At 73.7% G+C, this 46247-nt stretch carries 41 protein-coding genes, 1 rRNA gene and 1 pseudogene; 33 read left to right on the top strand and 10 right to left on the bottom strand.

All coding sequences use genetic code 11. The features are described from left to right. The 3 genes and pseudogenes from rrf to ACZ51S_RS31975 all read left to right on the top strand — a co-directional run. Nucleotides 1-91 (top strand): 5S ribosomal RNA (rrf, locus tag ACZ51S_RS31985); the annotation flags it as partial. 105 nt (nucleotides 92-196) lie between these two features. Further along, a pseudogene (locus ACZ51S_RS31980) lies at nucleotides 197-1411 on the top strand (hypothetical protein); the annotation flags it as partial. 105 nt (nucleotides 1412-1516) lie between these two features. Beyond that, nucleotides 1517-2374, top strand: a complete 858-nt coding sequence (locus tag ACZ51S_RS31975; RefSeq protein ID WP_468480129.1) for a tetratricopeptide repeat protein — start codon at nucleotides 1517-1519, stop codon at nucleotides 2372-2374. Between the two features lie 75 nt (nucleotides 2375-2449). On the opposite strand, the gene ACZ51S_RS31970 is transcribed toward ACZ51S_RS31975, so the two are convergent. Further along, nucleotides 2450-3721, bottom strand: coding sequence for a DUF1015 domain-containing protein (locus ACZ51S_RS31970; RefSeq protein WP_468962763.1), 1272 nt, complete (start codon nucleotides 3719-3721; stop codon nucleotides 2450-2452). 134 nt (nucleotides 3722-3855) lie between these two features. Between ACZ51S_RS31970 and ACZ51S_RS31965 the strand changes: the two genes are divergently transcribed. The 4 genes from ACZ51S_RS31965 to ACZ51S_RS31950 are packed head-to-tail and all read left to right on the top strand — an operon-like array spanning nucleotide 3856 to nucleotide 7908. After that, complete coding sequence (locus ACZ51S_RS31965; protein WP_468962761.1) at nucleotides 3856-4908, top strand: HAD hydrolase-like protein; 1053 nt, start codon at nucleotides 3856-3858, stop codon at nucleotides 4906-4908. Between the two features lie 59 nt (nucleotides 4909-4967). After that, nucleotides 4968-6017, top strand: coding sequence for a FecCD family ABC transporter permease (locus tag ACZ51S_RS31960; protein ID WP_468480126.1), 1050 nt, complete (start codon nucleotides 4968-4970; stop codon nucleotides 6015-6017). Beyond that, on the top strand, nucleotides 6014-7075 hold the full coding sequence (locus ACZ51S_RS31955; protein ID WP_468480125.1) for a FecCD family ABC transporter permease: 1062 nt from the start codon (nucleotides 6014-6016) through the stop codon (nucleotides 7073-7075). The genes ACZ51S_RS31960 and ACZ51S_RS31955 overlap by 4 nt, the downstream gene beginning before the upstream one ends. Beyond that, the gene (locus ACZ51S_RS31950) at nucleotides 7072-7908 is read left to right on the top strand and encodes an ABC transporter ATP-binding protein (RefSeq protein WP_388946122.1); all 837 of its coding nucleotides are present in this window, start codon (nucleotides 7072-7074) and stop codon (nucleotides 7906-7908) included. Before ACZ51S_RS31955 ends, ACZ51S_RS31950 begins: the two co-directional genes overlap by 4 nt. 51 nt (nucleotides 7909-7959) lie before the next feature. On the opposite strand, the gene ACZ51S_RS31945 is transcribed toward ACZ51S_RS31950, so the two are convergent. Further along, entirely contained in the window at nucleotides 7960-8307 is a 348-nt protein-coding gene (locus ACZ51S_RS31945; RefSeq protein WP_468962759.1) for an alkyl sulfatase C-terminal domain-containing protein, read from the bottom strand. A 66-nt stretch (nucleotides 8308-8373) separates the two neighbouring features. Between ACZ51S_RS31945 and ACZ51S_RS31940 the strand changes: the two genes are divergently transcribed. From ACZ51S_RS31940 to ACZ51S_RS31920, 5 genes are all read left to right on the top strand, one after another. Next, nucleotides 8374-8658 carry a hypothetical protein gene (locus tag ACZ51S_RS31940; RefSeq protein WP_468480123.1) on the top strand — a complete coding sequence of 95 codons (285 nt, stop codon included), beginning with the start codon at nucleotides 8374-8376 and terminating at the stop codon, nucleotides 8656-8658. 7 nt (nucleotides 8659-8665) lie between these two features. Beyond that, nucleotides 8666-9481: a TlyA family RNA methyltransferase gene (locus ACZ51S_RS31935; protein WP_388946131.1), complete on the top strand. Its 816-nt coding sequence runs from the start codon at nucleotides 8666-8668 to the stop codon at nucleotides 9479-9481. Between the two features lie 38 nt (nucleotides 9482-9519). After that, complete coding sequence (locus ACZ51S_RS31930) at nucleotides 9520-10458, top strand: NAD kinase (protein ID WP_468476511.1); 939 nt, start codon at nucleotides 9520-9522, stop codon at nucleotides 10456-10458. Between the two features lie 94 nt (nucleotides 10459-10552). Continuing rightward, nucleotides 10553-12271, top strand: coding sequence for a DNA repair protein RecN (gene recN, locus ACZ51S_RS31925; RefSeq protein WP_388946166.1), 1719 nt, complete (start codon nucleotides 10553-10555; stop codon nucleotides 12269-12271). A 145-nt stretch (nucleotides 12272-12416) separates the two neighbouring features. Beyond that, nucleotides 12417-13532, top strand: a complete 1116-nt coding sequence (locus ACZ51S_RS31920; protein ID WP_468804157.1) for a glycosyltransferase family 4 protein — start codon at nucleotides 12417-12419, stop codon at nucleotides 13530-13532. A 116-nt stretch (nucleotides 13533-13648) separates the two neighbouring features. Here ACZ51S_RS31920 and ACZ51S_RS31915 read toward each other — a convergent pair whose 3' ends face one another. Further along, nucleotides 13649-15268, bottom strand: a complete 1620-nt coding sequence (locus ACZ51S_RS31915; protein ID WP_468476509.1) for a PucR family transcriptional regulator — start codon at nucleotides 15266-15268, stop codon at nucleotides 13649-13651. Nucleotides 15269-15461: 193 nt separating this feature from the next. On the opposite strand from ACZ51S_RS31915, the gene ACZ51S_RS31910 reads away from it, so the two are divergent. Both ACZ51S_RS31910 and ACZ51S_RS31905 read left to right on the top strand, forming a co-directional pair. Further along, a complete protein-coding gene (locus tag ACZ51S_RS31910) occupies nucleotides 15462-17018 on the top strand; it encodes an APC family permease (protein ID WP_468962757.1) in 1557 nt (518 codons plus the stop codon). Between the two features lie 11 nt (nucleotides 17019-17029). Then, nucleotides 17030-18664 carry a flavin monoamine oxidase family protein gene (locus ACZ51S_RS31905; RefSeq protein WP_468476507.1) on the top strand — a complete coding sequence of 545 codons (1635 nt, stop codon included), beginning with the start codon at nucleotides 17030-17032 and terminating at the stop codon, nucleotides 18662-18664. A gap of 20 nt (nucleotides 18665-18684) precedes the next feature. Here ACZ51S_RS31905 and ACZ51S_RS31900 read toward each other — a convergent pair whose 3' ends face one another. Next, entirely contained in the window at nucleotides 18685-20067 is a 1383-nt protein-coding gene (locus ACZ51S_RS31900; protein ID WP_468476506.1) for an FAD-binding oxidoreductase, read from the bottom strand. A gap of 69 nt (nucleotides 20068-20136) precedes the next feature. Beyond that, nucleotides 20137-21942: a glycoside hydrolase family 15 protein gene (locus ACZ51S_RS31895; RefSeq protein WP_388946151.1), complete on the bottom strand. Its 1806-nt coding sequence runs from the start codon at nucleotides 21940-21942 to the stop codon at nucleotides 20137-20139. A gap of 447 nt (nucleotides 21943-22389) precedes the next feature. Here ACZ51S_RS31895 and ACZ51S_RS31890 point away from each other — a divergent pair, with 447 nt between their 5' ends. The 13 genes from ACZ51S_RS31890 to ACZ51S_RS31830 all read left to right on the top strand — a co-directional run bounded on the left by ACZ51S_RS31890 (nucleotide 22390) and on the right by ACZ51S_RS31830 (nucleotide 37248). Then, nucleotides 22390-24057, top strand: a complete 1668-nt coding sequence (locus tag ACZ51S_RS31890; RefSeq protein ID WP_468476518.1) for a CTP synthase — start codon at nucleotides 22390-22392, stop codon at nucleotides 24055-24057. 79 nt (nucleotides 24058-24136) lie between these two features. Then, nucleotides 24137-24802 carry an NUDIX domain-containing protein gene (locus tag ACZ51S_RS31885; protein WP_468476505.1) on the top strand — a complete coding sequence of 222 codons (666 nt, stop codon included), beginning with the start codon at nucleotides 24137-24139 and terminating at the stop codon, nucleotides 24800-24802. Between the two features lie 200 nt (nucleotides 24803-25002). Continuing rightward, on the top strand, nucleotides 25003-27018 hold the full coding sequence (locus ACZ51S_RS31880) for a tetratricopeptide repeat protein (RefSeq protein WP_468476504.1): 2016 nt from the start codon (nucleotides 25003-25005) through the stop codon (nucleotides 27016-27018). A 151-nt stretch (nucleotides 27019-27169) separates the two neighbouring features. Further along, nucleotides 27170-28285 (top strand): alanine dehydrogenase, encoded by a 1116-nt coding sequence (gene ald, locus ACZ51S_RS31875; RefSeq protein WP_388946159.1) that lies wholly within the window; start codon nucleotides 27170-27172, stop codon nucleotides 28283-28285. 326 nt (nucleotides 28286-28611) lie between these two features. Next, nucleotides 28612-29772 (top strand): ParA family protein, encoded by a 1161-nt coding sequence (locus tag ACZ51S_RS31870; RefSeq protein WP_125604141.1) that lies wholly within the window; start codon nucleotides 28612-28614, stop codon nucleotides 29770-29772. Continuing rightward, nucleotides 29757-30269: a hypothetical protein gene (locus ACZ51S_RS31865; RefSeq protein WP_468476503.1), complete on the top strand. Its 513-nt coding sequence runs from the start codon at nucleotides 29757-29759 to the stop codon at nucleotides 30267-30269. Before ACZ51S_RS31870 ends, ACZ51S_RS31865 begins: the two co-directional genes overlap by 16 nt. A 376-nt stretch (nucleotides 30270-30645) precedes the next feature. Beyond that, nucleotides 30646-31674, top strand: a complete 1029-nt coding sequence (locus ACZ51S_RS31860) for a segregation and condensation protein A (RefSeq protein ID WP_468476502.1) — start codon at nucleotides 30646-30648, stop codon at nucleotides 31672-31674. Continuing rightward, nucleotides 31671-32297 (top strand): SMC-Scp complex subunit ScpB, encoded by a 627-nt coding sequence (gene scpB / locus ACZ51S_RS31855; RefSeq protein WP_468804154.1) that lies wholly within the window; start codon nucleotides 31671-31673, stop codon nucleotides 32295-32297. Before ACZ51S_RS31860 ends, scpB begins: the two co-directional genes overlap by 4 nt. After that, entirely contained in the window at nucleotides 32297-33601 is a 1305-nt protein-coding gene (locus ACZ51S_RS31850) for a pseudouridine synthase (RefSeq protein WP_468962753.1), read from the top strand. Before scpB ends, ACZ51S_RS31850 begins: the two co-directional genes overlap by 1 nt. Nucleotides 33602-33741: 140 nt before the next feature. After that, complete coding sequence (pnuC, locus tag ACZ51S_RS31845; protein ID WP_468476499.1) at nucleotides 33742-34377, top strand: nicotinamide riboside transporter PnuC; 636 nt, start codon at nucleotides 33742-33744, stop codon at nucleotides 34375-34377. After that, nucleotides 34374-35459, top strand: a complete 1086-nt coding sequence (locus tag ACZ51S_RS31840) for an AAA family ATPase (RefSeq protein ID WP_468476498.1) — start codon at nucleotides 34374-34376, stop codon at nucleotides 35457-35459. Before pnuC ends, ACZ51S_RS31840 begins: the two co-directional genes overlap by 4 nt. Then, a complete protein-coding gene (locus ACZ51S_RS31835; RefSeq protein ID WP_468476497.1) occupies nucleotides 35456-36235 on the top strand; it encodes an NUDIX hydrolase in 780 nt (259 codons plus the stop codon). Before ACZ51S_RS31840 ends, ACZ51S_RS31835 begins: the two co-directional genes overlap by 4 nt. Further along, nucleotides 36232-37248 carry an ADP-ribosylglycohydrolase family protein gene (locus ACZ51S_RS31830; RefSeq protein ID WP_468804152.1) on the top strand — a complete coding sequence of 339 codons (1017 nt, stop codon included), beginning with the start codon at nucleotides 36232-36234 and terminating at the stop codon, nucleotides 37246-37248. Before ACZ51S_RS31835 ends, ACZ51S_RS31830 begins: the two co-directional genes overlap by 4 nt. Nucleotides 37249-37272: 24 nt before the next feature. On the opposite strand, the gene ACZ51S_RS31825 is transcribed toward ACZ51S_RS31830, so the two are convergent. The 3 genes from ACZ51S_RS31825 to ACZ51S_RS31815 all read right to left on the bottom strand — a co-directional run bounded on the left by ACZ51S_RS31825 (nucleotide 37273) and on the right by ACZ51S_RS31815 (nucleotide 38826). Next, the gene (locus ACZ51S_RS31825; protein WP_468476495.1) at nucleotides 37273-37953 is read right to left on the bottom strand and encodes a nucleotidyltransferase domain-containing protein; all 681 of its coding nucleotides are present in this window, start codon (nucleotides 37951-37953) and stop codon (nucleotides 37273-37275) included. Between the two features lie 28 nt (nucleotides 37954-37981). Then, the gene (locus ACZ51S_RS31820) at nucleotides 37982-38404 is read right to left on the bottom strand and encodes a Rieske (2Fe-2S) protein (RefSeq protein ID WP_468476494.1); all 423 of its coding nucleotides are present in this window, start codon (nucleotides 38402-38404) and stop codon (nucleotides 37982-37984) included. A gap of 86 nt (nucleotides 38405-38490) precedes the next feature. Beyond that, a complete protein-coding gene (locus tag ACZ51S_RS31815) occupies nucleotides 38491-38826 on the bottom strand; it encodes a DUF952 domain-containing protein (protein WP_468476493.1) in 336 nt (111 codons plus the stop codon). A gap of 140 nt (nucleotides 38827-38966) precedes the next feature. On the opposite strand from ACZ51S_RS31815, the gene ACZ51S_RS31810 reads away from it, so the two are divergent. The 5 genes from ACZ51S_RS31810 to der all read left to right on the top strand — a co-directional run bounded on the left by ACZ51S_RS31810 (nucleotide 38967) and on the right by der (nucleotide 43659). Then, nucleotides 38967-39437 carry a YidB family protein gene (locus tag ACZ51S_RS31810; protein WP_468962751.1) on the top strand — a complete coding sequence of 157 codons (471 nt, stop codon included), beginning with the start codon at nucleotides 38967-38969 and terminating at the stop codon, nucleotides 39435-39437. Nucleotides 39438-39561: 124 nt separating this feature from the next. Further along, nucleotides 39562-40650, top strand: a complete 1089-nt coding sequence (locus ACZ51S_RS31805; protein ID WP_468476491.1) for a prephenate dehydrogenase — start codon at nucleotides 39562-39564, stop codon at nucleotides 40648-40650. A 124-nt stretch (nucleotides 40651-40774) separates the two neighbouring features. Further along, nucleotides 40775-41476, top strand: a complete 702-nt coding sequence (gene cmk, locus ACZ51S_RS31800; protein ID WP_388943352.1) for a (d)CMP kinase — start codon at nucleotides 40775-40777, stop codon at nucleotides 41474-41476. Beyond that, a complete protein-coding gene (locus tag ACZ51S_RS31795; RefSeq protein WP_468476489.1) occupies nucleotides 41437-42120 on the top strand; it encodes a lysophospholipid acyltransferase family protein in 684 nt (227 codons plus the stop codon). The genes cmk and ACZ51S_RS31795 overlap by 40 nt, the downstream gene beginning before the upstream one ends. Before the next feature lie 75 nt (nucleotides 42121-42195). Then, nucleotides 42196-43659: a ribosome biogenesis GTPase Der gene (gene der, locus ACZ51S_RS31790; RefSeq protein ID WP_467893416.1), complete on the top strand. Its 1464-nt coding sequence runs from the start codon at nucleotides 42196-42198 to the stop codon at nucleotides 43657-43659. Nucleotides 43660-43675: 16 nt separating this feature from the next. Here the strand turns inward: der and ACZ51S_RS31785 are convergent, their stop codons facing one another. Then, entirely contained in the window at nucleotides 43676-44071 is a 396-nt protein-coding gene (locus tag ACZ51S_RS31785) for a hypothetical protein (protein ID WP_468476488.1), read from the bottom strand. Nucleotides 44072-44232: 161 nt separating this feature from the next. Next, on the bottom strand, nucleotides 44233-45048 hold the full coding sequence (locus ACZ51S_RS31780) for a hypothetical protein (protein ID WP_388943363.1): 816 nt from the start codon (nucleotides 45046-45048) through the stop codon (nucleotides 44233-44235). A gap of 293 nt (nucleotides 45049-45341) precedes the next feature. On the opposite strand from ACZ51S_RS31780, the gene ACZ51S_RS31775 reads away from it, so the two are divergent. Continuing rightward, nucleotides 45342-46247 (top strand): LysM peptidoglycan-binding domain-containing protein (locus tag ACZ51S_RS31775; protein ID WP_468962749.1); only part of this gene is annotated, 906 nt, incomplete at its 3' end.

Raw genomic sequence — 46247 nt, 5'->3', positions numbered from 1 at the left:
GCCCGGTTACATTCCGAACCCGGAAGCTAAGCCTTTCAGCGCCGATGGTACTGCAGGGGGGACCCTGTGGGAGAGTAGGACGCCGCCGAACAATCTTTCAAAGGACCCTTGGTCCAGCGTTCAACGCTGGACCAAGGGTCCTTTTTGTTTTTCACATCCTTACGCCGAAGCGCGGCCATGGGCTGGCTGCGCGAGAATGACTAGCGGTACCCCGAAGACAGGAGTCACACCCATGTCCAACTACTCCGACGATCGTCCGGAGCGCGAGCCTCGGCGCAACGACGGCGGTGACAGGGGCGGCTACCGCGGCGGTCGTGACGACCGTGGCGGCGACCGCGGTGGCTTCCGTCGCGACGACCGCGGCGGCCGGCCCGCTGCCGGTGGCGGCTTCCGCCGTGACGACCGTGGCGGCCGTCCCGCCGGCGGCGGTTTCCGTCGCGATGACCGCGGTGGCGACCGCCCGGCCTCCCCGCGCCGTGACGACGACCGTGGCGGGCGTCCCGCCGGCGGTGGCTTCCGCGGCGGTCGTGATGACCGTGGCGGCGACCGTCCCTCCTTCCCGCGTCGTGATGACCGTGGCGGCGACCGTCCCTCCTTCCCGCGTCGTGATGACCGTGGTGGCGACCGTCCGTCGTTCCGTCGTGACGACCGGGGTGAGCGTCCCAGCTACCCGCGCCGTGACGACGACCGTGGTGGGCGTCCCTCCTACCCGCGCCGTGACGACGACCGTGGTGGTTTCCGCGGCGGCCGTGACGACCGTGGCGGCGACCGCCCCTCGTACCCGCGTCGCGATGACCGTGGCGGGGACCGTCCGTCGTACCCGCGTCGTGACGACCGGGGCGACCGTCCGAGCTACCCGCGCCGCGACGATGACCGTGGTGGTTTCCGCGGCGGCCGTGACGACCGTGGCGGCGACCGCCCCTCCTTCCCGCGTCGCGATGACCGTGGTGGCGACCGTCCGTCGTTCCGTCGTGACGACCGGGGTGAGCGTCCCAGCTACCCGCGCCGTGACGACGACCGTGGTGGGCGTCCCTCCTACCCGCGCCGTGACGACGACCGTGGTGGTTTCCGCGGCGGCCGTGACGACCGTGGCGGCGACCGCCCCTCGTACCCGCGTCGCGATGACCGTGGCGGGGACCGTCCGTCGTTCCGTCGTGACGACCGGGGTGAGCGTCCCAGCTACCCGCGCCGTGACGACGACCGTGGTGGGCGTCCCTCCTACCCCCGCCGTGACGACGACCGTGGTGGTTTCCGTGGCGGCCGTGACGACCGTGGCGGCGACCGCCCCTCGTACCCGCGCCGTGACGACCGTGGTGGCGACCGTCCGTCGTACCCCCGTCGCGACGACCGTGGGGGCGACCGCGGTGGGTACCGTGGCGGCCGCGATGACCGTGGCGGCGACCGCGGTGGGTTCCGCCGTGACGACCGTGGCGACCGCGAGTTCCGTGCCGACCGTGACCCGGTCAAGCGGCTTCCGATCGACGACGACGTCACCGGTCACGAGATCGACGCCGATGTGCGCCAGGAGCTCCTGAGCCTGCCCAAGGGTCTGGCCGAGGAGGTCTCGCGCAACCTCGTCATGGTGGCCCGGCTGATCGACGAGGACCCCGAGCAGGCGTACGCGTACTCCCGCATCGCCCTGCGTCTGGCCTCCCGTGTCGCCGCCGTGCGCGAGGCCGCCGGCTTCGCCGCGTACGCGACGCAGAAGTACAGCGAGGCGCTCGCGGAGTTCCGTGCCGCCAAGCGGATGACCGGTTCCGTCGAGCTGTGGCCCGTGATGGCCGACTGCGAGCGCGGCCTCGGCCGTCCGGAGCGGGCGCTGGCCATGGCCGGTGAGCCCGAGGTGCAGAAGCTGGACAAGGCCGGCCAGGTCGAGATGCGTCTGGTCGCGGCCGGTGCCCGGCGGGACATGGGCGAGCTCGACGCCGCCATCGTGACCCTGCAGAGCCCCGAGCTGGCCTCCAGCTCCGTCCAGCCGTGGACCGCGCGCCTGCGCTACGCCTACGCCGACGCGCTGCTGGCGGCCGGCCGTGAGGACGAGGCCCGCGAGTGGTTCGCGAAGACCCTCGAGGCCGACAAGGACGGCGCGACCAACGCCTCCGACCGGCTCGCCGAGATCGACGGCGTGGAGTTCGTGGACGCCGGTGCGGTCGACGCGGACCTCGAGGACCTCGACGACGTCGACATCGACGCCGACGAGGAGGACGAGGACCAGGACGAGGACCCGGCCGAGGTGGCCGCCGCTGAGCGCGCCTCCGACCAGGCCGAGTACTACGACGAGGACGACGAGGAGTACGAGCCCGTCGACGACGCCGAGGTCGACGTGACCGACGAGATCGTGGTCATGGAGGACGACGAGCGCGGCAAGGCGTAACCGCCGGCTCGTCGGAGGACGACGGAAGGGCGGCACCCCCTCGGGGGTGCCGCCCTTCCGTGTGTCCGGGGCCGCTCAGTCCAGGCTGCGGAGCACCAGGCCGGTGGCCGGCTTCGGTCCGAACGAGGTGGATTTGCGGGGCATGGTGACGCCCTGGCGGGCCAGGTCGCGGACGACCTCCTCGCGCACGGGGTGCAGCAGGACCGCCGTGCCGCCGTGCCGTTCGGCCATGGCGACGGTAGCGGCGGCGTCGTGGATGTACGTGATGTGGTCCGGCGCGTCCGGGATCTGCCACAGGGCGTCGAGCAGGGAGGCGTGCAGCACGGTCGCGTCCAGCCGGCGCCACGCCTCGGGGCGGTCGCGCCGCACGGTGCGCTCGATGAGGGACGGGTCCGGGTCGGTGACCAGGTGGAAGCTGCCGTCGCCGCCGAGGAGGAAGGCGTTGCCGCGCTCCGAGGCGTCGGCGAGTGCCTCCAGGGCCAGGGACAGCGGCCCCTGGACGGGGCGCACCCGGAAGGAGCCCTCGACCTTGGCCAGCGCCTCGCTCAGCGGGAGGCGGCGCAGCATCCGGTGGATGGCCCGGACCTGGAGCGGGTAGCGGGCGGTGTCGACGAGGAGGACCAGGCCGAAGTCCCAGGGGGTGGCGGGGCCGTGCTCCTCCTGGAGGCGCAGGTAGGTGGCCCAGCGGTGGTGGCCGTCGGCGATGAGGGCCTGGCGGTGGGCCAGGTCGGCGGTGATGACGGACACTTCGGCGGGGTCCGTGACGGCCCAGAGGCTGTGGCGGAAGCCGTCCTCGGTGACCGTGGTCAGCAGGGGTTCGCGGGTGGCGGTGTCCTCGACGACGGCGGCCGCTCCGGTGCCCGGGCCGTCGCCCCGGTAGGTGAGGAGGAGCGGTTCCAGGTTGGCGGAGGTGGCGCGCATCAGGCCCGCCCGGTCGGTGACCACGTCCGGCATGACGTCCTCGTGGGGGAGGACCACGCCCGCCTCGGCGGGGGAGAGGGCGAGGGCGCCGATGATGCCGCGCTGGAGGAGGCCCGGCCTGCGCTGCTCGTAGACGTACAGCGCGGGCTGCGGGTCGCCGCTGAGGACGCCCTCGGCGAGCCAGTCGCGCAGGGTGCGGGCGGCCTGCTCGTTGCGCGCGGCCGGGGTCTCGGCCTGGGGGAGGATCAGCCGGACGATGTTGTGCGGATCCGCGGATTCGAGGTAGTCGACTCCGTCGGGGCGTACGACCACGTCGTACGGCGGAGAGGTCACTGCCGCCAGGCTGCCGACGCGCTCCGGGACGTAGCGCAGTCCGTGGAAGGGGATCAGGCGCAGGCCGTGCTCCGCGTTGCCAGGTGTGGTCATTGGTGCATGGTAAGACCCGTCTCGGGATGCGGGATGATCGGGGGAGTTACGGGTTAGCGCAAACTCGGACAAGATCGATCGTAAGAATCCCGATGTCTTGAGCGTTGTTGGAACGGTTCAGAAGGAGTGGCCAGATGACCCGGCAGAGCAGGACCGGCCCCGCGGGCAGTGAGCGGAGTCTGCACCAGGCGTACGACACGGCGCTGCTCGATCTGGACGGGGTGGTGTACGCGGGCGGGCACGCGATCGTGTACGCGGTGGAGTCCCTGGCCGCGGCCCGGGAGGGCGGGATGCACCTGGCGTACGTCACGAACAACGCGCTGCGGACCCCGGACGCCGTCGCGCAGCACCTGAGCGAGCTGGGCATCCCCACGGAGGCGGGAGAGGTGATCACCTCCGCGCAGGCGGTGGCCCGGCTGATCGCGGAGCAGGTGGAGCCGGGTTCGAAGGTGCTGGTGATCGGCGGCGAGGGGCTGCGGGTCGCGCTGCGCGAACGCGGGCTGGTGCCGGTGGAGTCCGCGGAGGAGGAGGGGCTCGCGGCGGTCGTGCAGGGCTACGGCGGGCCGGACCTGGCGTGGGGGAGGTTCGCGGAGGCCTCGTACGCGATCAACCGCGGGGTGCCGTGGTTCGCGTCGAACACCGACCTGACGATTCCGGGGGCGCGCGGGATCGCGCCGGGCAACGGGGCGGCCGTGCAGGTCGTACGGATCGCCACGGGCGCGGAGCCGCAGGTGGCGGGGAAGCCGCTGCCGCCGATGCACCGGGAGACGGTGCTGCGGACCGGGGCGCGGCGGCCGCTGGTGGTGGGCGACCGGCTGGACACCGACATCGAGGGCGCGTTCAACGGTGACGTGGACTCGCTGCTGGTGCTGACCGGGGTGACGGACGCGGCGCAGCTGCTGCGGGCCGAGCCGAGGCACCGGCCGACGTATGTGGACCGGGATCTGCGGGGGCTGCTGACGGGGCAGCCGGAGGTGGTGGAGCACGCGGGCGGCCGGCGGTGCGGAGGCTGGACCGCGGTGCACGTGGACGGCCGTCTGGACGTGGAGCCGGCGGGGTCCGCGGACGGGCAGGCGGGCGATCCGGTCGACGGGCTGCGGGCGCTGTGCGCGGTGGCCTGGTCGCGGGCCGGGGACGGGGTGTACACGGGTGAGGTGGAGAAGGCGCTGGCGCGGCTGGGGTTCTGAGCACGCTGTCTCGGCCACCCGGGTGATCAGCAGAGGCAGGGTAGGCTAACCTAACCATCGTGTTGGTCGAGAGTCCCCCCGAATCCGAGCGGAGCGCGCCGTCGCCCGTGGCCCGTCCACGGCACGCGGTGCGCGTCGCCGGCCTGCTGATCGCCCTCGCCGTGCTGGCCCTGGTCGCGGTGGCGAGCATCGCCGTGGGCGCCAAGCCCATGTCGCTGGACCAGGTCTGGCACGGCCTGTTCCACTACTCCGGCACCACCAACGACGTGGTCGTACGGGACCTGCGGGTCCCGCGCACCGTCCTCGGGGTGATGGTCGGGCTCGGACTCGGCCTGTCCGGCGCGGTGATGCAGGCGCTGACCCGCAACCCGCTGGCCGAGCCCGGCATCCTCGGAGTCAACGCGGGCGCCGCGGCCGCCGTCGTCTCGGCGATCAGCTTCTTCGGGGCCGCCACGCTGAGCGAGTTCGTCTGGTGGGCCTTCCTCGGCGCCGCCGTGGTCTCCGTCGCCGTCTACGTACTCGGCGGCAGCCGCAGCGCGACGCCGGTGCGCCTCGCGCTCGCCGGTACGGCGGCCAGCGCGGCGCTCGTCGGCTACATCAACGCCGTGCAGCTGATGGACACCAAGGCGCTGGACAAGCTGCGCTTCTGGACGGTGGGCTCGCTGGCTTCGGCCACCATGGACACCGTCCGGCAGGTGGCACCCTTCCTGCTCGTCGGCGCGGTGCTCGCCCTGCTGCTGGGCCGTCCGCTCAACGCGATGGCGATGGGCGACGACACCGCGCGGGCGCTCGGCGCGCACCTGACGCGGACCCGGATCCTCGCGATGGCCGCCATCACCCTGCTGTGCGGGGCGGCGACGGCCGCCTGCGGGCCGATCGTCTTCATCGGGCTGATGATCCCGCACCTGGCCCGTCTGGTGACCGGCCCCGACATGCGCTGGGTGCTCGCCTACTCGGCGGTCCTGTCGCCCGTGCTGCTGCTGGGCGCCGACGTGGTGGGACGGGTCGTCACCCGGCCCTCCGAGCTCCAGGTCGGCATCGTCACCGCCCTCGTCGGCGGCCCCGTCTTCATCTACCTGGTTCGGCGCAAGAGGATGGCCCAGCTGTGACCGCGACCCCCGCCGCCCCGACCTCCCGGCTCCGGGCCCTGCGCGGACCCGGCCGGATCTCGCTGCGCGTCGAGCCGCGCGCGCTGGTGACCGGGCTGGTCCTGGCCGTGGCGACGCTGCTGCTGGCCGTCGTGCTCATCGGCACCGGCGACTTCGAGATCGCGCCCTGGGACGTCGTACAGACCCTGCTGGGCAACGGAGCCCCGGCCGACGACTTCATCGTCAACGACCTCCGGCTGCCGCGGGTCCTGGTCGCCGTGCTCGTCGGCGCGGCCCTCGGGATGGCCGGGGCGGTCTTCCAGTCCGTCTCGCGCAATCCGCTCGGCTCCCCGGACCTGCTCGGCTTCGGGTACGGCTCGGCGGTCGGCGCGCTCGTCGTCATCGTCCTCTTCAAGGGCGGAGCCACCGAGGTCGCGCTCGGCGCGATCGTCGGCGGCCTGCTGGCGGGAGCCGCCGTCTACCTCCTCGCCTACAAGCAGGGGATCCAGGGGTACCGGCTGGTGCTCGTGGGCATCGGGGCCTCGGCCGTCCTCGTGGCGCTCATCCAGTACCTGATCGGCAAGGCGCAGATCGCCGAGGCCACCCGGGCGATGGTGTGGCTGACCGGTTCGCTGGCCGGACGGGACTGGGCACAGGTGTGGCCGCTGCTGGCGACCTGCGCGGTGCTGTTCCCGCTGGTCCTCGGGCAGAGCCGGGCCCTGCGGACGATGGAGATGGGCGACGACGCCGCGTACGCGCTGGGCGTGCCGGTGGAGCGGACCCGGATGCTGCTGATGCTGGCGGCGGTCCTGCTCACCACCGCCGCCGCGGCCGCGGCCGGACCGATCAGCTTCGTCGCGCTGGCCGCGCCGCAGCTGGCCCGGCGGCTGTCGAGGTCGCCCGGGTCGAACCCGCTGACCGGCGCGCTGATGGGCGCCGTCCTGCTGCTGGCCTCGGACCTGGCCTCGCAGCGGGCCTTCGGCGCGGACCAGCTGCCGGTCGGCGTGGTCACGGGGCTGGTCGGCGGCGTCTACCTGCTCTGGCTGCTCGTCACGGAGCGCAAGGCGGGACGTATATGAACAAGCAGGCCGAAACGAGGAGTGGGCAAGTGCAGAGGCTGAGCGCGGAGGACGTCACCCTCGGCTACGACCAGCGGGTCATCGCGGAGAACCTGTCGGTGGAGATCCCCGACAACTCCTTCACCGTGATCGTGGGCCCCAACGCCTGCGGCAAGTCGACGCTCCTGCGGGCCCTGTCGCGGATGCTGAAGCCGGCCGCCGGACGGGTGCTGCTCGACGGGCAGGCGATCTCCTCGCTGCCCGCGAAGAAGGTGGCGAGGACGCTGGGCCTGCTCCCGCAGTCCTCGATCGCGCCGGACGGCATCACGGTCGCCGACCTGGTCTCGCGCGGCCGCTACCCGCACCAGGGGCTGCTGCGCCAGTGGTCGGCGGAGGACGAGCGGATCGTCGTCGAGTCGATGGCCTCCACCGGGGTGGCCGAGCTCGCCGACCGGGCGGTGGACGAGCTGTCGGGCGGCCAGCGCCAGCGGGTGTGGATCGCGATGGCCCTGGCCCAGCAGACCCCGCTGCTGCTGCTGGACGAGCCGACGACCTACCTGGACATCCAGCACCAGCTCGACGTGCTCGACCTGTGCGCGGAGCTCCACGAGACGCAGGGCCGGACCCTGGTGGCGGTGCTGCACGACCTCAACCACGCGGCCCGCTACGCCACCCACCTGATCGCCCTGCGCGGCGGCGTGGTCGTCGCCGAGGGCCCGCCGGCCGAGGTGGTCACCGCCGAGCTGGTGGAGGAGGTGTTCGGGGTGCGCTGCCAGATCATCGACGACCCGGAGACCGGTACGCCGCTGGTGGTCCCGGCGGCCCGCAAGGCCCGCGCGAAGGCCGCCGTCTGAGCGGGGCCCCCGGCGGCGAAGGGGCCGCGGCGCGTGCGTCGGTGAAGACGGCTAGAGCATGCTCTTGAGGCGCAGCAGGTCGCGGAACCCGGCCTCCAGCCGGACCCGGCCCGAGGCCCAGGCCTTGGCGAACCCCAGCTCCCCGGCGAGCAGCCCGAGGAGGTCGTCGCCGGTCATCGCCAGCCGGATCTCCGCCTTGGCGCGGGGCGCGCCGGGCGCGATCCCGTCCACCCGGATCCGGCCGCCCTCGAGGCGGCCGGTGAAGGTCTCGTCGAGGTCGGTGATGTGGCAGCTCAGGGAGCGGTCGAGGGCCGCGGCGCCGCGTACGTCGCCGTCGGCGGCCGCCAGATTGTCGGAGAGTCGGTCGAGTGCCGCGCGGCACTCCTGGATCGTAGCCATGGTGATCACGACCGTACCGCAGAGCCGCGGGTGGTGAGCGCCGTGCTTCGGGGTAGCGTCGGGGGCATGACCGACGCACAGTCCGGGAGCGCTCCGGACGTCCCCCGCGAGCCCGGGGCCCCCGCCGCCGGGGCCGCCGTCGAGCCCGCCGGGCCCGCGCCGCTCGGCCTCGTACGGACCCCCACCGGCCACGCCGGGGTGGACGCGCACCTGGAGCGGCTGGCGGACGCGGACCACCTGGCGGCGGACCGGCACGCCGAGGTGTACGAGGATGTGCACAGGGGACTGCGCGACGCGCTGGACGCGCTGGACGCACCGCCCGTCCCCGGACCTTACGAAAACAGGAGCTGAACCGAACGTGGCAGGAGTGGCACGCCGCCGCCTGGACGCCGAACTGGTACGCCGCAGCATGGCCCGCTCGCGCGAGCACGCGGCCCAGCTGATCGCCGCGGGCCGGGTGACCGTGGGCGGTACCACCGCCACCAAGCCGGCCACCCAGGTCGAGACCAGCGCGGCCCTCGTCGTCCTCAAGGACGACAGCGACCCCGACTACGTCTCCCGGGGCGGCCACAAGCTGGCCGGCGCGCTCGCGGCCTTCCGGCCGCGGGGGCTCGCCGTCGAGGGCCGCCGGGCGCTGGACGCGGGGGCCTCCACGGGCGGCTTCACCGATGTGCTGCTGCGCGCGGGCGTGGCCCACGTCGTCGCCGTCGACGTCGGCTACGGACAGCTCGCCTGGTCGCTGCAGAGCGACGAACGGGTCACCGTCAAGGACCGTACGAACGTCCGCGAGCTGACCCTGGACCTGATCGACGGCGTCCCCGTGGACCTGGTCGTCGGAGACCTGTCCTTCATCTCCATCGGGCTGGTGCTGCCGGCGCTGGTGCGGTGCACGGCGCCGGACGCCGACCTGGTGCTGATGGTGAAGCCGCAGTTCGAGGTGGGCAAGGACCGCCTGGGCAGCGGCGGTGTGGTGCGAAGCCCCGAGCTGCGGGCCGAGGCGGTGCGGGAGGTCGCGGCGCAGGCCTGGAAGCTGGGGCTGGGCGTTCTCGGGGTGACGGCCAGCCCGCTGCCGGGGCCGTCGGGCAACGTCGAGTACTTTCTGTGGCTTCGGGCGGGGGCACCGGCACTCGACCCGGGGGATGTCGACCGTGCAGTGGCGGAGGGGCCGCAGTGACAGGTGTGTCAGCAGGTTCAGCAGGTTCAGCACGTCGGGTGGAATCGGAGGGCCCGGGGCCGGAGGAGGCCGCGGAGCCGACGGGGCCGCGGACCGTCTTCCTGGTCGCGCACACGGGCCGGCCCGCCGCGATCCGCAGCGCGGAGCTGGTGGTGCAGGGGCTGCTGAAGTCGGGGATCGGGGTGCGGGTCCTGGAGTACGAGGCGCGGGACCTGCCGCTGCCGTCCGAGGTGCAGCTCGTCTCCGAGTGCACGCCCGTGGCGCTGGAGGGGTGCGAGCTGCTGATCGTGCTGGGCGGGGACGGGACCCTGCTGCGCGGGGCGGAGTTCGCCCGCGGCTCGGGGGTGCCGATGCTGGGCGTCAACCTGGGCCGGGTGGGGTTCCTCGCCGAGGCCGAGCGCGACGACCTGGACAAGGTCGTGGACCGGGTGGTGAGCCGGTCCTACGAGGTCGAGGAGCGGATGACCCTCGACGTCCTCGTCCGGACCAACGGGGACGTGGTGCACCGGGACTGGGCGCTGAACGAGGCCGCCGTCCAGAAGGTGTCCGCCGAGCGGATGCTGGAGGTGGTCCTGGAGATCGACGGGCGCCCGGTGACCGGCTTCGGCTGTGACGGCATCGTCTGCGCGACGCCGACGGGCTCCACGGCGTACGCCTTCTCCGCGGGCGGACCGGTGGTCTGGCCGGAGGTGGAGGCGCTGCTGATGGTGCCGATCAGCGCGCACGCGCTGTTCGCGAAGCCGCTGGTGACCTCGCCCACCTCGGTGCTGGCCGTGGAGGTGCAGAACGGCACCCCGCACGGTGCCCTGTGGTGCGACGGGCGCAGGACGTTCGAGCTGCCCGCGGGGGCCCGGGTGGAGGTCCGCCGGGGGACGGTGCCGGTGCGGCTCGCCCGGCTGCACCACGCGTCCTTCACGGACCGGCTGGTGGCGAAGTTCGCCCTGCCGGTCTCGGGATGGCGCGGAGCACCGCACTAGCCCCTCCAATAGCACATCCGTTCGAGGAACTTCGGGCGGGTGAGGTCACATGGCACCGGTGAAACCTCGGTATCGTCGTCCCGTGCTTGAGGAGATGCGGATACGGTCGCTCGGGGTCATCGACGACGCGGTGGTCGAGCTGTCGCCCGGTTTCACCGCGGTGACCGGCGAGACCGGTGCGGGCAAGACGATGGTCGTCACCAGCCTCGGGCTGCTGCTCGGCGGCCGCGCCGACCCGGCCCTGGTGCGGATCGGGGCCAAGGCGGCGGTGGTCGAGGGCCGCGTTGTCATGAGCCCCGACGCGCCCGCCGCCGTGCGGGCCGAGGAGGCCGGGGCCGAGCTCGACGACGGCGCCCTGCTGATCAGCCGGACCGTGTCCGCCGAGGGCCGCTCGCGCGCCCACGTCGGCGGCCGCTCCGTGCCCGTCGGCCTGCTCGCCGAACTCGCCGACGACCTCGTCGCCGTCCACGGCCAGACCGACCAGCAGGGCCTGCTGCGCCCGGCCCGCCAGCGCCGGGCCCTCGACCGGTACGCCGGCGACGCCGTCGCCGTCCCCCTGGAGAAGTACGCCGGCGCCTACCGGCGGCTGCGCGCCGCCACCGCCGAACTGGACACCATCACCACCCGCGCCCGCGAGCGGGCGCAGGAGGCGGACCTGCTGCGGTTCGGGCTGGACGAGATCGCCGCCGTGGAACCGCTGCCCGGCGAGGACGCCGAGCTCGCGGCCGAGGCCGAACGGCTGGGGCACGCCGAGTCCCTGGCCTCCGCCGCCCAGGCCGCGCACGCGGCGCTGGCCGGTGACGTCGAGGACCCCGAGGGCGTCGACGCCAACACCCTCGTCGCCGGCGCGCACCGCGCACTGGAATCCGTACGCTCCCACGACCCGGCACTCGGCGCGCTCGCCGACCGGATCGGGGAGCTGGGCATCCTGCTCTCCGACGTCGCCGGGGAACTCGCCGGGTACGCCGACGACCTGGACGCCGATCCGCTGCGGCTGGCCGCGGTGGAGGAGCGGCGGGCCGCGCTGACCCAGCTGACCCGCAAGTACGGGGACTCCGTCGACGCGGTGCTGGACTGGGCGCAGAAGGGCTCGGCGCGGCTGCTGGAACTCGACGGCGACGACGAGCGGATCGCCGAACTGACCGCCGAGCGGGACGCCCTGCGGGAGGAGCTGTCCGTGCTCGCGCAGGCGCTGACGGACGCGCGGACCGAGGCCGCCGAGCGGTTCGCCGCCGCCGTCACCGCCGAACTGGCCTCCCTCGCCATGCCGCACGCGCGGGTGACCATCGAGATCCGGCAGACGGAGGACCCCGAGGGCGTCGAGGTCGGCGGGCGCCCGGTCGCGTACGGGCCCACGGGCGCGGACGAGGTCGAGCTGCTGCTGGCCCCGCACCCCGGCGCGCAGCCGCGGCCGATCGCCAAGGGCGCCTCGGGCGGTGAGCTGTCGCGGGTCATGCTGGCCGTCGAGGTCGTCTTCGCCGGGTCCGCCCCGGTGCCCACCTACCTCTTCGACGAGGTGGACGCGGGGGTCGGGGGCAAGGCGGCCGTCGAGATCGGGCGGCGGCTCGCGAAGCTGGCGAAGACCGCGCAGGTCGTCGTCGTCACGCACCTGCCGCAGGTGGCCGCCTTCGCGGACCGGCAGCTGCTGGTGGAGAAGACCGTCGACGGATCGGTGACCCGGTCCGGGGTGACCGTGCTGGAGGGCGAGGACCGCATCCGCGAGCTGTCGCGGATGCTGGCCGGCCAGGAGGACTCCCAGACGGCGCGGGCCCATGCGGAGGAGCTGCTGGAGGCGGCGCGGGCGGACGCGTGACGAGCGGGTATTAGCCCGTGTGGGTGAGGCTGGGGGGCGCACTGCGGTATCCCGCACGGCATCCGCACCCGTATGGTCCCGGAACGCGCGTGCGGACTGGCATCCTGGGCGACGTCTCTGCCCCCTCACCCTGGAGCTACCGCCCGTGAGCAGCTCCCCGGCCTCCCTCCCGGCCCCCGCACAGCCGTACGGCCGGCCCCCGCTGCGCACCGTCCAGGTCCTCGGCGGTGCGGGCGCGGGCAGCAGTGCGCACGTGCGGTCCCTGGCGACGGGACTGGCGGCGCGCGGCGTACGGGTGACCGTGTGCGCCCCCGCCGCGGCCGAAGGGGAGTACGACTTCACCGGCGCCGGGGCGGAGTTCACCCCCGACGCGGCGAACGCCCTGCGGGCCGCCTGCGCCGGGGCCGACGTGGTGCACGCCCACGGGATCCGGGCCGGGGTGCGCGCCGCGATGGCGCTGCGCGGCGGCGGGCGCCGGCCGCCGCTGGTGGTGACCTGGCACGGCAGCGCGCCGGAGCCGGCGGGCCCGCTCGGGCCGCTGAGCCGCCTCCTGGAACGGCACGTGGCCCGGTCGGCGGCCGTGGTCCTGGGGTCCTCCTCCGACCAGGTCGACCTGGCCCGGCGGCGCGGGGCGCGGGACGCACGGCTGGCGGCGGTGGCCGTACCCGCCGCGGCGGCGCCGCCCGACGCGGGCAAGACCCGGGCGGAACTGGGCGCGGTGGATCGTCCCCTGGTCATGGCGGTCGGCAGCCTGGTGGCCGGGCGCGGCTACTCCGTCCTGCTGGACGCGGCGCGGGCGTGGCGGGTACTGGAGCCGCTGCCGCTGCTGGTGATTGCGGGGGAGGGGCCGCTGCGGCCCGAACTGACCCGGCGCATCGAGGAGGAGGGGCTTCCGGTGCGGCTGCTGGGGCGCCGCCAGGACGCCGACCGGCTGCTGGCGGCGGCGGACGTGGCGGTGCTGCCGAGCCGCTGGGAGGGCCGGTCCCTGCTGGCGCAGGAGGCCCTGCGGGCGGGGGTGGCGCTGGTGGCCACCGAGGTCGGGGCGGTCCCGGAACTGGTCGGCGAGGCGGCGGTCCTGGTCCCGTACGGGGACTCGGCCGCGCTGGCGAGGGCGGTGGCGGCGCTCCTGGACGACCCGGAACGCCGGGCGGCCCTCGCGGTGGCGGGCCGCGCCCAGGCGGCGACGTGGCCGTCGGAGGACGAAACGGTGGCGCAGGTCCTCGCGGTGTACGACGAACTGATGGACCGGCCCCTGTCCTGACGCGGCGGGGCCGGCGCCCGGGTCCGGGGCGTCCGTGGCGGGCGGGGGCGTCCGTGGCCTGGAGGTGCCGTCGCGCCCCGCCCCGCGGCCGACCGCCGGAGGCCGCCGGCGGTGCGTCAGGAGGACGTGTGGCGGCGGGCGCGGAGGGCCAGGCTCAGGGAGAGGACCGTTTCGGGGTCGTCGAGGTCCGTGCCCAGGAGCTCCGAGATGCGGGCCAGCCGGTTGTACAGGGTCTGGCGGTTCAGGTGCAGCTCCCGCGCGGTCTCCGCCTTGCGGCCCGCATGCGCCAGGTACGTCTCCAGGGTGGGCAGGAGCGGCGGGCGGGACGTCGCGTCGTGGACGCGGAGCGCGCCGATCGCGCGGTCCACGAACGCCGCCAGGTCCGGGTGCTCGCGCAGGCGCCACAGCAGCAGGTCGATGTCCAGGCGGCGGGCGTCGTACCAGGGCCGGGCCGGCAGGCCGTGGGCCGCCGTGGCCGTCTCGGCGGCGTGCCGCAGACCGGAGGAGGCGGCCGCCCAGCCGCCCGCGACGCCCACGACCACGGCGGGCGGGGCGGCGGCCCGGTCGAGGCCGGCCCGTTCGACGCCCGCCCGCAGCGCGGCGGCGACCCGGTCGGCGACCGGCGTGCGCTCCGACTCGGTGCGCAGCGAGACCAGCAGCGGCACCCGCCCCTCCACGGGGCGGACGCCCAGCAGTACCGGCACTCCGACCGACGACAGCTCCTCCAGTACCGCCCGGGCCAGCACCGCCCAGTTCCCCGAGGCCCCCAGGTCCGTGGACAGCCGCATCACGATCGGCAGCAGCGGCCCCGTGCCCGGCCGGAAGCCCAGGACCCGGGCCTGCGCCGGGGCGTCCTCGGCCGAGATCCGGCCCTCCGCCAGGTCCGTCAGGAAGTCCCCCCGGCCGCGCGCGGCCAGCTCCTCCTCCTGCCGGGCCTGCATCAGGACCACCGCCAGGACCCCCGCCGTGCGCTCCGCAGCCATCCGGTGCACCGGGAGCAGCGGCGCCGAGACCCCCACCAGGACGACCCTGGCCCGGACCGAGCCGGTGCCGTGGCCGCCGCCCGGTACGTCGACCACCACGGCGTTCGCCGGGGGCTCGGCCGCGCGCTGGCCGCGCAGCCCCTCCCACACCTGGAGCGGGTCCGCCGCACCCGCCCCGGCCACCGGCCCGGCGGCGTAGAGCAGTTGGCCGTCCGGGGTCTCCAGGAAGACCGGGTTGCCCGTGAAGTCCGACAGGATGCGCAGCACCTGCGGGATCCCGCCGCCGCCCAACAGGGCCTCGGTGCAGCGCCGGTGCACCTCCTCGGCCCGCTGGAGCAGGGCGTAGTGGCCGTTGACGATCTCGGTGTGGACCTCCTCGGTCACCGCCACGAAGGGCACTTCGCGGTGGAGCTGGACCAGCGGCAGCCCGGCCGCCTTCGCCGTCTCGACGAGCGTGGCGGGCAGGCGGGTGAAGCGCGGGCCCAGCTCCACGACGAGCGCGGCGATGCCCCGGTCCGCGAGGCGGCGTACGAAGGCGCGCTGCTCGGCGGGGCGCGTGCCCAGACCCAGGCCGGTGGTCAGCAGCAGCTCGCCGCCCTTGAGCAGCGAGGCGATGTTCGGGACCTCGCCCGCGTGCACCCAGCGGACGGTCCGTCCCAGCCGGTCGGCACAGGCGACCACCTCCGGAAGTCCGCTGCGCAGTCCCGGCAGCTCCAGTGCCCGCTGAACCGTGATTCCGCCCTGGTCGTCCATATCGCGGACGCTACCGGCCGCTCTGTTGCCCGCACATCACCGGGCGGTCACGGAGTCCGATATGCCCCCGTCCGGGCCGACAACTCGTCGCCCCGGCAAGGCGATTATCGGACCGCGTGCCGATTGTGGCGTGCGTCACCCGGGTGGAGAGTGTCGGCCCTCGGACAGATCAGGAAGCAGGAACGAGGACTCCATGAGCAGAGCCAGCGCCACGCCTCCGCCCACCACCGGGGCCACACCCCCGGTCCAGCGCCTCAAGGCCAACTCCGTCGGCCTCGTCGGCGTCGTCTTCATGGCGGTCGCCACCGCCGCGCCGATCACCGCGATGACCGGCAACCTCCCCATCGCGGTCGGCTTCGGCAACGGCACCGGCGCCCCGGCGGGGTACCTCTTCGCGACGGTCGTCCTCACGGTCTTCGCGGTCGGCTACGTGGCCATGGCCAAGCGGATCACCGCCGCCGGCGCCTTCTACGGGTACATCTCGCACGGCCTCGGCCGGATCGCCGGCATGGCCTCCGGGATGCTCGCCGTCCTCGCGTACATCGTCTTCGAGGCCTCGATCGTCGGCGTCTTCTCCTACTTCGCGAAGACCACCGTCCACGACCAGCTCGGCGTGGACCTGCCCTGGGTCCTCTACGCGGCCGCCATGCTCGCCGTCACCGCCGTCCTCGCGCACTTCGACATCAACCTCACCGCCAAGGCCCTCGGCGTGATGCTCGTCGCCGAGATCGCCGTCCTCTTCGCCGTCGCCACCGCCGTGCTCCTCGCGGGCGGCGGCCCCGACGGGATCCCGCTGGAGCCCGTCAACCCGAAGAACGCCTTCACCGGCACCTCCGCCGGCCTCGGCCTCTTCTTCGCCTTCTGGTCCTGGGTCGGCTTCGAGTCCACCGCGATGTACGGCGAGGAGTCCCGCGACCCCAAGCGGGTCATCCCCAAGGCCACCCTCATCTCCGTCGTCGGAGTGGGCCTCTTCTACATCTACGTCTCCTGGATGACCATCGCCGGCAACGGCCTGGCCGACTCCGTCACCCTCTCCGCCTCCGCCAGCCCCCTGGATCTGTTCTTCGCCCCGACCAAGGCCTTCATCGGCGCCTGGGCCGTCGACGCCTTCCAGTGGCTGCTGCTCACCGGCTCCTTCGCCTGCGGGATGGCCTTCCACCAGTGCGCCGCCCGCTACCTGTACGCCATCGGCCGCGAGGGCTTCCTGCACCCCGGCCTCGGCCGCACCCACCACCGCCACGGCTCCCCGCACGTCGCCTCCGTGGCGCAGACCGCCATCGCCGCCGGCCTTGTCGCCGGCTTCTGGCTCACCGGCCAGGACCCGTACCTGCACCTGTACACGCTGCTCGCGATCCTCGGCACCATGGCGATCCTGATCGTGCAGACCCTGTGCTCCTTCGCCGTCATCGGCTACTTCCGCGCCAACCACCCCGAGGACCGGCACTGGTTCAGGACCTTCACCGCCCCGCTCCTCGGCGGGATCGGGATGACCGCCGTGGTGGTGCTGCTGGTGCTCAACATGGAGACCGCAGCGGGCGCCGCCGCCGGATCGCTGTTCTTCAAGCTCATCCCCTGGATCGTCGGCACGGTCTTCCTCGGCGGCCTGGCCCTCGGCCTCTGGCTGAAGGTCAAGGCCCCCGAGCGCTACGAGGTCATCGGCCGGATCGTCCTGGAGGACGCCGCCGAACGCGCCGACGACCCCGAGGACCCCGCCGCCACCGCCTCCGGCCCGACCGCCGCCACCGTCTGAGGAGCCCCGCCATGGCCCGTACCCCCCTGATGCGTTCCCTGCGGCAGCTCGCCGCCGAACACGCCGCCGCCCGCCGGCTGCGGATGCCCGTCGCCGAGGTGCGCGGCTCCACCCGCCGCGAACTCCTCGGCCGGGCCGCCGCCCTCGGCCTGGGCACCGCCCTCGCCTCCTCCGCGACGGCCGCCGCCGCGCCCGCAGTGGAGGGCGCCCCCGCCCAGAAGCCCGCCTCCTCCGCCCGCGTCGCCGTCGTCGGCGCCGGGATCTCCGGCCTCACCGCCGCCCTCACCCTCCAGGACGCGGGCATCCCCTGCACCCTCTACGAGGCCAACCCCGCCCGCGTCGGCGGCCGCATGTGGACCCAGCGCGGCCACTGGGCGTACGGCCAGACCTCCGAGATCGGCGGCGAGCTGATCGACACCAGCCACAAGAAGATCCTCGAACTGTGCCGCCGCTTCGGCCTGCCCACGGAGGACTTCCTCGGCGGCGGACCCAACGGCGCGGAGGAAGTGCTCTGGTTCAACGGCGCGTACTACTCCCGCACCCAGGCCGACGAGGACTTCAAGCCCGTCTACCAGGCGCTGCACCGCGACCTCCAGGAAGCCGGCGAGGTCAGCTGGAACAGCACCACCCCCGCGGGCACCGCCCTCGACAACATGACCCTGTACGAGTGGATCGAGACCCGGATCCCCGGCGGCCACGGCTCTCGGCTCGGCCGGTTCATCGACGTCGCCTACACCGTCGAGTACGGCGCCGAGACCACCGCCCAGTCCGCCCTGGCGCTCGTCCTGCTGATGGGCTACCAGCCCAACCCGGGCAACTTCAACGTCTGGGGCCTGTCCAACGAGCGCTACCACATCACCGGCGGCAACGACCGGCTCCCGAACGCCATCGCCGCCGCCCTGAACCCCGGCACGCTCGTCATGGGCCGCCGGCTGCTCGCCGTACGGGCCAACGCCGACGGCACCCAGACCCTCACCTTCGACGACTCCGGCGCCACCCGCACCGCCGTCGCCGACCACACCGTCCTGTGCCTGCCGCTGCCGGTCCTCCAGAACCTCGACACCTCGCGGGCCGGGTTCGACCCGCGGATGCGCGACCTGCTGCGCGACGCGCGCATGGGCCACTGCACCAAGCTCAACATGCAGTTCACCGCACGTCCCTGGCGCGGCACCGGCCCCTGGCCCGGCGTCTCCGCCGGCGACTGCTTCACCGACTCCGACGTCCAGCAGACCTGGGACACCACCAAGGTCCAGCCCGGCAACGGCGGCATCCTCCTCCAGTACGCCGGCGGCCGCCTCGCCGGGTCCCTCACCCCCGCGAGCCCCTTCGCCACCGAGACCGACCCCTACGTACGCGCCCTCGCGGACCGCATGCTCACCGGCATCGACGCCTTCTACCCGGGCACCAAGGCCGTCTGGACCGGCCGCGCCCAGCTCTCCGCCTGGCACCGCAACCCCTACGCGCTGGGCGCCTACTCGTACTGGCCCACCGGCTACCTCCACCGGTACGCCAAGTACGAGGGCACCGCGCAGGGCAACGTCCACATCGGCGGCGAGCACTGCAGCTACGACTTCCAGGGCTTCATGGAAGGCGGAGCCACCGAGGGCGAACGGGCCGCCCGCGAGGTGATCGCCGCCCTCACCTGAGCCCCCCGGCGGGGCGCCCGCTACAGCGGCTTGACGTTGTGGTTGGAGCGGAACACGTTGTCCGGGTCGTAACGCCGCTTCAACTCGCCCAGGCGCCGCATGTTCCCGGCGCCCAGGCCGGCCACGACCCGGTCCGCGCCCTCGTCCCCGGTGAAGTTGAGGTACACCGCGCCGGTGCTCCACGGCCGGACGTCGGCGCGGACGTCCCTGACCCACTGCCGGACCCGGTCGTCGTCGGCCGGGTCCTCCCACATCCCGAAGGGGTGCACCGCCCAGGGGGCGTCGCGGTAGGGCACCGGGTAGCCGGCCGGGCCGGAGGCGACGGCCCCGCCCTGCGGCCACACCACGTGCTGCGTGCCCGTCGGCACGGGCATCGAGGCGGCGCGGGCGCAGAACACCTCCACGAACGCGTCGGGCACCCCGGTCAGGTACTCCGCCGACCAGTGGTTCCGCAGCCCCGGGGGGTCGTCGATCATGCACTGGAGGTCGGCGTACGGGATGGCCGTGACCATCTCCGCCTCGTGCGGGACCGCCAGCAGCGGTTCCGCGAGCCTTCGCATCTCGTCCTCGGGACCCGCGTACGTCAGCAGCACGCCCGCCAGCAGCAGCCCCACCAGGTGCGGCGGGACGAACTCGTCGGGCGGCCCCGTCAGGTAGAGGGCGCCGCCGCCGGCCTCGGGCGGCCCCGACTCGATGACGTCCCGGAAGGTGCGCACCACCTCCGGACCGCGCTCGGGCAGGTACAGCAGGAACGCGACCGACATGTGGGGAAGTTCGTGCAGCCGCAGGGTCAGGGAGGTGGCGATCCCGAAGTTCCCGCCGCCGCCGTGCAGCCCCCAGAACAGGTCCGGGTGCTCCTCCGCCGTGACGTGCAGCAGCTCGCCGTCGGCGGTGACCAGCTCCACGCCCAGCAGGTTGTCCACCGCCAGGCCGAACTTCCGGTCCAGCCAGCCCGTCCCCCCGCCCAGCACGAAACCGCCCACGCCGGTGGTGGAGGCCCGGCCGCCGGTGGTCGCCAGCGCGTACGGCTCGCAGGCCCGGTCCAGGTGGCTCATCGTGGCCCCGCCGCCGACGTACGCGGCCCGCGCCGCCGGACGGACGGTCACCCCGTGCATCCGGCGCAGGTCCACGACCAGCCCCCCGTCGTTCAGGGACATCCCCGCGACGCTGTGGCCGCCGCCGCGCACCGCGACCGGCAGGTCCAGCTCCCGGGCGAAGCGCACGGCCGTGACCACGTCCGACGCGCCCTCGCACCGGGCGATCACCGCCGGCCGGCGGTCGATCATGGCGTTGAACACGGTCCGGGCCTCGTCGTACCCCGGATCGTCCGGGGCGAAGACGTCGCCGGCCAGATCCTCGCGGAGCGCGGCGAGCGCCGCGCCCGCCTTGGAGAGGGGCGCCATGGCCACCCTCCCTTCCCGGAAGGGGCGTAGGACCCCTACAGCCTAGGCGGGCCCCACGGGGCCCGCCCGTCAGCCGCCGTAGGCCCCGCTCGCCGTCAGCCGCAGCGCCGTGTCGATCAGCGGAACGTGGCTGAAGGCCTGCGGGAAGTTCCCCACCTGCCGCTGGAGCTTGGGGTCCCACTCCTCCGCCAGCAGGCCGAGGTCGTTGCGGAGCGCCAGCAGCTTCTCGAAGAGCCGGCGCGCCTCGTCGACGCGGCCGATCATCGCGAGGTCGTCGGCCATCCAGAACGAGCACGCGAGGAAGGCGCCCTCGTCACCCTCCAGCCCGTCCACCCCGGCCTCCTCGCCGGCCGTCGGGTAGCGCAGGATGAAGCCGTCCGGGGTCGACAGCTCGCGCTGGATCGCCTCGATGGTGCCGATGACCCGCTTGTCGTCCGGCGGCAGGAAGCCCATCTGCGGGATCAGCAGCAGCGAGGCGTCCAGCTCGCGGGAGCCGTAGGACTGGGTGAAGGTGTTGCGCTCCGGGTCGTAGCCCTTCTCGCACACGTCCGCGTGGATCCGGTCGCGCAGCTCGCGCCAGCGCTCCAGCGGGCCGTCCGCGTCCCCGCTCTCGACCAGCTTGATCGTGCGGTCCACGGCCACCCACGCCATCACCTTCGAGTGCACGAAGTGCCGGCGCGGGCCGCGCACCTCCCAGATGCCCTCGTCCGGCTCGTTCCAGTGGGTCTCCAGGTAGCGGATCAGCTTCAGCTGGAGCACCGAGGCGTAGTCGTTGCGGGCCAGGCCCGTCATGTGCCCCAGGTGCAGGGCCTCGGTGACCTCGCCGTACACGTCCAGCTGGAGCTGGTGGGCGGCGCCGTTGCCGACGCGCACCGGGGCCGAGTTCTCGTACCCCGGCAGCCAGTCCAGCTCGGTCTCGCCGAGCTCGCGCTCACCGGCGATGCCGTACATGATCTGGAGGTTCTCCGGGTCGCCCGCCACCGCCCGCAGCAGCCAGTCCCGCCACGCGGCGGCCTCGCCCCGGTAGCCGGTGCGCAGCAGCGAGGACAGGGTGATGGCCGCGTCGCGCAGCCACGTGTACCGGTAGTCCCAGTTGCGGACCCCGCCGATCTCCTCCGGGAGGGAGGTGGTCGGCGCGGCGACGATCCCGCCCGTGGGCGCGTACGTGAGCGCCTTGAGGGTGATCAGCGAGCGGACCACGGCTTCCCGGTAGGGCCCGTGGTACGTGCACAGGTCCACCCACTCGTGCCAGAACTCGCTGGTGGCCTCCAGCGCGGCCTCGGCGTCCGGGGCCTCCGGCGCGCCCTTGTGGGACGGCTGCCAGCTGATGGCGAAGGCCACCCGGTCGCCCGGGGCGACCGTGAAGTCGGAGTAGGTCGTCAGGTCCTTGCCGTACGTCTGCGCCTCGGTGTCCAGCCAGACGGAGTCCGGGCCGGCGACGGCCACGGTGCGTCCGTCCACCTTGTGCACCCACGGCACGATCCGGCCGTAACTGAAACGCATCCGCAGCGCCGAGCGCATCGGGACGCGCCCGCTGACCCCCTCCACGATGCGGATCAGCTGCGGCGCGTGGTCCTCGCGCGGCGGCATGAAGTCGATGACGCGGACGGTCCCGCGCGGGGTGTCCCACTCCGACTCCAGCACCAGGGAATCGCCCCGGTAGCGCCGGCGCGCGGCCCGCGGCGGCTCCGTGCCCGGCGCGAACGCCGGGCCGATGCGCCAGAACCCGTGTTCCTCGGTGCCCAGAAGGCTCGCGAAGACGGCATGGGAGTCGAAGCGGGGCAGACACAACCAGTCCACCGCGCCGTCCCGGCAGACCAGCGCCGCGGTCTGCATGTCCCCGATCAGTGCGTAATCCTCGATGCGCCCGGACACGTTGCTCTCCAGTCGAAAGGCCACGTCGCCCCGAAGGGCGCTTGCAATGCGCTGTCGCGCGGTCTCCTGTGCGCAGGGATCCCCGCGTCGAGTCCTAGATTGCCGGAACCGGCGTGGTTACGCCGTCTGCCGGACTGCTCGGCGACGATGTGCAGCGGTATCCGAGCAAGGTATGCGCGAACCCTAGTGATCTCCTTAAGTATGGGGACAATGTCACTCGGCCGAATGGGTGACCTGCGGGGACGCGCCCCGCCGAGGAGCCGGAAGGGGCGCCGCGCAGCGCGCCCGGAGGCGGACCCGTCCGGGCGCTGATAGGCTGGTACCCCGTGGACCGGTGGTCTGCCTGTGCGAATCAGGGGCCCCGAAACCGCAGCTTCGGCACCCCCGGAAACGGGAGAAGTCGCCGGACGCACCTCACCTCGCGACCACGGGAGCCCCCTCTTGGCTATGCCGCCCGCTGCTTTTCGAAACAGCACAGCCATGACGACCAAGCACATCTTCGTCACCGGAGGTGTCGCTTCGTCCCTCGGCAAGGGCCTGACGGCCTCCAGCCTGGGTGCGCTGCTGAAGGCGCGCGGCCTGCGGGTCACGATGCAGAAGCTCGACCCGTACCTGAACGTCGACCCCGGCACGATGAACCCCTTCCAGCACGGTGAGGTGTTCGTCACCAACGACGGCGCCGAGACCGACCTGGACATCGGCCACTACGAGCGCTTCCTCGACGTCGACCTGGACGGCTCGGCCAACGTCACCACCGGCCAGGTCTACAACACGGTCATCGCCAAGGAGCGCCGCGGCGAGTACCTGGGTGACACCGTGCAGGTCATCCCGCACATCACCAACGAGATCAAGCACCGCATCCGCCGCATGGCGACCGAGGACGTCGACGTCGTCATCACCGAGGTCGGCGGCACGGTCGGCGACATCGAGTCGCTGCCGTTCCTGGAGACCGTCCGCCAGGTCCGCCACGAGGTCGGCCGCGACAACGTCTTCGTCGTGCACATCTCGCTGCTGCCCTACATCGGCCCCTCCGGCGAGCTGAAGACCAAGCCCACCCAGCACTCCGTCGCGGCCCTGCGCAACATCGGCATCCAGCCCGACGCGATCGTGCTGCGCGCCGACCGCGACGTCCCCACCTCCATCAAGCGCAAGATCTCGCTGATGTGCGACGTGGACGAGGCGGCCGTGGTCGCGGCGATCGACGCCAAGTCGATCTACGACATCCCGAAGGTGCTGCACACCGAGGGCCTGGACGCCTACGTCGTCCGCAAGCTCGACCTGCCCTTCCGTGACGTCGACTGGACGGTGTGGGAGGACCTGCTGGACCGCGTCCACAACCCCGACCACGAGGTCAAGGTCGCGCTCGTCGGCAAGTACATCGACCTGCCCGACGCCTACCTGTCGGTCACCGAGGCGCTGCGCGCCGGCGGTTTCGCCAACAAGGCCCGCGTCCAGATCAAGTGGGTCACCTCCGACGACTGCAAGACCCCGGCGGGTGCCGCGGCGCAGCTCGGCGACGTGGACGCGATCTGCGTGCCCGGCGGCTTCGGCGACCGCGGTGTCAACGGCAAGGTCGGCGCGATCACCTACGCCCGCGAGAACAAGATCCCGCTCCTGGGGCTGTGCCTGGGCCTCCAGTGCGTGGTCATCGAGGCCGCGCGCAACCTGGCGGGCATCGAGGGGGCGAACTCCACCGAGTTCGACGCCTCGACCCCGCACCCGGTCATCTCGACCATGGAGGAGCAGCTGGCCTTCGTCGAGGGCGCCGGTGACCTGGGCGGCACCATGCGCCTGGGCATGTACACGGCCAAGCTGGCCGAGGGCTCGATCGTGCGCGAGGTCTACGGCGACGCGTACGTCGACGAGCGCCACCGCCACCGCTACGAGGTCAACAACGCCTACCGCGGCGAGCTGGAGAAGAAGGCCGGCCTGGTCTTCTCCGGCACCTCCCCGGACAACAAGCTCGTCGAGTACGTCGAGTACCCGCGCGAGGTCCACCCCTACCTGGTGGCCACCCAGGCCCACCCGGAGCTCCGCTCCCGCCCGACCCGGCCGCACCCGCTCTTCGCGGGCCTGGTCAAGGCCGCGGTGGAGCGCCAGCAGCAGCAGGGCTGACGCTCGGTAACGTAGACGGCCGGGTACGGATCACCATCCGTACCCGGCTGTCGCGCGTTCGCGCGTCCGCCGTTTTTCCATGAGTTCGGAGGGCATCGGAATGGACACCGGCACCAGCATCAAGGACACGTCCGAAAGCTGGGAGACCCTGTCGACCCTGCGGCCCTTCCAGGGCGCCAAGACGGCCGTGGCCTCCGACGAGGTGCGGATGCCCGACGGCTCGGTGGCCCGCCGCGACTACCAGGTGCACCCCGGGTCGGTCTGCGTGCTCGCCCTGGACGAGGACGACCGGGTGCTCGTGATCCGGCAGTACCGCCACCCCGTCCGCCACCGGCTGTGGGAGCTGCCGGCCGGACTGCTCGACGTACCGGGGGAGAACCCGCTGCGCGCGGCGCAGCGGGAGCTGTACGAGGAGGCCCACGTCAAGGCGGGGGACTGGCGGGTGCTGGCCGACTTCTACGCCTCCCCGGGCGGCTCCGACGAGGCGATCCGCGTCTTCCTGGCGCGGGACGTGGCCGCGGCGGACGGCGAGCGGTACGCCGAGACGGACTCGGAGGAGGCCGACATGCAGGTGGAGTGGGTGGCGCGGGAGGACCTGGTCCGGGGGATCCTGGCGGGCGAGCTGGGCAACCCGGCGCTGGTGACGGGCGTACTGGCCCTGACCGCCGCCCTCGCCTCCGGCCCCGGCACGGACGCCCTGCGCCCCGCCGACGCCCCCTGGCCGCAGCGGCCGTACGCGGCGTAGCCGCCGCGGCGCCGTGCCGCTCGCGCGGTGCGGCGGCCCGCCCGGCCCGGCGGTGCCGGTCCGCCGGCGGGCGCCCGGGCCGCGGACCGCGCGTGGGCCGAGGTGCCGGAGCGGCCGTAGGAGCGGCGCATTAAATAGGCCCATCCGCTGATCCGATCGGGCGATCCGTAGGCCGCGCTCCCCACGGTCCGTCGCTCTGCGTGAACTACGCTCAGCAACCCGAAGGCAGGGAGAGGAGCGGATCCGTGGCGGATTTCGTCGGGCGGCGGCGTGAGCTCAAGGAGCTGCGCGAGGACATCGCACGGACCGGGCTCGACACCCTCTCGGGCCGCAAGGCGAAGGCACCCCGCGCACGGGTGCTGCTCGTGGCGGGGCGGCCCGGCTCCGGGCGGACCGCGCTCGCGGAGGCGTTCGTGCGCGAGGTGGCCGAACAGTACCCGGACGGCCTGGTCAAGGTGCGGCTCACCGAACCCGGCGGGGAACCCGTCGCCACCGAGCGGGCCGTCCGGACCCTGCTGGAAGGGCTCGGGGAGGTCACCCCGCCCGGGGCCTGCGAGGACGACCTCAGCGCGGCCCTGCGGGAGGCGCTGGCCGGGCGGCGGGCGATCCTGCTCGTCGACGACGCCGCCGACCCGCACCAGGTCGACGCCCTGCTCCCCGACAACCCCGAGTGCCTCGTCGTGGTCACCGCCGAGGGCCCGCTCACCGGGATCCCCGACGTCCGTCCCTGCACCCTCGGCGGCCTCGACCCCACCTCCGCCGTCGGCCTGCTCGCCCGGCTCATCGGCGACACCCGCATCACCGTCGACCCCCGTGCCGCCGAGGCACTCGCCGAGGAGTGCGGGGGGCTGCCCGCCGCGCTGGCCCTCGCCGGCGGCTGGCTCGCCGCCCACCCCAAGGCCGCCGTCGCGGACCTGGCCAAGCAGCTCCACGACATGCCCCCCGGCACCACCGGCCCGCTGGGCCGCGCCTTCCGGCTGGTCTACGAGTCCCTGCCGCAGCCGGCCCGCCGCACCCTGCACCTGCTGCCGCTCGCCCCGGCCGGGCACCTCGACTCGCACACCGCCTCGGCCCTGGCCGGCTGCTCGGTGGCCGCGGCCCAGTCCACCCTGGAGGACTTCGCCGCCCTGGGCCTCGTACGGCACGCCCGGGACGGCCTCTTCCTGCTCCCCGGCTGCCTCGCCCCCTTCCTCCAGGCGCTGCTGGAGACCAAGGAGCGGCCCGCCGAGGTGCAGCTGGCCCGCGCCCGGATGCTGGAGCGGACCGTACGGCTGCTCACCTCGTGCCGGGCCATGACCGACGCCGACGAGGACGACGACGAGCTGCGCGAGCGCCTGGACGGGACCCCCAGGGCCCTGCGCTTCCCCGACCGGCGCTCCGCCGCCGTCTGGCTGGACACCCGGCTGCCCGCGCTGACCTCGGCCGCGCACCTGGCCGTGGCCGACGGCGGGCTGGACACCCTGGCCCGCAGGCTGGTCTCCGCCCTGGTCCGGGCGCTGGCCGGACACCGCGGCACCGAGGCGGCCGCCCCCGAGCTGTACGGGCTGCACCGCCTCGTCCTGGACGTGGCCGAGCGGCGCGGCCTGCACCGGGAGCGGGCCGCCGCCCTGCTGAACCTGGCCGATCTGGACGCCCGGACCGGCCGGACCGAGGAGGCGCTGGCCCGGTACCGGGCCGCGCTGGGTGCGGGAAAGGCCGCGAACGACCCGTACGCGACGGGCCGCGCGATGGAATCCGTAGGCGGTGCGTACCAGGAGCTGGCGGACTGGCCCCGCGCCTCCGACTGGTTCGGCCGCGCACTGGCCCACGCCCTGGCGCGCGGCGAGCGGTCGGACGAGGCCAGGCTCTACGGCCGGCTGGGCAACGTGCACACCTACGCGGGCCGGTACGGGGAGGCCCTGCGGAGCTGGCGCGCCGCCGCAGCGGGCTACCGCCGGCTGGCCGATGTGCCGGGCCAGGCAAAGGCGTTGAGCGAAATGGCGCGGGTCCAGGAGTACGCCGGGCGGCCCGAGGAATCCCTGCACACCTGCCGCGAGGCCATCGAGCTGGCGCGCCGGGCCGGGGACCAGCGGCTCCAGGCCGCGCTCCAGGTGCGGTTGGCCGACACGCTGGACCGTCTGGGCGACCCGGCGGCGGCGCGACTGCACCGCTCCGCGGCCGACAGGTTGCTGGGAGACGACCCCGCAGCCTGCGAAATCCGCAGTGTGTCCGACTGAAGTTATTCGTTTGCAAGGCTAGACAGCGCCTCATCCTTCATTAGACTGGCTTCACCACGACATCAGTGGTGCATCCCGTTGCGCGTTCTTGTGGGCGGGTATGTATGGAAGTGCCCCGTAAAATCCCCTGAGCCAAGGACCGTGATCGACGATGAAGGTCGGCATCCCCCGCGAGGTCAAGAACAACGAGTTCCGGGTCGCCATCACGCCCGCCGGCGTGCATGAGCTGGTCCGCAACGGCCACCAGGTCTTCATCGAGCAGAACGCCGGTGTCGGCTCCTCGATCACGGACGCCGAGTACGTCGCCGCCGGTGCCGAGATCCTCGGCACCGCCGACGAGGTCTGGGAGACCGCTGACCTGCTGCTGAAGGTCAAGGAGCCCATCGCGGAGGAGTACCACCGCCTCCGCAAGGACCAGACCCTCTTCACCTACCTGCACCTGGCGGCCTCCCGCGAGTGCACGGACGCGCTCCTCGAGTCCGGCACCACCGCCATCGCGTACGAGACGGTCGAGCTCGCCAACCGCGCGCTCCCGCTGCTCGCCCCGATGTCCGAGGTCGCGGGCCGCCTGGCCCCGCAGGTCGGCGCGTACCACCTGATGCGCTCGGCCGGCGGCCGCGGCGTCCTCCCCGGCGGCGTCCCCGGCACCCACGCCGGCGAGTGCGTGGTCATCGGCGGCGGTGTCTCCGGCTGGAACGCGGCGCAGATCGCCATCGGCATGGGCTTCCACGTGACCCTGCTCGACCGCGACATCAACAAGCTCCGCGAGGCCGACAAGATCTTCGGCACGAAGATCAAGACGATCGTCTCCAACGCCTTCGAGCTGGAGAAGGCCGTCGTCGAGGCCGACCTCGTCATCGGCGCCGTGCTGATCCCGGGTGCGAAGGCCCCGAAGCTGGTCACCAACGAGCTCGTCGCCAAGATGAAGCCCGGAAGTGTCCTTGTCGACATTGCGATCGACCAGGGCGGCTGCTTCGAGGACTCCCGTCCGACCACCCACGCCGAGCCGACCTTCCAGGTCCACAACTCGGTCTTCTACTGCGTCGCCAACATGCCGGGCGCGGTGCCGAACACCTCCACCTACGCCCTGACGAACGCGACCCTGCCCTACATCGTGCAGCTCGCGAACCTCGGCTGGGTCGAGGCGCTGCGTCGTGACCCGGCGCTGGCGCTGGGCCTCAACACCCATGACGGCAAGGTCGTTTACGGTCCCGTCGCCGAGGCCCACGGCCTCGAGACCCTCGAGCTCGGCACGCTGCTCGGCTGAACCGTCAACGACTGACGTCAATCTCACGTATCCGGCCGGACCTTGCCCGCAAGGTCCGGCCGGACGTGTTCGCGGGGTGCCCGCCGGGCCCGCTCAACTCGCCTCGAACGTAACCCTTTAACCCTTTCGCACACCCGCGAAACTTCGCAGTGACAGCGCGCACGCCCTTGACAGAGTGGTGTTCGGTTGCCGACACATCGTGCCGGGTCCGGTGGATTGTGTTGCCGCTGGGCGGTGACACGCCATAGAGTCGCCAACCGTCGGCATGGTGCAACGCTGACCTATCGATAAGTGTCCTGGTCACGTCCGAGGAGGTAAGACGACTTGTGAATGAGTCGACATTTGCTCCTGGAGGTGGTCGAGCAGGGACGCCTGAGCGGGGACAGGGTCCTGCCGGGCTCGAAGCTGTCGGCTCCGTCGCGGTCCGCACCTTCGCAAACCACCAGCACATGACGACGCCCCAAAAGAGCATGGACGGCCTAGACGTGAACTCCACGGCCGGCGACCACGGTGGCGATACGCCCATTGGTTTCGCCGACTACGACCAGGTGCCCGAGGGGCACTTCTACGACCCCGACGCGGAATACGAGCCCGACCCCGAGTACGCGGCCACCCTCGCGCCCGACGCTGCCCGCCAGCGCCGCGAGCGGATCGGCCCGACCGGACGCCCGCTCCCGTACTTCCCGATCCCGGGTCCGCTGACCGACCACGGTCCGGCGAAGATCATCGCGATGTGCAACCAGAAGGGCGGCGTGGGCAAGACCACGTCGACCATCAACCTGGGTGCCGCGCTCGCCGAGTACGGGCGCCGCGTGCTGCTCGTCGACTTCGACCCGCAGGGCGCGCTGTCCGTGGGCCTCGGCGTGAACCCGATGGAACTCGACCTGACGGTCTACAACCTGCTCATGGAGCGGGGCATGTCGGCCGACGAGGTGCTGCTCAAGACCGCGGTCCCCAACATGGACCTGCTGCCGAGCAACATCGACCTGTCCGCCGCCGAAGTGCAGTTGGTGAGCGAGGTCGCGCGCGAGTCGACGCTCCAGCGGGCGCTGAAGCCCCTGATGGCCGACTACGACTACATCGTGATCGACTGTCAGCCCTCGCTCGGCCTGCTCACGGTCAACGCCCTGACGGCGGCTCACAAGGTCATCGTGCCGCTGGAATGCGAGTTCTTCGCGCTGCGGGGCGTCGCCCTCCTCACGGAGACCATCGAGAAGGTCCAGGAGCGGCTCAACCCGGAGCTGGAGCTCGACGGCATCCTCGCCACCATGTACGACTCCCGTACGGTGCACAGCCGCGAGGTGCTGGCCCGTGTGGTCGAGGCCTTCGACGACCACGTCTACCACACGGTCATCGGCCGGACGGTGCGCTTCCCGGAGACCACGGTCGCCGGCGAGCCGATCACCACGTACGCGTCGAACTCCGTCGGCGCCGCCGCCTATCGCCAGCTGGCCAGGGAGGTGCTCGCCCGGTGTCCCGCCGAGTGAGTCTGCCCGGCGCCGACGAACTGTTCCGCACCACCGGGGGGATGGCCCTCCAGTCGTCCTCGCCGCGGCGGGGCGCCGAGGAGGCGCCGACGGCCGCGGGCACGGAGCACACGGCCGCACCGGCGGACGGCACGACGCGGACCACGGGGGACGCCCGGGGCCGGGAGGCCGGCGAACCGGCGGTGGGCGCGCAGCGCAGGCCGCAGGAAGGTTCTGCCACCGCGGCCGGGGCGTCGTCGCCCCGGTCCGGCAAGGGCCAGGGCCGCGGCGCGAACCGGCGGCCGAGCGGGCGCGAACGGCACGACGAGAAGATCACGGTCTACGTCTCCGCCGAGGAGCTCATGGACCTGGAACACGCCCGCCTGGTGCTCCGCGGTGAGCACGGGCTCGCCGTGGACCGCGGCCGCATCGTCCGCGAGGCGGTGGCGGTGGTCCTCGCGGACCTGGAGTCCCGGGGCGACGCCAGCATCCTGGTCCGCCGCCTGCGCGGCCGCTAGGCCCTGTCGTCGAAGTCCCGCCTGGCCCGCGGCCCGCGGCACCGCACCTCGCCGCGTTGTCGGGGCGCCCGAGTACGTCCAGTACTCGGGCGCCCCTCCGCCTTGCGATGCACGGCACCGGACGCCGCAGGCCTGACCGGCGCTACTTTGACGACAGGACCTAGGCCCCGTCGGCCCGTTGCCCGGGCCCGGGGCCGGTCGGCCGTCCCGCCCGCTTCGGGCCCGCCGGTGCGGGCCCGAAGCCCCGCCCGTGGCGGCTGCCCGGCCCGCGGTGCGGGCCGCCCCGCCCCGCGCGGCGGCGTCCGCGCGGGCGACCGGTCAGGGCCTACGCTGCATGTGGCCGGCCGGCCGACCTCCCGTACCACCCTGGACCGCGATGCCCCCGAACGAAGACCCCGCCCGCCCGGCCCGCCGGAGCCTCGGCCGTGGGCCGGGGGCGGCCCAGGAGGCCCCTGAGACGCCCGCTGAGGCCCGCGGCCCGGCCGACGGCGGGGAGGATGCGCCGACGGCCTTCCCGGTCCCTGAGGGGCCGGCCACGGGCGCCGCGGGACCGGCGCCGGAGCCCGGAGCCCCGGACGCGCCCCCGGCGCCCCGCCCGCCCGGCGCGGGCGACGGGCGGTTCACGCTGCGGCTCGACAACTTCGAGGGGCCCTTCGACCTGCTGCTCCAGCTGATCTCCCGGCACAAGCTCGACGTCACCGAGGTCGCGCTGTCCAAGGTCACCGACGAGTTCATGGCGCACATCCGGGCCATGGGCCCCGACTGGGACCTCGACCAGACGACCGAGTTCCTGGTGGTCGCCGCGACCCTGCTCGACCTGAAGGCCGCCCGCCTGCTGCCCGCCGCCGAGGTCGAGGACGAGGCCGACCTGGCCCTGCTGGAGGCCCGGGACCTGCTCTTCGCCCGGCTGCTCCAGTACAAGGCGTACAAGCAGATCGCCGCGATCTTCCAGGACCGTGCCGAGGCGGAGGGCAGGCGGTACCCCCGTACCGTCGGGCTGGAGCCGCACCACGCCGACCTGCTGCCCGAGGTGGTGATCAGCATCGGCGCCGACGGCCTCGCCCGCCTCGCGGTGCGGGCCATGCAGCCCAAGGCCGCGCCGCAGGTGTACGTGGACCACATCCACGCCCCCCTCGTCAGCGTGCGGGAGCAGGCCGGGCACGTCGTACGCCTCCTCAGGGCGCGGGGCGAGGCGACGTTCCAGGAGCTGACCGAGGACGCGCCGGACACCCTCACCGTCGTCGCCCGCTTCCTGGCGCTGCTGGAGCTGTACCGGGAGAAGGCCGTGGCCCTCGACCAGCCGGAGGCCCTGCTCACCCTCACCGTGCGCTGGTGCGGCGGGGATGGCGACGGGACGCCAAAGGTGACGGACGAGTTCGACCGAGTCGTGGAGGTGGCGGAATGACCGGGGCGCAGGACCGGCTGGAGCTGAAGGGCGCGCTGGAGGCCGTCCTGATGGTCGTGGACGAGCCCGCGACCGCCGGACACCTCGCCAAGGTGCTGGAACGCACACCGCGCGAGGTCGACGACGCCCTGCGCGCCCTCGCCGACGAGTACACCGCGCAGCGCCGCGGTTTCGAGCTGCGGCTGGTCGCCGGGGGCTGGCGGTTCTACACCCGGCCCGAGTACGCGGCCGCCGTGGAGGCCTTCGTCCTGGACGGGCAGCAGGCCCGGCTCACCCAGGCGGCCCTGGAGACCCTGGCGGTGGTCGCGTACCGCCAGCCGGTGAGCCGTTCGCGGGTCTCGGCGGTCCGCGGAGTCAACTGCGACGGGGTCATGAGGACCCTGCTCCAGCGGGGTCTGGTGGCCGAGGCGGGCACGGAACCCGAAACAGGTGCGATCCTGTACAGGACGACGAACTACTTTCTGGAGCGGATGGGCCTGCGAGGCCTGGACGAGCTCCCGGAGCTCGCGCCCTTCCTTCCCGAGGCGGACGCGATCGAAGCCGAGACGCAAGAAGGTGTGCCGTCGTTCGATCCGGACGCACCGGACACTGACGTAGACGACGACAAGACGACGGAACTTTGATGCGAAGCAGCGGCAACGGCAACGGTGGCGGCAACAGGAACAGCGGCGGCGGTGGCGGCGGACGCGGTGGCTCCCGCGGCGGCTCCTCCGGCGGCGGTGGCTACCGCGGTGGCTCCTCCTCCGGTGGGGGCGGTGGCTACCGGGGCGCAGGCTCCTCCGGCGGCAGCTCCTCCGGTGGGGGCGGCTACCGCGGCGGTGGCTCCCCCGGCGGGTACCAGGGCGGCGGCTCCGACGCGCGCGGCCGCGACCGTGACCGCGACCAGGCGCCCCAGCGGCCCCGCAACCCCCGCCCCGAGGAGCGTCGCTACGACGTGGGCCCCGAGGGCGAGCGCAACGGACGCAGCGGCCCCAAGGCCGGTGGCGGCGGCGCCCGAGGCGCGGCGGCGCGCGGCGGGGCCAAGGGCGGCCCCAAGACCTCCCGGACCCCCGGCATCGGCGGGGCCGGCGGCCCGCGCCGCGGTCCGGGCAGCCGCAGCGGCCAGTCGCGTCCCCGCGAGCTGGACGCGCGGATCGAGGAGCGCGTGCGCGACCGGTACGCCGACAAGCCCGTGATCAAGACCCCGAAGACCTTCCCGGGCGCCGAGGAGGAGGGTGAGCGTCTGCAGAAGGTGCTCGCCCGTGCCGGCATGGGATCGCGCCGGGCGTGCGAGGAGCTCATCGAGCAGGCCCGCGTCGAGGTCAACGGCGAGATCGTGCTGGAGCAGGGCAAGCGCGTCCTGCCGAAGGACGAGATCAAGGTCGACGGCCTCACCGTCGCCACCCAGTCGTACCTGTTCTTCGCGCTGAACAAGCCCGCCGGTGTCGTCTCCACCATGGAGGACCCGGACGGCCGCCAGTGCCTCGGCGACTACGTCACCAACCGTGAGACCCGTCTCTTCCACGTCGGCCGGCTCGACACCGAGACCGAGGGCATCATCCTGCTCACCAACCACGGCGAGCTGGCCCACCGCCTCACGCACCCGAAGTACGGCGTGCAGAAGACGTACGTCGCGGCCATCACCGGCTCGCTGCCGCGTGACATCGGCAAGCGGCTCAAGGAGGGCATCGAGCTGGAGGACGGCTACGCCCGCGCCGACAACTTCCGCGTCGTCGACCAGGTCGGCAAGAACTACCTGGTCGAGGTGACCCTCCACGAGGGCCGCAAGCACATCGTCCGCCGCATGCTGGCCGAGGCCGGCTTCCCGGTGGACAAGCTCGTCCGGACCGCCTTCGGCCCGATCGAGCTGGGCGACCAGAAGTCCGGCTGGCTGCGCCGCCTGACCAACACCGAGGTCGGCATGCTGATGCGCGAGGTCGGCCTGTAGGCCCCACCCCCGAAGTCCCCGAGAACCCGCGGCGCCCTTCCGGCGCCGCGGGTTCCTCGTTTGCGTCCCCCGCCCCGACCCCGCCCCCCAGGTCCGTCCCCGGTGCTTGCCGCCAGCCGCTCCCCGTGTTTATAGTCAAGATGACTATAAAGGGAGGGGCGGTCTTCATGGGCTGGAACACGAGCTGGACCGAGATCCTCGGCTTCGCCACGGGCGCCGTGTGCGTCTGGCTGGTGGCCCGGCAGCACATCGCCAACTGGCCGGTCGGTATCGCCAACAACCTCTTCTTCATCGTGCTGTTCACCCAGGCCGGCCTCTACGCCGACGCCGGGCTCCAGATCGTCTTCATCGCCCTCGCCGCCTACGGCTGGTGGTCCTGGACCCACGGGGGTGGACCAGGAACCGCCGGAACCCTGCCGGTGCGCCGCACCACGCGCGCCGAATGGGTCTGGCTGCTGGTGGCGGGGGCGGTGGGGACCGCCGCCCTGACCCTGCTGCTCGGCCGGGTCAGCGACTCCACCGTCCCGTTCTGGGACGCCCTCACCACCGGGCTCTCCCTCATGGCCACCTACGGCCAGTGCCGCAAGCTCCTGGAGTCCTGGTGGCTGTGGATCGCCGCCGACCTCGTCTACATCCCGCTCTACGCGTCCAAGGGGCTGTACCTGACCTCGGTCCTCTACACGGGCTTCCTCGCCCTGTGCGTGGCCGGGCTCGTCGGCTGGCACCGTACGCTCCCGGCCCGGGACGCCCGCAAGACCCTGGAGGCGACGGCATGAGCGGCGAGCGCTACGGCCACGGGCTGGTACTGGGCAAGTTCTACCCGCCGCACGCCGGCCACCACCACCTGGTGCGCACCGCCCAGGACCAGTGCGAGCGGCTGACCGTCCTGGTCTGCGCGGCCTCCGTCGAGTCGGTGCCGCTCGCCGACCGGGTCGCCTGGATGCGCGAGGCGCACCCCGGGGCCGAGGTGGTCGGCGCGGTCGACGACATCCCCGTCGACCTGCACGACCCCGCCATCTGGGAAGCGCACATGGCGGTCTTCCGCAGCGCCGTGGGCCGGCGCGTGGACGCCGTCTTCACCTCGGAGGAGTACGGGACCGAGCTCGCCCGGCGGTTCGGCGCCCAGGAGGTCAGCGTGGACCCGGCGCGCACCCTGTTCCCCGTGTCGGGGACCGCCGTACGCGAGGACCCGGTCCGGTGCTGGGAGTTCCTCGGGCCCGGCGTACGAGCCGCCCTCGCCCGGCGGGTGGTCGTCCTCGGCGCCGAGTCCACCGGCACCACCACCCTCTCGCGGGAGCTGGCCGCGCACTACCGGCGGCGCGGCGGCGTGTGGGCGAAGACGGGCTGGGTCGCCGAGTACGGGCGGCAGTACAGCGAGGAGAAGCTGGCGGCCGCCCGCGCGGCCGACCCGGCGGCCTCCTGGGAGGACGTCTCCTTCGGCTCGCCGGAGTTCCCGGTGATCGCCCGCCGCCAGGACGAGGCCGAGGAGCGGGCCGCCCGGCTCGGCTCCCCGGTGCTCTTCTGCGACACCGACTCCTTCGCCACCGGCATCTGGCACGAGCGCTACCTCGGCGGCCGCAACGCGGAGGTCGAGCGGATCGCCGCCCGCCGCCCCCGCGACCTGTACCTGCTGACCGACCACGAGGGCGTGCCCTTCGAGGACGACGGGCTGCGCGACGGCCCCGAGCTCAGACCGTGGATGACCGCCCGCTTCCGCCGGGAACTCGCCCGCACCGGGAGGCGTTTCCTGGTCGTCGGCGGGGACCGGCGGACCCGGCTCGAAACGGCCGTGGCGGCCGTCGACGGCCTGCTGGCCGAGGGCTGGCACTTCGCGGCGCCCCTCCCGGAGCGCCGGTGAACGCCCCGGCGCCGGGCGGCCATGACGGCCGCCCCGGACCGCACGCCCCCGCGTCGTACGACCCGCACTCCTTCGAGCCCTTCGCGGTGACCGTCGACCTGGCCGTCCTCACCGTGCGCGGCGGAGCCCTGCACGTCCTGCTGATCCGGCGCGGCCAGGAACCGTACGCGGGCGCCTGGGCGCTCCCCGGCGGCTTCGTCCTGCCCAGGGAGTCCGCCGAGACGGCCGCCCGCCGCGAGCTGGCCGAGGAGACCGGCCTGCCGCCGGAGCTGGTCGCCGCCCTGCACCTGGAACAGCTGCGCACCTACAGCGAACCGGACCGGGACCCCCGCATGCGGGTGGTGTCGGTGGCCTTCACCGCCCTGGTCCCCGACATGCCGGAACCGGCCGAGGAGGGCGGCGGGGACGCCGACCGGGCCCGGTGGGTGCCGGTGGGCGAGGCCGAGGGGCTCGCCTTCGACCACGGGCTGATCCTGGCGGACGCCCGGCAGCGGGTGGGCTCGAAGCTGGAGTACACCTGCCTGGCCACCGCCTTCTGCCCGCCCGAGTTCACCCTCGGGGAGCTCCAGGCCGTCTACGAGACCGCCTGGGGCACCTCCCTGGACCGCCCGAACTTCCGCCGCAAGGTGCTCGCCACGCCCGGCTTCGTCGAGGCCGTGCCGGGAGCCGCCCGGCTGACCGGTGGCCGCGGCAAACCGGCCGCGCTGTACCGGGCCGGACCGGCGACCACCCTCCACCCGCCCCTGCTCCGCCCCTCGGAAGGACCCACCCTGTGACCGCCACCAAGCGTGCCGCGACGGGCGCCCTCATCGGCCTGGCCCTCGGCGACGCCCTCGGCTTCCCGACGGAGTTCCACGACGTTCCTTCGATCCTCGCCAAGACCGGTCCGTGGCGCGAGATGCGGCTGCCCCGCCCCGCGATCGTCACCGACGACACCCAGATGACCCTGGCCCTGGCGCGCGGCATACGGACCGCCGCCGACCGGGGCCGGGTGGGCCCGCTGCGGCTGACCCGCCCGGTCCGCGAGGAGTTCGTCGACTGGTACCACTCCCCGGAGAACAACCGGGCCCCCGGCCGGACCTGCCTGGTGGCGTGCGGTCTGCTGAACGATCCGGAGCGCGACTGGCGCGACGCCAGCCAGATCGGCTCCAAGGGCTGCGGCGCCAACATGCGCGTGGTCCCGGTCGGGCTGGTCCCCGGCTGGACCGACGAGGAGCGGGCGGGCGCCGCCCAGCTCCAGTCGGCCCTCACCCACGGCCACCCCACCGCCCTGGCCGCCTCCGACCTGACCGCTCGCGCCGTGCACCTCCTCGCCCGGGGAGCCGAGGTCACCGGCCTGGTCGGGCAGCTGCGCTCGTACGCCCTGGAGAACCGCACCCGCTACCACGAGCGCTGGCTCGGGGACCTGTGGATGCGGACGGCCAGCGACGCCTCCCCGGAGTCCTTCATGGCCCGGGGCTGGGACGAGTGCCTGGCCGTACTGGACCGCCTCGCCGCCGCCCTGCGCACGCCGTCCCCCGAGACCGACCCCTGCCTGACCACCGGCGAGGGCTGGATCGCGGAGGAGGCCCTGGCCACGGCGCTCCAGTGCTTCCTGCTCTTCCCGGAGGAGCCCCTGACGGCCCTGCGCCGCGCGGCCTGCACGGCCGGGGACTCCGACTCGATCGCCTGCCTGGCCGGTGCCTTCGCCGGCGCCCACCTCGGCGCGGACGTCTGGCCCCGGGACTGGGAGGGCCGCATCGAGTACCGCGAGGAACTGCTGGCCTTCGGCGCCCTCTGGGACGCGTGAGCCGTGCCCGGCGGCGCCCGGCGGTCAGACCGCCGAGGCGCGGCGGGCGCGGTGGAGGAAGTCGGCGACGCGGGCCCGGTCCGGTTCGGCCGGCAGCGGGGTGGAGGCGAGGGCGGCCTCGGACTCCTCGGCGAGGCGGGTCATCCAGGCGTCGACCTCGTCCCAGCCCAGCTCGCCCCGCCGGACCGCGAGGAGGCGCTCGCGGTCCGGGCCCGCGTCGATCGTGAGGCGGCCGGTGCGCAGCAGGTCCCGGCAGGAGGCCAGCAGGCGCAGCAGGTGCATGGCGTGCTTCCAGCGGGGGGCGCCGTGGAGGCGGACGTCCGCGAGGAGCTTGCCGTGCTGGGAGGTCGCGTAGCGGCTGAAGCTGGTGTGGGCCCGGCGGGAGAGGAAGGCCCCGCGCAGGGACAGCAGTTCCTCGCCGACCGGGCTGATCCGCTCCACCAGCGGGGAGTGCAGGCACTCCAGGACGTTCGGGTTGGCGCGCAGCGCCAGCTCGCAGAAGCGCTCCAGCTCCCAGGAGAACTCCTCCTCCCGGGGCCCCTCGACATGGGTCGGGGGCTTCTCGAACCGCCAGAAGAGCGGCGTGGGGGCGAGGAAGACACCGCGCCGGTCGGTGTCGCTCGCCTCCGTGGCCAGACCGAAGGCGCGGGAGCCCATCACACAGGCGTAGACGGTGTGGTCCCGGACCAGGGTGAGGTCGTCCATCCCGGGAGGGTAGGCGGCGCGGCGCCCGCTACGCGAGCGAGATTTCCCCCTCCGGAGACACGGTGATCTTCTTCTCCTGGAGCGGCTTGGTCGCCGGCCCCTGCAGCACCGCGCCGTCGGCCACCTTGAACTTGCTGCCGTGGCAGGGGCAGTCGATCGTGCCGTTCTCGACCTTGTTCACCAGGCAGCCCTGGTGCGGGCACACCGCCGTGAAGCAGCGGAAGGCGCCCGCCGTCGGCTGGGTGACCACCAGCTTCTCCTCCTTGAGTACCGTGCCGCCGCCCACCGGCACCGCCGAGGACTTCAGGAGCGGCTCCGGGGCCGTTCCCGGGGCGGAGGTACCCGCCGGAGGCTTCTCCGTGCCGGAGCCGCAGGCGGCGAGGGTGCCGCCCGCCAGGGCGGCGGCTCCGGCCGCCAGTACCGTGCGCCGGGCGGTGGGGGATTCGGTCATGCGGGGCTCCTTGCTGGGTGGCCGGGCTGGCGAGGTGCATCCTGGCGCGCGGCGGGCCCCAGGAGAAGCCCGCCACACCGTCCGTCTCACTCCGGCTGACGGGGGACCAGGTCCGCCGGGCCGCCGGGTGTGCGTACGACCTCCCACACGCGGAGCACGGCGTCGCGGTTCAACGGCCCGTGGACGTGCGGGTACCGGTCCCCGGGGCCCGTCCGGCGGACTTCGGCGGTCAGGGCCGCCTCGTCGAGTTCCACGGCGAGCAGGGTCCCGGGCGTCTCCCGGTAGCGGGACTCCACGAGGGCGAGCACGGTGGCCCGGTCCGCCGAACAGTGCACGAAGCCCTCCGAGACGAGCGAGCCGGGGGCGTACGGGGAGCCGGGCGCGGCGCTCCACGCGGCGAGCGGAACGATGTGGAAGATCATGCCGGTGGTTCTACCGCACCGGACCGGGCCGCCGGGCTCCGAGTGGCAGTACGGGGTGATCCGGGTGACATTGTCCGTGTCCGGAAGCCGGGCCCGACGCTGACGCGCCCGCCCGGTCCCCCTTCGAAAGGCACAGGACCATGGCGGGTAACGACCTCGGCGGACTCCTCGGCGGGCTCCTCGGCGGCGGCCGGGGCGGTGGTACCGGCGGCGACGGCGTCCTCGGTGCGCTGCTCGGCGCCCTGATGGGCGGCGGCGGTGCGGCCGGTGGCCGGGCGGCGGGCGACGGCACGGCGGGCGGCGTCACGGCCGGCGGCGGTGCGGACAACCCCCTCGGCGGCCTGCTGGACATGCTGACCAGGTCCGGCCTGGCCGACCGGGCGCGGTCCTGGATCGGCACCGGCGACAACCAGCCCGTCAGCGGCGCCCAGATCAAGGAGGCGCTGCCGGACGACACCCTCCGCGAGACGGCCCGGCAGGCGGGCGTCAGCCCCGAGGAGGCGGCCGACCGGATCGCCCGGACGCTTCCGGAGGCCGTGGACAAGCTGACCCCGAACGGCCAGGTGCCCACCGAGTCGCTGGAGGACATCATCCGGAAGCAGAACCTCTGACCCCGGCACGGCCCCTGCGAGGACCCGGCACCGTCCACAGGGCGGACCGCCGGGTCCTCGCGCGGTACCGAGTGGCTACCCTGAGTCAGGCCCTGCCGTTACGTGATCACCCTTGGAGCGCTCCGTGAGAACCGCCGTCGTCATCGGAACCGGACTGATCGGCACCTCGGCGGCGCTCGCCCTGACCGCCCGCGGGATCAGCGTCCACCTCGTCGACCACGACCCGGCGCAGGCCCGCACGGCCGCCGCCCTGGGCGCCGGCACCGACGACGCCCCCGAGGGCCAGGTCGACCTCGCGATCGTCGCCGTACCGCCCGCCCACGTGGCCGCCGCGCTGGCCGACGCGATCGGCGCCGGTCTGGCCCGCGCCTACGTGGACGTGGCCAGCGTCAAGGGCGGCCCGCGCCGCGAGCTCGCCGCGCTGGGCGCGGACACCTCCGCCTACATCGGCACCCACCCCATGGCCGGCAAGGAGCGCTCCGGCCCGCTGGCGGCGACGGCCGACCTGTTCGAGGGCCGGCCCTGGGTGCTCACCCCCACCCGGGACACCGACCACGAGGTCCTCAACCTCGCCCTGGAGCTGGTCGCGCTGTGCCGGGCCGTCCCCGTGGTGATGGACGCCGACGCCCACGACCGGGCGGTGGCGCTCGTCTCGCACACCCCGCAGCTGGTGTCCAGCATGGTCGCCGCCCGCCTGGAGGAGGCCGACGACACGGCGGTCCGGCTGTGCGGGCAGGGCATCCGGGACGTGACCCGGATCGCGGCCTCCGACCCCCGGATGTGGGTGGAGATCCTCTCGGCCAACCCGGGACCGGTGGCCGACGTCCTGGCCGGCATCGCCGCCGACCTGGAGGAGACCGTGGAGGCGCTGCGCGGCCTCCAGTCCGCCGACGAGGCCGAGCGCAAGGGCGGCGCGGCGGGCATCGAGGACGTCCTCCGGCGCGGCAACGCGGGCCGGGTCCGCGTCCCCGGAAAGCACGGCGCGGCGCCGACGGCGTACGAGACGGTCGGGGTGTTCATCAGCGACAAGCCCGGCGAGCTGGCGCGGATCTTCGCGGACGCCGGCCGGGCCGGGGTCAACATCGAGGACGTGCGGATCGAGCACGCGACCGGTCAGCAGGCCGGCCTGGTGCAGCTCATGGTCGAGCCGCGGGCCGTGGCCCCGCTGACCACCGAGCTGCGCGAGCGGGGCTGGGCGCTCAGGCAGCAGTGATCCCGCCCCGCGAGGGGCGGCCGGAGCCGGCCGGGAACGGAGGGCGCCCGGGGCCGGTAACCTGGTGCGGGGGCGCTTTTGGCGCGCCCGCACACGTACGCGCAACCAGGAAGGTGCCCGCACCGTGGAAACCGCCGCTCCGTCCGCCGTGATCGTCGCCATCGACGGTCCCTCCGGCACGGGCAAGTCCAGCACCTCCAAGGCCGTGGCCGCCAAGCTCGGGCTGCGCTACCTGGACACCGGTGCCCAGTACCGGGCCATCACCTGGTGGATGATCACCAACGGCGTCGACACCGACGACCCGCAGGCGATCGCCCTCGCCGCCGGCAAGCCGGCCATCGTCTCGGGTACGGACCCGGCCGCCCCCACCATCACGGTGGACGGCCTGGACGCCTCCGGCCCGATCCGCACGCAGGAGGTCACCTCCAAGGTCAGCGCCGTCAGCGCCGTCCCCGAGGTGCGCGCCCTGATCACCGACCTCCAGCGCTCCATCGCCGCCGCGGCGGCCGAGGAGGCCGACGGGATCGTGGTCGAGGGCCGGGACATCGGCACCACCGTCCTGCCCGACGCCGACCTCAAGATCTTCCTGACGGCCTCCGCCGAGGCCCGCGCCGCGCGCCGCAGCGGCGAGCTGCGCGGCAAGGAGGCCGCGGACCTCGCGGCCACCAAGGCGGCCCTGATCAAGCGGGACGCGGCCGACTCCGGCCGCAAGACCTCCCCGCTGGCCAAGGCCGACGACGCCATCGAGGTGGACACCACCGACCTCACGCTCGACCGGGTGATCGAATGCGTGGTCACCCTGGTGGAAGAGCGGCGGGGCAAGTGAGCGAAGCGCCCTCCCCCAAGGGAGCGGCGGTCGGCAGGCGCATCGGCATCGGCCTCATGTACGGGCTGTGGAAGCCGCGCGTGCTGGGCGCCTGGAAGGTGCCCGCCTCCGGCCCCGTCATCCTGGCCGTGAACCACGCGCACAACATCGACGGCCCCATGGTCATGGGCACCGCGCCGCGGCCGCTGCACTTCCTGATCAAGAAGGAGGCGTACGTCGGCCCGCTCGGCCCCTTCCTGGAAGGGATCGGGCAGGTGAAGGTCGACCGCACCGGCACCGACCGCACCGCGATCACCCGGGCCCTCGCCGTCCTCGAGAACGGCGGCGCCCTGGGCATATTCCCCGAGGGCACCCGCGGCGACGGCGACTTCGCGTCCCTGCGCGCCGGGCTCGCCTACTTCGCGGTCCGCAGCGGCGCCCCGGTCGTGCCGGTAGCCGTCCTGGGCAGCACCGAGGCCAAGGGCAGGCTCGTCAAGGGCCTGCCGCCGCTGCGCAGCCGGGTCGACGTGGTCTTCGGCCCGGCCTTCGACGCCGGGGACGGCACGGGCCGTCGTACGCGCACCGCGCTGGACGAGGCCACCGTACGCATCCAGGGACGGCTGACCGCCCACCTGGCCGACGCCAAGCGCCTCACCGGGCGCTGAGCGAGACTTGACCTAGTAGTGGAACCGCGCTGCGCGGGTGCCACCGATCACCACGAACGACGAGGAACGGACTTCATGAACGACCAGTACGACCACGGAGCACTTGGCGATGCCGAGTACGCGGAGTTCATGGAGCTCGCCGCGGAGGAAGGCTTCGACCTCGAAGAGGTCGAAGGCGCGATCGAGGAGGCCGGCCACGGCCCGCTCCCGGTCCTCGCCGTCGTCGGCCGCCCGAACGTGGGCAAGTCGACCCTGGTGAACCGCATCATCGGCCGCCGCGAGGCCGTCGTCGAGGACAAGCCGGGCGTCACCCGCGACCGCGTCACGTACGAGGCCGAGTGGGCCGGCCGCCGCTTCAAGGTCGTCGACACCGGCGGCTGGGAGCAGGACGTCCTCGGCATCGACGCCTCCGTCGCCGCCCAGGCCGAGTACGCCATCGAGGCCGCCGACGCGGTCGTCTTCGTCGTGGACGCCAAGGTCGGCGCCACCGACACCGACGAGGCCGTCGTCAAGCTGCTGCGCCGCTCCGGCAAGCCGGTGGTCCTGTGCGCCAACAAGGTCGACGGCCAGAGCGGCGAGGCCGACGCGGCCGCGCTGTGGTCCCTGGGCCTCGGCCACCCGCACCCGGTCTCCTCGCTGCACGGCCGCGGTACGGGCGACATGCTCGACGCCGTCCTGGAGGCCCTGCCGGAGGCCCCCGAGCAGAGCTTCGGCGGCACGGCCCTCGGCGGCCCGCGCCGCATCGCCCTGATCGGCCGCCCGAACGTCGGCAAGTCCTCCCTCCTGAACAAGGTCGCGCGCGAGGACCGCGTCGTCGTCAACGAGCTGGCCGGCACCACCCGCGACCCGGTCGACGAGCTGATCGAACTCGGCGGGGTCACCTGGAAGTTCGTGGACACCGCGGGCATCCGCAAGAAGGTCCACCTCCAGCAGGGCGCCGACTACTACGCCTCGCTGCGCACGGCCGCCGCCGTGGAGAAGGCGGAGGTGGCGGTCATCCTGATCGACACCACCGAGAACATCAGCGTCCAGGACCAGCGCATCATCACCATGGCCGTCGAGGCCGGCCGCGCGATCGTCATCGCCTACAACAAGTGGGACGAGCTGGACGAGGAGCGCCGCTACTACCTCGAGCGCGAGATCGAGACGGAGATGCAGCAGGTCTCCTGGGCGCCCCGCGTCAACGTCTCCGCGAAGACCGGCCGCCACATGGAGAAGCTGGTCCCGGCGATCGAGGCCGCCCTCGCGGGCTGGGAGACGCGCGTCCCGACCGGCCGGCTGAACGCCTTCCTCGGCGAGATCGTCGCGGCCCACCCGCACCCGATCCGCGGCGGCAAGCAGCCCCGCATCCTGTTCGGTACCCAGGCGGGCAGCAAGCCGCCGCGGTTCGTCCTCTTCGCCTCCGGCTTCCTGGAGCACGGCTACCGGCGCTTCATCGAGCGCCGCCTGCGCGAGGAGTTCGGCTTCGAGGGCACCCCGCTCCACATCTCGGTGCGGGTGCGCGAGAAGCGCGGCGCGCAGTACAAGAAGAAGAAGTAGCAGCGGCGGTCCGGGGTCAGTAGCCCCGGCGCGGAGCGGGCGGCAGGGCCGCCGGGACGTGTTGCATCCCGGTCTGGTGCTGCCGCCCGCCGCCGTATCCGGAGCCGCCCGCGTACGAGTACGCCGGCTGGGCCTGCTGCGGGACGTACGAGGGCTGCCAGGTGTCGGCCTGCTGCCACGAGGAACCGTTCCAGCCGCTGCCGTACGAGCCGCCCGTGCTGCCGCCGTACGAGGTGCCGGTGTACCCGCTGCCGTACGAGAACGCGGTGAAGCCGAGGTGCTCCTCGCCGGTACGGTCGCCCGGCAGCGCCCGGAAGGCGCGCAGGTACTCCGAGTACAGGCTGTCGTAGATCGGGGTGTGCGAGGCGCTGCTCGCACGGAACGGGGCGCGGGAGGGGTCGTATGAATGCACGTATCAGCCAACGAAACCGGCGCCCTGCGGATGCGGGGTGAAGGGGCGGAAAAACGCAGATCGCCGGGGGTGCGCGGGACGGACCGCGCACCCCCGGCGCATGCCGTCCGGCCCCCTCGGCGGGGGTGGGACGGCGGTTTCCGGGTGGGGAGGAGAGGAGCTCAGGCGCCCGGGGTGCCCGCCAGGGGCATCGAGGCGCCGACCAGCTTGCCGTTGCTCGCGGCCTTGTCGAGGGCGTCGCGGAGCAGGTCCTCGCGCGGCTGCTGGCCGATGGAGCCGACCGGGGCGGCGTAGAGGAGCACCCGCTGCGTCTTGTTGACGGCGGCCCGCCAGCCGTCGGTCACGCTCAGCGCCTGGTGCGCCTGCCACCAGGCCACCTGCTGCCCGCCCTCGGCGCCGGGCTGGAGCACGGCGTGCAGCTGCCCGCCGGCCAGCAGGACCGACCAGCCGGCGAGGGCGGACGGGACCTCGTTGGTGTCGGTGACCGGGATGAAGCCCTGCTCGATGAGGAGCGGGAGGAAGTCGTCGCCGGGTCCGGTGGTGCCGGGCCGGGCGATGGGAGCGGTCGGCTCGACGACCAGCGCCGGGTGCAGCTCCCCGGCGATCAGGATCAGGCCGCTGGTGATGCCGAGGACGGCCTGGCCGCCGGGCACCGACTGCGGGGCCGTGCCGCCGGCCTGCTCCGGGGCGGGGGCCGGGCTGTCGCCGGTGATGCTGCGGACCGCGCCCTGGAGCTGCTCCTCGGAGACGGCGACGACCTGCGAGGGGATGCAGGCCGCGTGGGCGAAGGCGAGGACGGCGGTCTCCTCGCCCACGAACAGCACGGTGCTCGTGGGGTCGGTCTCGGGGTCGCCGGGAGTGCGGCAGGAGGTGCAGTCGTAACTGCCCGGGGCGTCGTCGCCGGTGAGCAGCCTGTCGGCTTCTTCGTCACCGATCTCGGCACGTACCTCAAGACTGACGTCGAGCATGCGCGGCACGGGGTGGCTCCTCATTCGTGCGGAGGCCGGGGGGTTCCCGGCTCGCCGGGATCAACGGAGGAGCGGCGGCCGGGGTCACGCCGTTTGAGGGAACGGAATCGAACCGGCCACCCGGAAGAGTGAACCGTCCGACCGGGACTTCTGCTTGCTGTCAACTGTTGCCCCTTCGTGCGCAGTTGGCGCCTGTTTTCTGTCGTGTCGGGGGTGCGTGCCGTGTCGGCCGTCCGGGTGGGGCGGGGGCGGGCGCCGCGTGGCGCGGAGGGCCGGGGGCATCGGCTCCGTAGCGTGAGCCGATGCCCGATCTGTGTATGCGGCGGGCGGCGGCCGCCGCCGTGGCCGCGGCGGTCGCCGCGCTGGTGCTCGTCCTCCCGCCGGGTGTCGGCGCGGTCGCCGCGCCGCCGCCACCGGCCTCCGGCCCGGCGGCTGTCGCGTACCCGGGTTCGCCGGGCGTGATCGGCACGGGGCCGGGGGACTGCGGGCCGGGCGGGCAGTGGCCGTGGGACTGCGTCGCGGACTGCGAGAGCCGCGGGCGCTGGGCGGTGAACACGGGCAACGGCTTCTACGGGGGCCTGCAGTTCTCGCAGCGGACGTGGGAGGCGTACGGGGGGCCGGCGTACGCGGCGCGGGCCGACCTGGCGAGCCGGGAGCAGCAGATCCGGGTCGCGGAGGAGCTGCTGGCGGCGCAGGGCTGGGAGGCGTGGCCGGTGTGCGCGCAGCGGTACGGGCTGGCGGGGCGGATGCACGTGGTGCGGGCGGGGGACACCCTGGACGGCATCGCCCGCCGCCGCCGCGTGCCCGGCGGCTGGCGTCCCCTCTACGAAGCCAATCGCACGCTGATCGGCCCGGCCCCGTCGCAGCTGAAGGCGGGCCTCTTCCTCACCCTCCCCCCGGCGAAGCCGCCCACCCCGCCCCCGGCGAAGCCGGTCCCCGCGGGTTCCGCTGCCCCGGCTCCGGCGAAGCCGGCTCCCGCGAGTTCCGTCGCTCCGGCCCCGGCGCAGTCGGCCTCCGCGGGCCCTGCCGTGCCGGCTCCCCCGAAGCCGGCCCCGGCTCCGGCGAAGCCGGCTCCCGCGAGTTCCGCTGCCCCGGCTCCGGCGAAGCCGGCGCCCGCGAGTTCCGTCGCTCCGGCCCCGGCGCAGTCGGCCTCCGCGGGCCCTGCCGTGCCGGCTCCCCCGAAGCCGGCCCCGGCTCCGGCGAAGCCG

This window comes from Streptomyces sp. NPDC034043 (assembly GCF_055575675.1).
This window is presented reverse-complemented; position numbering and strand designations above follow the sequence as displayed.

Coding starts and splice junctions, on each gene's coding strand:
- ACZ51S_RS31795 (WP_468476489.1), top strand. CDS start 41,437: ATGCGTGGTCACCCTGGTGGAAGAGCGGCGGGGCAAGTGAGCGAAGCG.
- ACZ51S_RS31890 (WP_468476518.1), top strand. CDS start 22,390: ATGCCGCCCGCTGCTTTTCGAAACAGCACAGCCATGACGACCAAGCAC.
- ACZ51S_RS31885 (WP_468476505.1), top strand. CDS start 24,137: ATGAGTTCGGAGGGCATCGGAATGGACACCGGCACCAGCATCAAGGAC.
- ACZ51S_RS31815 (WP_468476493.1), bottom strand. CDS start 38,826: ATGATCTTCCACATCGTTCCGCTCGCCGCGTGGAGCGCCGCGCCCGGC.
- ACZ51S_RS31860 (WP_468476502.1), top strand. CDS start 30,646: ATGCCCCCGAACGAAGACCCCGCCCGCCCGGCCCGCCGGAGCCTCGGC.
- scpB (WP_468804154.1), top strand. CDS start 31,671: ATGACCGGGGCGCAGGACCGGCTGGAGCTGAAGGGCGCGCTGGAGGCC.
- ACZ51S_RS31850 (WP_468962753.1), top strand. CDS start 32,297: ATGCGAAGCAGCGGCAACGGCAACGGTGGCGGCAACAGGAACAGCGGC.
- ACZ51S_RS31840 (WP_468476498.1), top strand. CDS start 34,374: ATGAGCGGCGAGCGCTACGGCCACGGGCTGGTACTGGGCAAGTTCTAC.
- ACZ51S_RS31915 (WP_468476509.1), bottom strand. CDS start 15,268: ATGGACGACCAGGGCGGAATCACGGTTCAGCGGGCACTGGAGCTGCCG.
- ACZ51S_RS31820 (WP_468476494.1), bottom strand. CDS start 38,404: ATGACCGAATCCCCCACCGCCCGGCGCACGGTACTGGCGGCCGGAGCC.
- recN (WP_388946166.1), top strand. CDS start 10,553: ATGCGGATACGGTCGCTCGGGGTCATCGACGACGCGGTGGTCGAGCTG.
- ACZ51S_RS31825 (WP_468476495.1), bottom strand. CDS start 37,953: ATGGACGACCTCACCCTGGTCCGGGACCACACCGTCTACGCCTGTGTG.
- pnuC (WP_468476499.1), top strand. CDS start 33,742: ATGACTATAAAGGGAGGGGCGGTCTTCATGGGCTGGAACACGAGCTGG.
- ACZ51S_RS31970 (WP_468962763.1), bottom strand. CDS start 3,721: ATGACCACACCTGGCAACGCGGAGCACGGCCTGCGCCTGATCCCCTTC.
- ACZ51S_RS31945 (WP_468962759.1), bottom strand. CDS start 8,307: ATGGCTACGATCCAGGAGTGCCGCGCGGCACTCGACCGACTCTCCGAC.
- ald (WP_388946159.1), top strand. CDS start 27,170: ATGAAGGTCGGCATCCCCCGCGAGGTCAAGAACAACGAGTTCCGGGTC.
- ACZ51S_RS31905 (WP_468476507.1), top strand. CDS start 17,030: ATGGCCCGTACCCCCCTGATGCGTTCCCTGCGGCAGCTCGCCGCCGAA.
- ACZ51S_RS31910 (WP_468962757.1), top strand. CDS start 15,462: ATGAGCAGAGCCAGCGCCACGCCTCCGCCCACCACCGGGGCCACACCC.
- ACZ51S_RS31940 (WP_468480123.1), top strand. CDS start 8,374: ATGACCGACGCACAGTCCGGGAGCGCTCCGGACGTCCCCCGCGAGCCC.
- ACZ51S_RS31965 (WP_468962761.1), top strand. CDS start 3,856: ATGACCCGGCAGAGCAGGACCGGCCCCGCGGGCAGTGAGCGGAGTCTG.
- ACZ51S_RS31900 (WP_468476506.1), bottom strand. CDS start 20,067: ATGGCGCCCCTCTCCAAGGCGGGCGCGGCGCTCGCCGCGCTCCGCGAG.
- der (WP_467893416.1), top strand. CDS start 42,196: ATGAACGACCAGTACGACCACGGAGCACTTGGCGATGCCGAGTACGCG.
- ACZ51S_RS31810 (WP_468962751.1), top strand. CDS start 38,967: ATGGCGGGTAACGACCTCGGCGGACTCCTCGGCGGGCTCCTCGGCGGC.
- ACZ51S_RS31950 (WP_388946122.1), top strand. CDS start 7,072: ATGAACAAGCAGGCCGAAACGAGGAGTGGGCAAGTGCAGAGGCTGAGC.